Origin of the sequence: Pseudomonas sp. D4-21, assembly GCF_051132125.1 — a bacterium.
Taxonomy (GTDB): domain Bacteria; phylum Pseudomonadota; class Gammaproteobacteria; order Pseudomonadales; family Pseudomonadaceae; genus Aquipseudomonas.
Window position 1 is genome coordinate 113,663 of record NZ_CP071664.1, and the last position, 56,379, is coordinate 170,041.

The 56,379-nt window shown below is 56.6% G+C and carries 53 protein-coding genes and 3 pseudogenes (1 of these 56 running past the window's edge); 29 read left to right on the forward strand and 27 right to left on the reverse strand.

Annotation, left to right across the window (positions count from 1 at the left end; all coding sequences use genetic code 11):
• Together ctaD and coxB are read right to left on the reverse strand one after the other, a co-directional pair.
• On the reverse strand, positions 1-912 hold the 5' portion of the coding sequence (gene ctaD, locus J3Q04_RS00540; protein WP_420765980.1) for a cytochrome c oxidase subunit I. The gene continues 675 nt to the left of window position 1, outside the view; only the first 912 of its 1,587 coding nucleotides appear in the window; the start codon lies at positions 910-912; the stop codon falls past the left edge of the window.
• 82 nt (positions 913-994) lie between these two features.
• The gene (gene coxB / locus J3Q04_RS00545) at positions 995-2,122 is read right to left on the reverse strand and encodes a cytochrome c oxidase subunit II (protein ID WP_434608602.1); all 1,128 of its coding nucleotides are present in this window, start codon (positions 2,120-2,122) and stop codon (positions 995-997) included.
• Between the two features lie 374 nt (positions 2,123-2,496).
• Here coxB and J3Q04_RS00550 point away from each other — a divergent pair, with 374 nt between their 5' ends.
• On the forward strand, positions 2,497-3,147 hold the full coding sequence (locus J3Q04_RS00550; RefSeq protein WP_434608600.1) for a hypothetical protein: 651 nt from the start codon (positions 2,497-2,499) through the stop codon (positions 3,145-3,147).
• A 173-nt stretch (positions 3,148-3,320) separates the two neighbouring features.
• Here J3Q04_RS00550 and J3Q04_RS00555 read toward each other — a convergent pair whose 3' ends face one another.
• The 5 genes from J3Q04_RS00555 to J3Q04_RS00575 form a co-directional block, all read right to left on the reverse strand.
• The gene (locus J3Q04_RS00555; RefSeq protein ID WP_420765977.1) at positions 3,321-4,850 is read right to left on the reverse strand and encodes a SulP family inorganic anion transporter; all 1,530 of its coding nucleotides are present in this window, start codon (positions 4,848-4,850) and stop codon (positions 3,321-3,323) included.
• Between the two features lie 92 nt (positions 4,851-4,942).
• Positions 4,943-5,674, reverse strand: coding sequence for a carbonic anhydrase (locus J3Q04_RS00560; RefSeq protein WP_420765976.1), 732 nt, complete (start codon positions 5,672-5,674; stop codon positions 4,943-4,945).
• Positions 5,675-5,883: 209 nt separating this feature from the next.
• Entirely contained in the window at positions 5,884-6,942 is a 1,059-nt protein-coding gene (locus J3Q04_RS00565; RefSeq protein ID WP_434608597.1) for a PA0069 family radical SAM protein, read from the reverse strand.
• Positions 6,943-7,037: 95 nt separating this feature from the next.
• Entirely contained in the window at positions 7,038-7,928 is an 891-nt protein-coding gene (gene ubiA / locus J3Q04_RS00570; protein WP_434561390.1) for a 4-hydroxybenzoate octaprenyltransferase, read from the reverse strand.
• Positions 7,928-8,491, reverse strand: a complete 564-nt coding sequence (locus J3Q04_RS00575; protein WP_434608595.1) for a chorismate--pyruvate lyase family protein — start codon at positions 8,489-8,491, stop codon at positions 7,928-7,930. The genes ubiA and J3Q04_RS00575 overlap by 1 nt, the downstream gene beginning before the upstream one ends.
• Positions 8,492-8,666: 175 nt before the next feature.
• On the opposite strand from J3Q04_RS00575, the gene J3Q04_RS00580 reads away from it, so the two are divergent.
• From J3Q04_RS00580 to J3Q04_RS00590, 3 genes are all read left to right on the forward strand, one after another.
• Entirely contained in the window at positions 8,667-8,834 is a 168-nt protein-coding gene (locus tag J3Q04_RS00580; protein ID WP_420765972.1) for a rubredoxin, read from the forward strand.
• Positions 8,835-8,858: 24 nt separating this feature from the next.
• Entirely contained in the window at positions 8,859-10,007 is a 1,149-nt protein-coding gene (locus tag J3Q04_RS00585; RefSeq protein WP_434608592.1) for an NAD(P)/FAD-dependent oxidoreductase, read from the forward strand.
• Between the two features lie 191 nt (positions 10,008-10,198).
• The gene (locus J3Q04_RS00590) at positions 10,199-10,474 is read left to right on the forward strand and encodes an HU family DNA-binding protein (RefSeq protein ID WP_003213368.1); all 276 of its coding nucleotides are present in this window, start codon (positions 10,199-10,201) and stop codon (positions 10,472-10,474) included.
• A 104-nt stretch (positions 10,475-10,578) separates the two neighbouring features.
• On the opposite strand, the pseudogene J3Q04_RS00595 reads toward J3Q04_RS00590, so the two are convergent.
• Positions 10,579-10,943: pseudogene (locus J3Q04_RS00595) on the reverse strand (DUF6124 family protein).
• Positions 10,944-11,753: 810 nt separating this feature from the next.
• Here J3Q04_RS00595 and J3Q04_RS00600 point away from each other — a divergent pair.
• The 3 genes from J3Q04_RS00600 to J3Q04_RS00610 are packed head-to-tail and all read left to right on the forward strand — an operon-like array spanning position 11,754 to position 15,820.
• Positions 11,754-13,331 (forward strand): asparagine synthase-related protein, encoded by a 1,578-nt coding sequence (locus J3Q04_RS00600; RefSeq protein ID WP_434608590.1) that lies wholly within the window; start codon positions 11,754-11,756, stop codon positions 13,329-13,331.
• Positions 13,321-14,049, forward strand: a complete 729-nt coding sequence (locus J3Q04_RS00605; RefSeq protein WP_434608588.1) for a lasso peptide biosynthesis B2 protein — start codon at positions 13,321-13,323, stop codon at positions 14,047-14,049. The genes J3Q04_RS00600 and J3Q04_RS00605 overlap by 11 nt, the downstream gene beginning before the upstream one ends.
• Entirely contained in the window at positions 14,042-15,820 is a 1,779-nt protein-coding gene (locus J3Q04_RS00610) for an ABC transporter ATP-binding protein (protein WP_434608586.1), read from the forward strand. Before J3Q04_RS00605 ends, J3Q04_RS00610 begins: the two co-directional genes overlap by 8 nt.
• Here the strand turns inward: J3Q04_RS00610 and J3Q04_RS00615 are convergent.
• The 3 genes and pseudogenes from J3Q04_RS00615 to tnpB all read right to left on the reverse strand — a co-directional run bounded on the left by J3Q04_RS00615 (position 15,817) and on the right by tnpB (position 17,124).
• Positions 15,817-16,059 (reverse strand): DUF6124 family protein, encoded by a 243-nt coding sequence (locus tag J3Q04_RS00615; RefSeq protein WP_434608584.1) that lies wholly within the window; start codon positions 16,057-16,059, stop codon positions 15,817-15,819. The two genes, J3Q04_RS00610 and J3Q04_RS00615, sit on opposite strands and share 4 nt — an antisense overlap.
• A gap of 130 nt (positions 16,060-16,189) precedes the next feature.
• A pseudogene (gene tnpC / locus J3Q04_RS00620) lies at positions 16,190-16,847 on the reverse strand (IS66 family transposase); the annotation flags it as partial.
• Complete coding sequence (gene tnpB, locus J3Q04_RS00625) at positions 16,801-17,124, reverse strand: IS66 family insertion sequence element accessory protein TnpB (protein ID WP_434635663.1); 324 nt, start codon at positions 17,122-17,124, stop codon at positions 16,801-16,803. The pseudogene tnpC and the gene tnpB, both read right to left, overlap by 47 nt.
• Positions 17,125-18,003: 879 nt before the next feature.
• Between tnpB and tssA the strand changes: the two genes are divergently transcribed.
• The 16 genes and pseudogenes from tssA (at position 18,004) to J3Q04_RS00705 (ending at position 38,142) form a co-directional block, all read left to right on the forward strand.
• On the forward strand, positions 18,004-19,560 hold the full coding sequence (tssA, locus tag J3Q04_RS00630; RefSeq protein ID WP_434608580.1) for a type VI secretion system protein TssA: 1,557 nt from the start codon (positions 18,004-18,006) through the stop codon (positions 19,558-19,560).
• Between the two features lie 31 nt (positions 19,561-19,591).
• A complete protein-coding gene (tssB, locus tag J3Q04_RS00635; protein WP_420765964.1) occupies positions 19,592-20,095 on the forward strand; it encodes a type VI secretion system contractile sheath small subunit in 504 nt (167 codons plus the stop codon).
• Positions 20,096-20,119: 24 nt separating this feature from the next.
• Complete coding sequence (gene tssC / locus J3Q04_RS00640; protein ID WP_434608578.1) at positions 20,120-21,595, forward strand: type VI secretion system contractile sheath large subunit; 1,476 nt, start codon at positions 20,120-20,122, stop codon at positions 21,593-21,595.
• A gap of 14 nt (positions 21,596-21,609) precedes the next feature.
• Positions 21,610-22,023: a type VI secretion system baseplate subunit TssE gene (tssE, locus tag J3Q04_RS00645; protein ID WP_434608575.1), complete on the forward strand. Its 414-nt coding sequence runs from the start codon at positions 21,610-21,612 to the stop codon at positions 22,021-22,023.
• A gap of 5 nt (positions 22,024-22,028) precedes the next feature.
• Positions 22,029-23,816 carry a type VI secretion system baseplate subunit TssF gene (gene tssF, locus J3Q04_RS00650; protein ID WP_434608573.1) on the forward strand — a complete coding sequence of 596 codons (1,788 nt, stop codon included), beginning with the start codon at positions 22,029-22,031 and terminating at the stop codon, positions 23,814-23,816.
• A complete protein-coding gene (gene tssG, locus J3Q04_RS00655) occupies positions 23,780-24,799 on the forward strand; it encodes a type VI secretion system baseplate subunit TssG (RefSeq protein ID WP_434608570.1) in 1,020 nt (339 codons plus the stop codon). The genes tssF and tssG overlap by 37 nt, the downstream gene beginning before the upstream one ends.
• Positions 24,796-27,366, forward strand: a complete 2,571-nt coding sequence (gene tssH / locus J3Q04_RS00660) for a type VI secretion system ATPase TssH (RefSeq protein ID WP_434608567.1) — start codon at positions 24,796-24,798, stop codon at positions 27,364-27,366. The genes tssG and tssH overlap by 4 nt, the downstream gene beginning before the upstream one ends.
• Positions 27,366-28,892 (forward strand): sigma-54 interaction domain-containing protein, encoded by a 1,527-nt coding sequence (locus tag J3Q04_RS00665; protein WP_434608564.1) that lies wholly within the window; start codon positions 27,366-27,368, stop codon positions 28,890-28,892. The genes tssH and J3Q04_RS00665 overlap by 1 nt, the downstream gene beginning before the upstream one ends.
• A 55-nt stretch (positions 28,893-28,947) precedes the next feature.
• Positions 28,948-29,088, forward strand: coding sequence for a type VI secretion protein (locus J3Q04_RS00670; protein WP_434608561.1), 141 nt, complete (start codon positions 28,948-28,950; stop codon positions 29,086-29,088).
• A gap of 18 nt (positions 29,089-29,106) precedes the next feature.
• Positions 29,107-30,288, forward strand: coding sequence for a type VI secretion system-associated FHA domain protein TagH (gene tagH, locus J3Q04_RS00675; protein WP_434608559.1), 1,182 nt, complete (start codon positions 29,107-29,109; stop codon positions 30,286-30,288).
• Positions 30,289-30,293: 5 nt separating this feature from the next.
• Positions 30,294-30,794, forward strand: coding sequence for a type VI secretion system lipoprotein TssJ (tssJ, locus tag J3Q04_RS00680; RefSeq protein WP_434608556.1), 501 nt, complete (start codon positions 30,294-30,296; stop codon positions 30,792-30,794).
• A complete protein-coding gene (gene tssK / locus J3Q04_RS00685) occupies positions 30,791-32,122 on the forward strand; it encodes a type VI secretion system baseplate subunit TssK (protein ID WP_434608553.1) in 1,332 nt (443 codons plus the stop codon). Before tssJ ends, tssK begins: the two co-directional genes overlap by 4 nt.
• A gap of 4 nt (positions 32,123-32,126) precedes the next feature.
• Positions 32,127-32,987 (forward strand): annotated as a pseudogene (icmH, locus tag J3Q04_RS00690) (type IVB secretion system protein IcmH/DotU).
• A gap of 12 nt (positions 32,988-32,999) precedes the next feature.
• Positions 33,000-36,455: a type VI secretion system membrane subunit TssM gene (tssM, locus tag J3Q04_RS00695; protein WP_434608550.1), complete on the forward strand. Its 3,456-nt coding sequence runs from the start codon at positions 33,000-33,002 to the stop codon at positions 36,453-36,455.
• Positions 36,455-37,183 carry a PP2C family protein-serine/threonine phosphatase gene (locus J3Q04_RS00700; protein ID WP_434608548.1) on the forward strand — a complete coding sequence of 243 codons (729 nt, stop codon included), beginning with the start codon at positions 36,455-36,457 and terminating at the stop codon, positions 37,181-37,183. The genes tssM and J3Q04_RS00700 overlap by 1 nt, the downstream gene beginning before the upstream one ends.
• Entirely contained in the window at positions 37,180-38,142 is a 963-nt protein-coding gene (locus J3Q04_RS00705) for a serine/threonine-protein kinase (protein ID WP_434608546.1), read from the forward strand. The genes J3Q04_RS00700 and J3Q04_RS00705 overlap by 4 nt, the downstream gene beginning before the upstream one ends.
• 132 nt (positions 38,143-38,274) lie before the next feature.
• Here J3Q04_RS00705 and J3Q04_RS00710 read toward each other — a convergent pair whose 3' ends face one another.
• Positions 38,275-39,354 (reverse strand): aminopeptidase, encoded by a 1,080-nt coding sequence (locus J3Q04_RS00710; protein WP_434608544.1) that lies wholly within the window; start codon positions 39,352-39,354, stop codon positions 38,275-38,277.
• A 59-nt stretch (positions 39,355-39,413) separates the two neighbouring features.
• On the opposite strand from J3Q04_RS00710, the gene J3Q04_RS00715 reads away from it, so the two are divergent.
• Together J3Q04_RS00715 and J3Q04_RS00720 are read left to right on the forward strand one after the other, a co-directional pair.
• The gene (locus J3Q04_RS00715; protein WP_420765948.1) at positions 39,414-39,827 is read left to right on the forward strand and encodes a hypothetical protein; all 414 of its coding nucleotides are present in this window, start codon (positions 39,414-39,416) and stop codon (positions 39,825-39,827) included.
• Between the two features lie 38 nt (positions 39,828-39,865).
• A complete protein-coding gene (locus J3Q04_RS00720; protein ID WP_420765947.1) occupies positions 39,866-40,294 on the forward strand; it encodes a hypothetical protein in 429 nt (142 codons plus the stop codon).
• Positions 40,295-40,300: 6 nt separating this feature from the next.
• Here the strand turns inward: J3Q04_RS00720 and J3Q04_RS00725 are convergent, their stop codons facing one another.
• The gene (locus tag J3Q04_RS00725; protein ID WP_420765946.1) at positions 40,301-40,534 is read right to left on the reverse strand and encodes a DUF1161 domain-containing protein; all 234 of its coding nucleotides are present in this window, start codon (positions 40,532-40,534) and stop codon (positions 40,301-40,303) included.
• Positions 40,535-40,671: 137 nt separating this feature from the next.
• Positions 40,672-41,103 (reverse strand): OsmC family protein, encoded by a 432-nt coding sequence (locus tag J3Q04_RS00730; RefSeq protein ID WP_434561374.1) that lies wholly within the window; start codon positions 41,101-41,103, stop codon positions 40,672-40,674.
• A gap of 235 nt (positions 41,104-41,338) precedes the next feature.
• Here J3Q04_RS00730 and J3Q04_RS00735 point away from each other — a divergent pair, with 235 nt between their 5' ends.
• Positions 41,339-42,340: an LLM class flavin-dependent oxidoreductase gene (locus J3Q04_RS00735; protein ID WP_434608541.1), complete on the forward strand. Its 1,002-nt coding sequence runs from the start codon at positions 41,339-41,341 to the stop codon at positions 42,338-42,340.
• 54 nt (positions 42,341-42,394) lie between these two features.
• Here the strand turns inward: J3Q04_RS00735 and J3Q04_RS00740 are convergent, their stop codons facing one another.
• Together J3Q04_RS00740 and J3Q04_RS00745 are read right to left on the reverse strand one after the other, a co-directional pair.
• Positions 42,395-42,619: a DUF1161 domain-containing protein gene (locus J3Q04_RS00740; protein ID WP_434608539.1), complete on the reverse strand. Its 225-nt coding sequence runs from the start codon at positions 42,617-42,619 to the stop codon at positions 42,395-42,397.
• A 110-nt stretch (positions 42,620-42,729) separates the two neighbouring features.
• Positions 42,730-42,945 carry a dodecin gene (locus J3Q04_RS00745; protein WP_003177209.1) on the reverse strand — a complete coding sequence of 72 codons (216 nt, stop codon included), beginning with the start codon at positions 42,943-42,945 and terminating at the stop codon, positions 42,730-42,732.
• 156 nt (positions 42,946-43,101) lie between these two features.
• On the opposite strand from J3Q04_RS00745, the gene J3Q04_RS00750 reads away from it, so the two are divergent.
• Positions 43,102-43,428, forward strand: a complete 327-nt coding sequence (locus J3Q04_RS00750) for a DUF883 family protein (protein WP_420765942.1) — start codon at positions 43,102-43,104, stop codon at positions 43,426-43,428.
• Here the strand turns inward: J3Q04_RS00750 and J3Q04_RS00755 are convergent.
• On the reverse strand, positions 43,425-44,318 hold the full coding sequence (locus tag J3Q04_RS00755) for a LysR family transcriptional regulator (RefSeq protein ID WP_434608537.1): 894 nt from the start codon (positions 44,316-44,318) through the stop codon (positions 43,425-43,427). The two genes, J3Q04_RS00750 and J3Q04_RS00755, sit on opposite strands and share 4 nt — an antisense overlap.
• A gap of 111 nt (positions 44,319-44,429) precedes the next feature.
• On the opposite strand from J3Q04_RS00755, the gene trpB reads away from it, so the two are divergent.
• Positions 44,430-45,662 carry a tryptophan synthase subunit beta gene (gene trpB / locus J3Q04_RS00760; RefSeq protein ID WP_434561366.1) on the forward strand — a complete coding sequence of 411 codons (1,233 nt, stop codon included), beginning with the start codon at positions 44,430-44,432 and terminating at the stop codon, positions 45,660-45,662.
• Positions 45,662-46,474, forward strand: a complete 813-nt coding sequence (trpA, locus tag J3Q04_RS00765; protein WP_434561364.1) for a tryptophan synthase subunit alpha — start codon at positions 45,662-45,664, stop codon at positions 46,472-46,474. The genes trpB and trpA overlap by 1 nt, the downstream gene beginning before the upstream one ends.
• A gap of 77 nt (positions 46,475-46,551) precedes the next feature.
• On the opposite strand, the gene J3Q04_RS00770 is transcribed toward trpA, so the two are convergent.
• The 10 genes from J3Q04_RS00770 to J3Q04_RS00815 all read right to left on the reverse strand — a co-directional run bounded on the left by J3Q04_RS00770 (position 46,552) and on the right by J3Q04_RS00815 (position 56,377).
• The gene (locus tag J3Q04_RS00770) at positions 46,552-48,513 is read right to left on the reverse strand and encodes a DUF4105 domain-containing protein (RefSeq protein WP_420765938.1); all 1,962 of its coding nucleotides are present in this window, start codon (positions 48,511-48,513) and stop codon (positions 46,552-46,554) included.
• Positions 48,510-48,830, reverse strand: coding sequence for a DUF2388 domain-containing protein (locus tag J3Q04_RS00775; protein WP_420765937.1), 321 nt, complete (start codon positions 48,828-48,830; stop codon positions 48,510-48,512). Before J3Q04_RS00775 ends, J3Q04_RS00770 begins: the two co-directional genes overlap by 4 nt.
• A 27-nt stretch (positions 48,831-48,857) precedes the next feature.
• Positions 48,858-49,166 carry a DUF2388 domain-containing protein gene (locus J3Q04_RS00780; protein WP_434608533.1) on the reverse strand — a complete coding sequence of 103 codons (309 nt, stop codon included), beginning with the start codon at positions 49,164-49,166 and terminating at the stop codon, positions 48,858-48,860.
• Between the two features lie 106 nt (positions 49,167-49,272).
• A complete protein-coding gene (locus J3Q04_RS00785) occupies positions 49,273-49,590 on the reverse strand; it encodes a DUF2388 domain-containing protein (protein ID WP_420765935.1) in 318 nt (105 codons plus the stop codon).
• Positions 49,591-49,924: 334 nt separating this feature from the next.
• Positions 49,925-50,140: a DUF1127 domain-containing protein gene (locus J3Q04_RS00790; RefSeq protein WP_434608531.1), complete on the reverse strand. Its 216-nt coding sequence runs from the start codon at positions 50,138-50,140 to the stop codon at positions 49,925-49,927.
• Positions 50,141-50,458: 318 nt separating this feature from the next.
• A complete protein-coding gene (locus J3Q04_RS00795) occupies positions 50,459-51,952 on the reverse strand; it encodes an acetyl-CoA hydrolase/transferase family protein (RefSeq protein WP_434608528.1) in 1,494 nt (497 codons plus the stop codon).
• 196 nt (positions 51,953-52,148) lie between these two features.
• Positions 52,149-53,585: an NAD(P)(+) transhydrogenase (Re/Si-specific) subunit beta gene (locus tag J3Q04_RS00800; RefSeq protein ID WP_434561362.1), complete on the reverse strand. Its 1,437-nt coding sequence runs from the start codon at positions 53,583-53,585 to the stop codon at positions 52,149-52,151.
• Positions 53,585-53,908 (reverse strand): NAD(P) transhydrogenase subunit alpha, encoded by a 324-nt coding sequence (locus J3Q04_RS00805; protein ID WP_003187010.1) that lies wholly within the window; start codon positions 53,906-53,908, stop codon positions 53,585-53,587. Before J3Q04_RS00805 ends, J3Q04_RS00800 begins: the two co-directional genes overlap by 1 nt.
• 15 nt (positions 53,909-53,923) lie before the next feature.
• Entirely contained in the window at positions 53,924-55,045 is a 1,122-nt protein-coding gene (locus tag J3Q04_RS00810; RefSeq protein ID WP_434561360.1) for a Re/Si-specific NAD(P)(+) transhydrogenase subunit alpha, read from the reverse strand.
• 435 nt (positions 55,046-55,480) lie between these two features.
• Positions 55,481-56,377, reverse strand: coding sequence for a LysR family transcriptional regulator (locus tag J3Q04_RS00815; RefSeq protein WP_420765931.1), 897 nt, complete (start codon positions 56,375-56,377; stop codon positions 55,481-55,483).
• Positions 56,378-56,379 lie beyond the last annotated feature (2 nt).

Genomic DNA, 56,379 nt, shown 5'->3' on the forward strand with positions numbered 1-56,379 from the left:
CGCCCAGACGATGAACGACAGGAACGCAATGGCGGCCGTGGCGTAGACCATCGAGGTGTAGCCGAACAGTGGCTTGCGCGAGAACGCCGGGATGATCGAGCTGACGGCACCGAAGGCCGGCAGGATCATGATGTACACTTCGGGGTGGCCGAAGAACCAGAACACATGCTGGAACAGCACCGGGTCACCGCCGCCGGCGGCACTGAAGAAGCTGGTGCCGAAGTGGATGTCCATCAGCATCATCGTCACGCAGCCGGCCAGCACCGGCATGACTGCGATCAGCAAAAACGCGGTGATCAGCCAGGTCCAGACGAACAGCGGCATTTTCATCAAGGTCATGCCGGGGGCGCGCAGGTTGAGGATGGTGGCGACCACATTGATCGCGCCCATGATCGAGCTGATGCCCATCAGGTGGATGGCGAAGATGAAAAACGTCACGCTTTCCGGCGCATAGGTGGTGGACAGCGGCGCATAGAATGTCCAGCCGAAATTCGGCCCACCCCCCGGTGTGAACAGCGTCGAGACCAGCATCAGGAACGCCGCGGGCAACAGCCAGAAACTGAAGTTGTTCATGCGTGGCAGGGCCATGTCCGGCGCGCCGATCATCAGCGGCACCATCCAGTTGGCAAGGCCGACGAAGGCCGGCATCACCGCGCCGAAGACCATCACCAGGCCATGCATGGTGGTCATCTGGTTGAAGAACTCCGGCTGTACGATCTGCAAACCGGGCTGGAACAGCTCGGCGCGGATCACCATGGCGAACGAGCCGCCCAGCAGGAACATGGAGAACGCGAACCACAGGTACAGCGTGCCGATGTCCTTGTGGTTGGTGGTCAGCACCCAGCGCATCAGGCCCTTGGCGGGGCCGTGGGCGTGGTCGGCATGACCGTGGTCATCGATCACAGCACTCATGTCCTTTCTCCTTCGAACCAATGGGCTGGACGGCGCGGGGCAACGCGCCCCGACCGGTTGCGGGAACAGACGTCAGGCCGGCTCATTGGCTTTCTGCCTGTTTGAGTTCCAGCACTTCTTTAGGCGTGACCATGTCGCCCTTGTTGTTGCCCCAGGCGTTGCGTTCATAGGTCACGACCGCCGCGATATCGACTTCCGACAACTGTTTGCCGAACGCCGCCATGGAGGTGCCGGGCTTGCCATGGAAGACGATGTTCAAGTGATCCTTGATTGGCCCGGTGGCGATTTTCGAGCCCTTGAGCGCCGGGAACATCGGCGGCAAGCCCTGGCCTTCGGCCTGGTGACATGCCACGCATGTGGTGTGGTAGACCTTGTCGCCACGCTCGACGAGTTCTTCGCGCGTCCACTCCTTGCTGGTCAACTCTTTAAGCTGCGCGGCTTCGGCCTTGCGTTCGCCCAGCCATTTCTCGTAGTCGGGTTTGCTCTTGACCTCTACCACGATCGGCATGAAGCCATGGTCCTTGCCACACAACTCGGCGCATTGGCCGCGATAGATGCCGGGCTTGTCGACGCGGGTCCAGGCTTCGTTGACGAACCCTGGAATAGCGTCGCGCTTGACCGCGAAGGCCGGCACCCACCAGGAGTGGATCACGTCGGCGGAGGTCACCAGAAAGCGCACCTTGGCATCGACCGGCAGCACCAGCGGCTTGTCGACTTCCAGCAGGTAGTGCTCGCCCTTGGTGCTCTGGTTGTTGATCTGTTCGGCGGGGGTCGCCAGGTTGCTGAAGAACTCGACGTCCTGGCCCAGGTATTTGTAGTGCCACTTCCATTGATAGCCGGTGACCTGGATGTCGATCTCCGACTCGCTGGAGTCGTACATCTTGATCAGCGTGGCTGTGGCAGGGATCGCCATCAGCACCAGGATCAGGAAGGGCACGATGGTCCAGAGGATTTCGACGCGGGTGTTTTCGTGGAAGTGCGCGGCATTCTGGCCGGTTGAGCGGCGGTGCATCATCATCGACCAGAACATGGCGCCGAAGACGATGATGCCGATGACCACACAGATCCAGAAAATGGTCATGTGAAGGTCGAACACTGCATTGCTGATCTGTGTCGCTCCAGGCGCCATATTCACAGTCCAGGCCGCTTGCGCCTGACTGAAAATCGACCACAACAGGAGGCCCATCCATACGTGTGGATGTCGCGTCATTGCGGGTTCCCCTTATCGTTCTTGTTATCCCGTAGGCGTAACGCCTGCGGCAAGGGATCGGCTTTTCAGACTGCTTAATTGACTCGCCGCGCCTTGCTGCACATGCAATCGGGTGTCATCAGCTAACTCCATTCCAACCCGAGTATAGACAGCACCTGCAACCTCGCAACGCGACGGCGTAAATCGTTTGAAACAGCCGGGGCTTGCGCTAGAGCCCATGAATGGAGAAGGATGCGTACTGAGTGATGGCAAACCGATATAACGGCGACGTATCAGGGAAGGGGCGGTTATGAAAAATAGGTCTTAGGAGTCAATGCGCGCCAGCTAAGTTATGTCATTCCTATTTCATTGCCTGTTGTTTTCCTGGAGTTGTCATGAACACCGCCGCATTGCGCGAGCAGATCCAAAAAGCCCTGCAACATGAGGCCGAGACCGGCCTGTTGAGCCGTCAGTTGACGGCGCAGTTACCAACGCTGCACCCCGCCATTCAGTTGCCGGATGCGAACGCCAATGACGTCCTGGCGAGATTTGTCGCCGCCTACATCAACGAAGTGCCTGACCTGCTGGATGCAGCCAATGTCGTTGCCAGGGAGGCGGGTATCGAGTCGCAAATCAAACCCGTACTGAAAATTGCCGAGCAGTACTTTCTCCAGCCACCGACCATCACGGCCGGGCATGTCGGGCTCAACAGCCTGCTCGACGAAGCCTATCTGGCGCACCGGTTCGTCGAAGAGGTGAACGACCTCTACATCAAGCATTTCGGCCAGCCGCTGATTCCGTTGGACATGACGGTCGCCAACCTGATCGCCCACCAATTGATCGGTGAGGCGTTTGCCAACCAGCTCGATGAAGTGGTGCATCACACGTTCGATGAGTTGCTCAACGACGAGACGTTTGCGTTGGAGTCGGTGGAAGCCTATCGCGAGAAGCTCAGCAGCCCGGAGACCGGCGCGGCCTGGAAGCGCTGGCCGTGCATGTCCCGTCGCTTGGGCGTGGGCCTGGAGCTGGATCAGCCGGCGGCTTGATCTATCGGGGACGCATAACTCCCCTGTCGGAGCGAGCTTGCTCGCGATTGCATTGGGTCAGCCACAGTGTAGTGGACTGACACGCCGCCATCGCGAGCAAGCTCGCTCCCACATTGAGTTTGTGGTCTTCAAGAATTATCTGCCCTACACCCAGCTCCTTTGGGAGTGAGCTGTCAGGCAGAGGCTGCGCCAACCCCCACCGTCGTGCGCAACCGCCCTTCCAACCGGCGCTTGAGCCCGCGGGATTCAATCAGCAGCTTCGAACCCTTGCTGGCGTTCGCCCGGCCCCATTCTTCGAGCAACTCCAGGCACGAGTGATCGATGTAGCTCAGGTTATTGAGCGGCACATGCACCGTCGCGCCTTCGGGAATGGTACCCAGTACCTGGGTCAAGGCCGGAACCTTGAGGAAGGTTGCCGCACCCACCAATCGCAGTTCCATCTCGCCTTCCTGCGGCAGGTCGATCAGGCTGATTTTCAGGCGCGAAGCTTTCCAGGCCAGCTTCACCAGGGTCAGGCCGAAACCGACCAGTACACCGGTCAACAGGTCGGTGAAGATGATTGCCAGTGCCGTTGCGGCATAGGTGAACATGGGCATCCGCCCATAACGACCGAGGCTGCGGAACGCCTTGATGTCCACCAGCTTGAAACCGGTATAGACCAGCACACCCGCCAGGCTCGCCACCGGAATGCTTTGCAGCACGCTCGACAGCAACAGCACGAACAGCAGCAACCACAAGCCGTGGAAGATCGTCGACATCCGCGTGGTCGCGCCGGCCTGGACATTGGCCGAGCTGCGCACGATCACGCCGGTCATGGGCAAGGCGCCGAGCAGGCCGCAGAGCATGTTGCCGATACCTTGCGCCGACAATTCCCGGTCGAAATCCGCCCGTTCGCCGCTGTGCATGCGGTCCACGGCGGCCGCCGACAGCAGGGTTTCGGCGCTGGCGATGAAGGCGACCGCGAAGGCCGCGATCAGCAGCGTTGGATCGGCCAGGTTCAGCAGATCCGCCGGGCGCAGCCAGTCGATGGCTTCGGCCATGTTTTCCGGGACTTCCACGCGCTTGACCTGCAACGCCAGCAGCAGGCTCGCGACGGTTGCCAGGCCGACGCCCAGCAGCGCGCCAGGAATGAAGCGCAGGCTATGGGGCCGGAACTTTTCCCATAGCCACATCACCGCGATCGTCGAAAGGCCCAGCAAGCCGGCCTGCCAGCCGAACGACGGCAAGGCCTGGGCGACTGCCGCAGGGAATGCCGCCAGGTTGTCCAGGCCGGAAGGCTTGGGCGCTGCGTCGAGCATCACATGGACCTGGGACAACACGATCAGCACGCCGATACCGGCGAGCATGCCGTACACCACCGCAGGCGCGGTGACCCGGAACCAGCACCCGAGGCGAAAGCGTCCGGCCAACAGTTGCAGAAGGCCGGCCAACAACAGGATCGGCCCGAGCATGGCCACGCCGTGCTGGCGCACCAGTTCGAAAACCAACACCGCCAACCCGGCGGCCGGACCGCTGACTTGCAGCTTGGAGCCCGCCAGAAAACCCACCACCAAACCACCGATGATCCCGGTAATCAGGCCCTTGGCCGGTGGCAGGCCTGATGCGATGGCAATGCCCATGCACAATGGCAGCGCCACGAGGAATACAACCACCGAAGCCAACAGCTCCCGTGGCAGAACAGCTTTTAATTGAGCAGCACGCATGGCGACTCTCCAGAAGTTTCTTCAGGCATGGCGAGGCCCTACCGCCTCAATAGCGGTAAGGCTGAACCATACAAGGATGATTAGGAGTGGTTTTAGAAGCGCGCTTTGGGCGTCGCCACCGGTATCGGATGGCTGCCATCGAGCGGCAGGAAACAGCCCCGGTCCGCGTCAAAGGCTTTGATCTCGCTGGTCTCGATGTTGTACACCCAGCCATGGATGAACAACTGGCCGCTGGCCATGCGAGAAGCCACCGAGGGGTGCGTTCGCAAATGCTGCAACTGCGCGATCACGTTCTCTTCGGTGAGGACAGGCATGGTCTGCTTCTCGTCACCGCACGGGCAGTTGTCATGGACCATGGTCTTGGCGACTTCGGCGTGGCGCAGCCAGGCCTTGACCGTCGGCATTTTTTCCAGGGTATCGGGGTTGAGCACGGCACGCATGGCGCCGCAATCGGAGTGGCCGCAGACGATGATGTGCTGCACGCCGAGGGCGAGCACGGCGTATTCGATGGCGGTGGAAACACCGCCGTTCATCTGGCCGTAAGGCGGAACGACGTTGCCGACGTTACGGGTCACGAACAGGTCGCCAGGAGAGCTATGGGTGATCAACTCGGGCACGATGCGCGAATCGGCGCAGGTGATGAACATCGCCCGGGGCTTCTGGGCGGTGGCGAGTTTCTTGAAGAGCTCTTCCTGCTGGGGAAAGATCTCGTGATGGAAATGCAAAAAGCCGTCAACAATGTGCTGCAGCGCTGCATCGGCGGTTTCCGCCTGGGGTTGGGCTGAAGCCGACGCAGCCAACGGCTGTTTATCCTTGTCACTCATGATTCATCCTCTTTGAGACGCCAGTGGCTGGTTAAAAAACATCCAGGTCGAAAGGCTCGACCCGTCAGTCACTCGATGAACAAGGTAGCGGCCGAAACTTAACTCAAACTGAATGGAAGGCTCTAGAACGCATATTAGGAGGCGTAAACAAAGCGCCAGGGATGTTTGCGCCGCACCATCTCCAAAGATCAATTTAAAGCGAACTGTATTTAAATCAATGACATCTGTCGCCCCGGCGGACAGAAGGCATCGCAATCAAGATCGTAACCGTCGCGTCGATCCATTCCCAATCGCTTAATCGTTTTAGCGAAACGCTGCGCCAGCAGATCGGCAAACGGGCCTTCGCCGCGCATCCGTACGCCAAACCGGCTGTCGTACAGCTCACCGCCGCGACTCTGGCGCACCAGGCTCAACACATGGGCGGCGCGCTGCGGGTAGTGCGCCTGCAACCACTCCTCGAACAGCGGCGCCACCTCCAGTGGCAGGCGCAACATGACATAAGCGGCGGTCTGCGCGCCGGCGGCATGGGCTTCGGCCAGCAGGCTTTCGATCTCGCTGTCGTTGATCATCGGAATCATTGGCGCACACAGCACCCCCACCTTGATACCCGCCTCGCGCATGACCCTTATGGCCCGAAGCCGTGCGCTGGGCGCGGCCGCGCGGGGTTCGAGAATGCGCTTGAGCTCATCGTCCAGCGTGGTGAGGCTGATCATCACGTGTACGAGGCGTTGCCGGGCCAGTTCGGTCAACAGGTCCAGGTCCCGCAGGATCAACGAGCCTTTGGTGACGATGGTCACCGGGTGCCGATGACGCAGCAACACCTCGAGAATCCGCCGGGTAATGCGTTGCTCGCGTTCGATCGGCTGGTAGGGGTCGGTGTTGGAACCCAGGGCGATCGGCGCGCACTGGTAGCCGCGCCGGGCCAATTGTTGCTCCAGCACGTCGGCGGCGTTGGTCTTGGCGATCAGCTTCGTTTCGAAATCGAGCCCGGGCGACATGTCCCAGTAGGCATGGCTGGGCCTGGCATAACAATAGATGCAACCGTGTTCGCAGCCTCGGTAGGGGTTGATCGAGCGATCGAAAGGGATGTCGGTGGAAGTGTTGCGGGTGATGATGGTCTTGGCGGTTTCGATGCGTACTTCGGTGCCCTGGGTCGGCGGTACTTCCTGGTACCAGCCATCATCCTCGGCCACCGAACGGCTTGGGGCGAAACGGTTATGCGGATTGGTGGCGGTGCCGCGGCCACGGGGCGGAAGAGGGACGGACATGGGCAATACTCCGAAAGCTGTATGTGCATACAGTATTCGTTGATTGCCATTGCGGCCAGTGCCATTGGGCGGGTTCTATGGATAAGCGAGTCGCCTCAGCGCAACCCATAGTCCAGCACAATCCCCACGAAAATCGCCAACCCGGCCCAATGGTTGTGCAAGAACGCCTTAAAGCAGCGCATCCGATCCTTGCTGCGGGTGTACCAGAACTCCCAGGCGAAACACGCGGCAGCGGCCACCAATCCCAGGTGAAACCAGCCACCGAGCTTGAATGTCGACCCGGCCAGCAACAGGCAAGCCAGGGCCAGGCCTTGCAGCGTGAGGATGATCACCCGGTCGGCATCGCCGAACAGGATCGCCGTGGATTTCACGCCAATTTTCAAATCATCGTCCCGGTCGGTCATGGCGTAATAGGTGTCGTAGCCCACCGTCCACAGCAGGTTGGCGATGTACAGCAACCAGGCGGCCGCCGGCAGATGGCCGGTTTCGGCGGTGAAGGCCATCGGCATGCCCCACGAAAACGCCGCGCCCAGCACCACTTGGGGGTAATAGGTATAGCGCTTCATGAACGGGTAGCTGAAGGCCAAAGCCAACCCGCCCAAGGACAACAGAATCGTCGGCGCATTGGTGCACAGCACCAGCAGGAAGCTCACGCTCATCAACACCGCGAAGAACACCAGCGCTTCCCTGGAGCTGATCTTGCCGCTCACCAATGGACGCTGTTCGGTGCGCTTGACGTGGCCGTCCACCTTGCGGTCGGCCCAGTCGTTGATCACGCAGCCGCCGGCACGGGTCAGTACCACGCCGAGAATAAAAATCACGATGTTGGCCAGGGATGGCGAACCCTCACCGGCGATCCACAGCGCCCACAACGTCGGCCACAGCAGCAGATAAATACCGATGGGCTTGTCCATGCGCGTCAGTTGCACGAAGTCCCAGGCCCGCGGATTGAGGCGGTTCAAGGATTTGAGCAGTTGCACGTACATCAGCAATTCTCCGAATAGGCGCGGGCGACTGTCCACATGCTTGGCAGAAACACCTCCGCCACCAGTACGCTCAACGTGCCGCGATCAAAACGTGAACGACGGCCCCACAACGCGGTGGCGCGAACCTCTGCCGGCAACCATTCGCTCGGGTAGTGGCAGACCTCGATCGCCCGACGCTGGAACGCCTGGTCACAAAACAGCAGCTCGCCCAACGAGCGGCTGCCCAGTTCGTCCATCTGCAAGCCGTCGCCCTGCAACGCGCTGCGCGCCGCCACGCTGCGGGCAAACACCCAAGGCTGGCCGTGGCCGCGCAGGTACACCTCGCGCACCCAGCCCTCGCTGCCCTCGGCCAGGTCCAGCGCGGCACACTCATCGGCGCGCAACGGCTGCCAGCCTTCGAACAGCGGCGTCACGCTGAAGTGATCGTCCGACAGGCCGGTCAGGCGCCGGGTCAGGGAGCCTTCGTCAAACAGCCAGTCCATGACGCACGCATCCGGGCGGGGCGACAGCAGGTGTTGGGGCAGCCATTGGAGTGTAGGAAATATCGAATTTGTAGGCGGCACAGGGGTCTTGAATGGCAGCAAATGAGGCCGCGAGCTTACCATGCCGGTCGGCGATTTTGGCCGAGCCAACCCGCCGTCGCGCCGATGCCGCTTGCATCTGTCGCGACCGATCAGTACAAAACGGCCCTGAGCCGGAAAATACCGGCCAAGCCTGACATCTTGAGGAAGTATTGGAATGAAGAAGTGGCAATGTATTGTCTGTGGCCTGATCTACAACGAAGCTGACGGTTGGCCTGACGATGGCATCGCACCCGGCACTCGCTGGGAAGACGTACCGCAAGACTGGCTGTGCCCGGACTGCGGCGTCGGCAAAATGGATTTCGAAATGATCGAAATCAACTGATCGTTTCACCAAACGGAGAGCAACATGAGCGCACCTGTCGTTATCGTCGGCACTGGCCTGGCCGGTTACAACCTGGCCCGGGAATTTCGCAAGCTCGACAGCGAAACCCCGTTGCTGCTGATAACCGCGGACGACGGCCGCTCCTACTCCAAGCCGATGCTCTCCACGGGCTTCGGCAAGAACAAAGACGCCGATGGCCTGAGCATGGCCGAGCCAGGCGCGATGGCCGAGCAACTGAATGCCGAGGTACGCACCCACACGCGCATCAGCGGCATCGACCCGGGCCACAAGCGCCTGTGGATCGGCGAAGAAGCGGTGAGCTATCGCGACTTGGTGCTGGCCTGGGGCGCTGAAACCGTGCGCGTGCCGGTGCAAGGCGACGCGGCGGACCTGATTTTTCCCATCAACGACCTGGAAGACTACGCCCGCTTTCGCGCCGCCGCCGCTGGCAAGCGCCGGGTGCTGCTGCTAGGCGCCGGCCTGATCGGCTGCGAATTTGCCAACGACCTGATCCTGGGTGGCTATGAAGTAGAACTGGTCGCCCCATGCGAGCAAGTCATGCCGACGCTGCTGCACCCGGCGGCCGCCGCAGCGGTACAGGCCGGGTTGGAAAGCCTTGGCGCGCGGTTCCACCTCGGCCCGGTGCTCAATCGCCTGCAACGGGTGGCCGACGGTTTGGAAGCGCACCTATCGGACGGCCAAGTGATCGCCTGCGACCTGGTGATCTCGGCCATCGGTCTGCGCCCGCGCATCGACCTGGCGGCCGCCGCCGGCCTGGTGGTCAATCGCGGCGTCGTGGTGGATCGTCATCTGATGACTTCCCACGCCAATATCTACGCCTTGGGCGACTGCGCCGAAGTCGATGGCTTGAACCTGCTCTACGTGATGCCGCTGATGAGTTGCGCGCGCGCCCTGGCCCAAACCCTGGCCGGCAACCCCACCGCCGTAGGCTACGGCGCCATGCCGATCACGGTGAAAACCCCGGTGTGCCCATTGGTGGTTTCGCCGCCACCACGGGGTAGCGAAGGCGTGTGGAGCGTCGAAGGGCAAGGCGCCGACATCAAGGCCCTGTGCCGCGACGCCCAAGGCAATCTGCTGGGCTACGCCCTGACCGGCGCGGCGGTGATGGAAAAACTGGCGTTGAACAAGCAGCTTCCAGCCCTGCTGGCGTAAATACTGGCCGTTCTGTCATAAATAACCTGCTTTTGAGGGCACAAACCCCCGCCGGCCACTGGCGCCGGTTGCGGCCCCGTGCCATCCTCACTCCCGTCTGCCGCAGAGTAGAGCCTGCGGCGCCTTAGGGGGTGTTCCGAAGAGAACAGCCCGGACATAACAACAAAAAAACCGTCAAAGGGGCTTCATTCATGCGTAAACCAGAACTCGCTGCCGCCATCGCGGAAAAAGCAGACCTCACCAAAGAACAAGCCAACCGCGTCCTCAACGCCGTCCTCGAAGAAATCACCGGCGCCCTGCACCGCAAGGACAGCGTCACCCTGGTCGGCTTCGGCACCTTCCTGCAACGCCACCGCGGCGCCCGCACCGGCAAGAACCCACAAACCGGCGAGCCAGTGAAGATCAAGGCCAGCAACACCGTTGCGTTCAAGCCGGGCAAGTCCTTGAAGGACAGCGTTAACCCGTAATCGCGGCGAGTACCTCTGACGAGGGAAGGAAGCGGCAACAAAAAAGGCATACCGATGGTGATCGGTATGCCTTTTTTGTGCCTGAGTAAACCGTGGCGCAGCGGTTAGCGCGGATCGACGTTGTTCAACACTCGGTTCGCCAGTAACGAACTCAGCTCGATCAGTTGCTGAATGCCTAGGAGAAAAGTGGCGGTACGCGCCATCCAGGTCGACGGCCAGCGTGCTGACCATCGCGTCAGCGGAGGCCAGGGTTTCGCTGAGGTTGGCCAGCAGGCATTCGTTGCCCATGTCTTTTACGACGGTGAACAGCTGGCCAGGTTGAGGGGGGTTCTTCGGGCTTTCCCGGTTTGGGCGCCAGGTAATAATCCAGCGTGTGCTTGGCGGCTTCGTCGTGTTTCTTGGCGTTGGGGCCGTCGAGGTACGGAGAGTTGGGATCTGCTTCTGGAGGATTCGGAGTTATTTTGAACATCGTTACGCTACCTCTGATTTAGTAGGCCGCAACCGTCTCGCTACTAAACGAAAGGAGGCAGCTGTGCGCAAGTTAGTAGACCGGTAGAGGCAACGGAACCCGGCGCGCCCGAAGGCGCCATGCGCACAACCACCATCGAGTGCAGGCAATGCCTGACTGATGAGACTCATGCAGCCGGCTTCCGAAAACGTCCCTTGGCGGTGACCAGCAAAGTACTCAGCGCCGCCAGCCGAGCGCGCCAACCTATGACGGCGCTTGTGAGCAGCGTTTCCGCGAGCAGCAATGCGACTGCTCCACCTAAGCTTTGGCCGCAGATCAATAAAGTTCTAATTGCATGAAAACTGTCTGATCTCCTTTGAACGCATAGGCTTCATAAACTACGAACTCCCGCATTTTTGCAGTCTGAAGAGCCGGATATAGCTTGCTGATAAACTTCCACCGCCTCCCGCTAATTCTCTAGCGGCACCGCCCGAATCCAACAGTTGTTTGAACAAAAGACTACGGATCATTCTGATTTTTTCAAAAGACAATTTATTTGAGAAGCGTCCTACTTTTTTATTTTTTTAAATTTGGCAATCTCCATATCAGTCAGCTGTCGCTGGCGTTAACCGAACTAGCACAAGGAAAGCATGAAATGTTCAAAAACTTGATTAAACTACCTGCGTCGCCAAATATTCAAGGAGCACCAGGTTTCGCAGACTTGGAGATGCCGCACTGGTCGAGGTACGCAATAAATAGCTAATACACTATAGCAGCGTGGATGCAGTCGCTGGCGAAGGGCTGCTTCCTTTTCTCAAGGATTAGAGTGCTATGGATTTTATTTTACAAGCTTCAAATCAAGGCTCTCTTGAATTTGTATTCTCGCCCTCTGGAAATAATGGCGAATACCTATTAAGTAGCGATGATCAACATAGATCAAGCAGTACATTGGAATTTAAGGGTGTTGGCCTGCTAACTTTTTGTGCGAGCAAACTTTCAGTCAGTATATTTTCCGAGCATCAAGTGTTTGTTTATAAGGAAAAGTGCGGAAATTTACTGATCTCCTCCAGTTTGGAGCTGCTTCTTTCCTGTAAAAAAAGCAGAACAACCCCAAATATTAATTATTTCATTGAGTATATCGCGTGCGGTGCAACGCCAAGAGTGCACACTCCGTTCTTGGATGTTTTTTACTTGCCTCCAGGTAGCGTATTAAGCTCTTCAGATATGCATGTTGATTTGGGGGAGGAGCTTGACCCTAGAGAAATAGAAATTTTAGAGACTTTGGAGGATGGGTTAAGAAAGAGACTGGCTGGTGTTCGAACAGTTATGTTGGAATACTCTGGCGGACTCGAGTCTAGCATCCTGCTGCATTCTCTCTTAGAAGTAATGCCTGATGGCGATTTACAGCTGATTCACCTGACTGACTTTGCTAGCGGTCAGGTAGATGACTTGCAGCGCGTAAAGAGTCTAGCGGCTAAACATCGTTGCGATCTGACGATTCTAGACGTAGAAGATCTCAAACCCTTTCAGGTCACCACCTGTTCAAATATTAAGCCAAATTTCCCTCATCCGGGACTTGTGAATATCGGATACTTAGACTACTCGTCTCACCTGCTTTCGTCGCAGAGCACGGCCATATTTAACGGCGCAGGCGGAGATTCAATTTTTTGTGCCGCCCCTCAAAAAGGATTGCCAGTTGAGCTATTGAAGAAAGGAGACGTTATTGGAGCGTTTAAAAGTTCACTATGTATTTCTAATTATTTGCGTTCGCCTTTTATACACGCCATCAAAGAGAGCTTTGAGGGATATAGAGGTATGCAAATGAAATTAGACGATCCTGGACGTTTTTTTGCAAACAGTAACGGTATAAATAAAGTTGTCGCAAGTGGCCACTGTGCTCGTGAGTTTAAGGTTGATATTCCAGCCCATCCCCACTGTAGGGAAGTCAGTACGCTTGAGCGACACCTGAATTCAGCAGTAAATAGATATGAAATGCAATCGTCCCCGATGGCTGCTTTTGCAGGTCGCTATATTTGTCCGTTTTTGGCTCCAGACATTTTAAGTACAGGCCTAGCTACTCCTTCGGATCAACTTTTAAAATATGGGATAGACAGGTACAGCATCCGCAAGCGCGCCGCGGATAAGTATCAATCAGACGAATTTTGGTATAGGCGGAAGGGTGGCGTAGCAGGACTTACGCAGCGCTGTTTTTTGCATTACAAATCAGAGATTAAAAGTTTCATAACGGAAGGCTACTTGGTTCGAGCAGATATAGTGAACGTAGATGGTATGTGTCGGCTGATAGATGAGGTTGCGGCTGGAGTTGTAAAGTGTCCAGGGTCACTAATTAATTTATTCACTGCAAACATTTATATCAATCACTGGAAGGGTTATGTTGATGAATTTTGAACAGCAAAAGGAGGGATTTGTACAGTGGGGTAAGGGAGTAACGGCAGCCATCTATAACGGAAAAATCACAGCTCTTAACGAGGCGTCTAATGAGTTCATATTCTTTGATGACATACAAAGCAGCCTGCTGTTTTCGATCCTCGGTGCGCCCTCTTCGAAACTCTCAGAGGACGAGGTTGGCTCCCTTAATGACTTGGTTTCCCAAGGTTTGATTCGCTTAGGAGAAAAACTGCCAAAGCAATTTTTTCAAGATGAGAAAATTTCTAAGGGAGCTTTTGAATGCGACTGGGCGTTAGGTAAAAGCAGAGTCGATTTATCAAATTTCAGGCCGAAGTATTTCATAAGGGCCATGATATTTCTATCATCCGCAAAAAAGAACTCAGACAAAGGAAAGCTTCATATAATACTTCAGGACCTGCGGCGGTTTCCTCCCGATAGTATGGCGGCAGACGAAGCCGAATTGCATAAAATTGCGAGCAATGTAAACCTAGCCGTATTTTGCCTATGGCGTAAGGTCAAGTGCTTGGAGTTTGCTTACGCAGTTGCCCGTATCGCATTTAGCCATAATGTGAAATGTAAATTTATAGTCGGTGTTCAAACGCATCCTTTCATTTCTCATGCTTGGGTCGAAGGTGAAAGCGGCGTTGTCTATGATAGAAAGGAATTACCCATGGAGTTGGCTAAGATAGTGTCTATTGGTGGAAGCGGAAATGCTTGATAAGGATTTTTTAAGCGCCGTTAAAGCTTGCTGGAATATCTTAATTAACTCTAGTTTGAGCGTTAAGTTGTCATTTTTAGCGGCCTGCCTGTTGGATTTAATAACAGTATTCATGTCGGTGGCCGCGCCTGCTGTACTTAAGATATTAATTGATTCACTGAGCGCCAAGGAAGCCGTTGCGGAGGTCGCCTGGTTAGGCGCTGTTTATGGTGCCACATGGTTGGGCGCAGAACTACTACTTCGTCTGAGAGGAGTTCTTGCGGCCATCGTAGTGGAGAAAATTAAATTTGAAGCCACTAAACGATTCTGTGTTAACTCAATTTTTAAATTAGAGGTGGAACTAAAGGAGAGTCCAAGTGGAGTCTTTGCTACAAGGTTAAGTCAAACCAACAATGCGCTTCCCATGTTCATAGATGGTGTGGTTTGGCAGATCGTCCCGTTATTGGTAAGGCTTATCCTGTCGGTGTCAGTGCTTGTTCATTTTTCATCTTTAATTTACGCTTCGCTGTTAGCGGCTACAGTTTTGATCTTTGTTGTAATTTCTTTATTTAGCTACAAAGGTATTGGCGAAAGACAAAAGTTTTCGAATTTGTCAGCGCAGTCAACTTATTGGCGAATATTAGATGCCTTAAAAAACCGCACTATAATTATTGCCCACGCAGACGAGAGGGCGGAGTTCAAGCACATCGAGAAGGCTCTACTAGCATCTACAAAATCGGCGATCGGAGTCGTCAATTTTTCACAAGCCATAAGCTCCCTGCAAATTATGGTGTTAGGCGCTGGACTCACAGCAATTACAGTGTTTGCCGCGAGGGATCTAGCGGGGGGGGTTATTACGGCTGGAGATTTCGTGCAAATCAACGCATATGTGCTTCAGTTCGTGTTGCCGGTTAGCTATGTAGGCATGGTTTTGAGCGCCATCAAAAGGACTTCGGTCACCATAGCCGAAAATGCGGAACACCTGGTGCAGCCGTGCGTGTTGATCGACGACCCGAAAGAAGTTCAGCCACTGCCACCGCCAGTGATTACGTTGAATAAAGTTTGTATACATTCACTTGACGGGAAAATTCTCCTAAAAGACATAAGCGTCGTGATAGAAAGTGGGAGCAGTTTGGCGGTAGTGGGTAACTCAGGCGCTGGAAAGTCAACGTTGGCTAAAGCTTTGCTTGGTTTGGTTGAAGTGAGTGCTGGCGTGATTAAATATGATTCGCAGGAACTTTCGGGTGAGGCAATAAGGGCTTTGAGGAAACATGTAGGCTACGTGCCGCAAGACACATTTTTGTTTGATAGATCTGTCAAGGATAATGTGTTTGGGGATTTATTATTTGATCAGGCGGAGATTCCTCGCATATTGAGGGTAAGTGGAATTGATGATGATAAGGGGTTGCTCGAATGCAACGCTTGCCATGGCTTGTCCGGAGGTGAGAAGCAAAGAGTTTCATTCGCTCGCGCGATAGCTAGATACCCAAACGTCATAGTTTTAGATGAGCCTACTTCTTCACTTGACAAAGCAACTAAGAAAATTCTTTCCTCAGCTATCTATGCTGCTCTTAATGGTGTCACACGAATAATAATAACTCACGACTTAGTGGAGGCTAGCAAGGCGGATAAAATTATCGTTATGGATAACGGCACAATAGTTGAGCTTGGTACTCATCTCTCGCTATTAGATACCGGGGGGTGGTACGCAAAACACTACACATTATCCAAGGCGGTACAGACGCCACGTACAGAGCCGCCAACGGATACGATCGCTACAAACAACGTCTAGTTGAGCATAACACTGCGATTAGTGTCATCCGGATATTCGCCGCGTTGCGAGAGCTCGCCAAATAGAAAGCGGTGGGGCGAGCCTTCCGAATCGAAGGCCAGGTTACTCACCATCGCATGATCCGACGCGAGGGTTTCGTAGAAGTTGGCCAGCAGGCATCCGTTATCCATCTCTTTCACGATCGGGAGTAGCAGGCCGGGTTGATGGGGCGCTTCTGGATTGCTGGCTGCTTGCGGCATTAGCGGAAGCTCGACAAGGCGCGTTGAGTCCATAGCCGCCTGTTAAACCTAGTGCGGCATTCTTATTTCTCTGCGCACCTCTTCAGACAATAATCTTAAATTGTCATTGCTAGAAATTCTAGTGGAGTTTTAATTCGAAGAACTTGCGCCGTGCATGGGCCATGCAACCGATCTCGGTCACTCCGAGTTCGAAACTGGCCTTGTAGCCACCAAAATCATCACACACCAGCTTGCCCTTCCAGTCTTGCAAGAAGTTGCGAGCGTGCTCACCGGCGCGACTGGGGCTGAAGTCGTAAACCACCGCTGCCAAATTCGAGAACTGGCTGGTGGCGTAGGCCCAACATAAGAGCGGTGAGTTTTCTTTGAGCCCGGCACGAGCATCTGCACGGGTGTTTCATCGGCATGAATAACCTGCTGCCCAAACACTACGTCGCGCAGTGCATTGACAAGAGGTTGCAACTGCACCCCGGTCACACCAACCCATTGAGCCAAAGTTGAACGTGGAATCGCCAAACCGCACGGCCGAAGATCGATTCCTGACGGTAAAGCGGCAGATGGTCAGCAAACTTGGCGATCATGACGTGGGCAAGTAACCCGGCAGTCGGGAATCCCTTGTCGATGACCTGCGCCGGAACCGGCGCTTGGATCAGCGTTTCGCAGTCATCGCAGACCCACTTGCCACGGATATGGCGCTCAACGGTAAACACGCCGGGCGTGTAGTCCAGCTTTTCGCTGACGTCCTTACCGATACGCTTGAGTACGCAGCCACATGGGAGTTGTGCGATCTCGTGTGTGAGCTTCTCGATAACCGTTCGCCAAAGCGCGAAAATGTTCAGGGGTGTTCGGTATCCAACTCCATTTCAGAGTCTTGGTGAATGCCTGGCCAATTGAATTGCCTTGGTTCAAACGCCGAGCCGCCAGCCCGACCCCGAAGCCGTCATGCACCAGAACTTTCGTGCGCGTGGCGCGGCGGTTGGCAAATAGATACGCACAGTGCGGCTTCGCCGCACCGAACACCGCGATCACCCTGGCCAGCGCGGTGTTGGTGCCCGCTCGCATGTCCATCGGCTCGGTGGCGAGCCAGATGGTCAATGCGGATCACAGAGCAAGCCCTCGGACGAAGCGGGCGCATCCGTCAGGGTCTGAGATTGGCCACTTCACGGTGATCAATTGCTCGCCGAGTGGCAGCTCAATGATAATAGCGTCCGCTTAAGAATACGCGGACACAATCACCCTTGTTGGCGGAGCTTGGAAGGTGTGTTCACCGGCCCCTTACCTTCATCTTCATGAAAAAAATTCCTTGTCTCGGTAGCCGTATGGCCATCCGTTTGATGACCTTAATTCAGTATTTGGCTACCACACGAACAGGCCGTAGGCCACTCGTGCCAGAAGGCAATGCTGGCGCACCTCCAGGTCACACGGGAATCGGCTGGTCTGGATGATGAGATCGATCAGCGTGTCGCCATCAGGTTTGATGGCGACAACAGAAAAGCCCTCCCAAACGGAAGGAACGTATCGCGCATAAGAACGCCGCTTTGTTAGATGTGTTTGCTCGCACGAACATCATCTCGAATCGGCGTTTTTTGTTTTGAGCTCTCAAGCTTCCGTACGAACCTTTGTTAAGCCACTCGGAGGGAGAAACTATTTGAACTAAATTACTGCTCGGCATCTATAGGCAAAATTACTAAAAAATAGTAGCCATCTTCGGTCGAGCAAGAAAATGTGTTGGTATCATTTTTTTTCATTCTCGGTTCGCATTTAGCGAAACGTCCTACATTTTTTTCGTTTAGAACTTGGCATGCTTCACGCCGATCGGAAAGCCATGTCGGTGCAGCTTTCGCAGAGAATCATCATGGAGTTAAGTTTTCTATAGCTGCGCATCGAATTTACCCTTCGTTCCGGAACAATTAGATCTATACGACCAAAGCTTATCAAAGGCTACACATGTCTTATTCTGAAGAACTGTCCGAGTATTATTTAAAACTAGCCCAAACGCCTATTTCCAACGGGAATTTCGCGGGCGCGGATATGCGTTTTTCAGACGAATACGAAGTTTTGGAAGTGGAGCTTGGCAAAGCCCAGTCGGTGCATGAAAACGGTCGAGTCGACTGGTTGAATATATTGGAGCGAGGGGAAGCTTTGTTGCGCACCCAGTCGAAGGATCTACGAGTGGCGGCGTGGATGACTTGGGCGTTGTATCAGCGAGACTCGTTCCAAGGGCTGCTCGCCGGGGTGGGTCTCTTGCGATACCTCTGCAAGAATCATTGGGCTGAGCTGTACCCTTTGAAGGTTCGGACACGTGCGGCCAGTCTCAGTTGGCTCCTTCCGCGCCTGGAGGAGGCATTGGGTGATGATGTCGCGATTAAAACACAACTGACCTTATTCCAGATTCTGGCTGAACAACTCGAAGATCTTGACGTGGTGTTCACCGATCACTTGGGCGATGACGCACCTCTATTACTCCCGCTGTGTCGGCGCCTCAGGAGTCTGGTGCAGCGTTCCATCGATAATAAGCCGCCGCCGAGCGCCGTTGAAGCGATAGTAGCGCAGGTGAAGCAAACTGCTACTCAACTATTCACTGCCGATGTTTCAATCGAAAATGAAAAGGACGCCCATCGGGCTCTGCGCGCCCAGCAGGAAAGCGCTCGTTCGTTATGCACATGGTGGCTCAAGCAAAAGGCGACCGATGCTCGGGCTTTGCGGCTGAACCGTACCGTGCTCTGGCTGAGTATCGATGCCGTTCCAGAGCATGATGTAGAGCTAAAAACCCTTTTGCGTGGGCTTCCTGCGGATAAGCTCAGGGCGTACCGGGAAAGTTTCCAGCAAAGTAACTACGCAAATCTCCTGGTTGAAATAGAGGCCAGCTTGGCTAAGGCACCTTTCTGGTTTGATGGCCAGAGGCTCGCCTGGGAGTGTTTACAAGGGCTGGGTGCGGAGCCTGCCATGCGCGAGCAGGAAATCCATTTCGCATTGTTCCTGCAACGTTTGCCCGGAGTCATCGAGTTGCGTTGGCACGATGGCGAACCGTTCGCGGATCCGTCCACTCGAGCATGGATAGCCGCCCATGTCATGCCTCGTCTGGATCTTCCAGACGCTGGGCCCCGAACCGATGTGATCGACAACCAAATGCCTTGGGAACGAGCTTTGGAAGAAGCTCAGGTGATGCTACGCAACGAAAGTCTCAAGTCTGCGGTGCAGTTTCTCAGCCAGGCAATGCAAAACACATACGGCGGACGTACGCGCTTCCTTTGGCGGTTCGCGATGGCTCGTTTGTGCTTCTCGGCCAAGAAATACGAGCTCGCCAAAGCCCAGCTCGAGGTGCTCGATCAGACGTTGCTGGGCGCAGATTTGAACGAATGGGAGCCCGATCTCGCGTTGCAGGTGCTGCACCTGTTGTATCGCTGCTGCGAGCTATTGCCTCAGAACCATCTCGTGCGCGAATGCAGGGATGAAACTTACCGCCGCTTATGTCACCTCGACCTGGAACGGGTAATCGAATAGGCCTACGGGCCCCATAGTAAGGAAAGAAATCATGGCCAAAGAAGGCTCTGTCGCTCCCAAGGAGCGCATCAACGTCACGTTCAAGCCCGCAACCGGGGGCGCTCAGGAAGAAATTGAGTTGCCGCTAAAACTGCTCGCAGTTGGCGATTACACCCACCGTCAGGATGGGCGCAAGGTTGAGGATCGTAAACCGATCAGCATCGACAAGATGACCTTCGACGAAGTGCTGGCCAAGCAGGAGTTGAATCTGGTCCTGAGTGTACCGAATCGCCTCCAACCAGAAGGTGACATAGACGAGCTCGCGGTTCAATTGCGCTTGAACTCGATGAAGGATTTCAACCCCGCTAGCCTCGTCGAGCAGGTACCTGAGCTCAAGAAATTGATGGAACTGCGTGATGCGTTGGTAGCGCTCAAAGGTCCGTTGGGTAATGCCCCCGCCTTTCGCAAAGCTATCGAAGGCGTGCTTGCAGACGACAAATCACGCAGTCGCATATTGGACGAACTAGGCCTGCCGACTTCAGCGCAGGCTGTTTGATTCACTGAGCCAAGGAAGACACACATGCACACCTCAATAGCGCAGCAAGATGTCCGCGACGATAGCGAGTGCAGCATCCTCGAAAGCATCATCGCCGAAACCCGACTGACACCGCGGGACGATGCTTACGACATTGCCAGGCGGGGCCTGGCCGCATTTATCGCGGAGCTTCTCAAGCCTCAGCACAACCGCGAGCCGGTCAAGAAGGCGATGGTAGATCGCATGATCGCCGACATCGACGCGAAGCTCAGCCGGCAGGTTGACGAGATCCTCCATCATCCCGCCTTCCAGGCATTGGAGTCAGCATGGCGTGGTTTGCAACTGTTAGTGGATCGCACCGACTTTCGCGAGAACATTAAAGTTGAAATGCTCAACATATCCAAAAGCGATTTGCTGGATGATTTTGAGGACTCTCCGGAAGTCATGCAGTCGGGCCTGTACAAACATGTGTACACCGCCGAGTACGGTCAATTCGGTGGGCAGCCGGTTGGCGCGATTATCGCGAATTACTTCCTGTCTCCAAGCTCACCCGATGTAAAGCTGATGCGGCATATATCCTGCGTAGCAAGCATGGCGCATGCGCCTTTTATCGCTGCGGCCGGTCCGGAATTCTTTGGATTGGAGAGTTTTACTGGATTGCCTGATCTCAAAGACTTGAAGGATCATTTTGAAGGCCCGCAATTCACCAAATGGCAGAGCTTCCGTGAATCGGAAGATGCGCGCTACGTGGGGCTGACCGTACCGCGATTTCTCCTGCGTAGTCCCTACGATCCTCAGGAAAACCCGGTAAAGTCTTTCGTCTACAAGGAAGTCGTCGCCAACAGTCACGAGCATTATCTATGGGGGAATGCGGCGTACGCGTTTGGTACTCGTCTTAGCGAAAGCTTTGCCAAATTCCGCTGGTGTCCAAATATTGTCGGTCCCCAAAGCGGAGGGGCAGTGGAAGATCTTCCACTGCATCACTTTGAAAGCATGGGCGAAATCGAAACCAAGATTCCTACCGAAGTTCTTGTCTCGGATAGACGCGAATACGAGCTGGCCGAAGAAGGTTTTATCTCGCTGACGATGCGCAAAGGTAGCGATAACGCCGCATTTTTCTCTGCCAGTTCGGTACAGAAACCAAAGTTTTTCGGGATCAGTGCTGAAGGGAAGATGAATGAGCTGAACTACAAGTTAGGTACGCAGCTGCCATACATGATGATCGTCAACCGCCTGGCTCATTATTTGAAGGTTTTGCAGCGAGAGCAGCTCGGGTCATGGAAAGAACGTACTGATCTGGAACTGGAGCTGAACAAGTGGATCCGCCAGTACATTGCCGACCAAGAAAATCCGAGTGCTGAAGTCCGTGGTCGCCGGCCGTTGCGGGCTGCCCAGGTCATCGTCACCGATGTCGAAGGTGAGCCCGGCTGGTATCGCGTGAGCCTGCACGTACGCCCACATTTCAAGTACATGGGCGCCGACTTTACCCTGTCGTTGGTTGGCAAGCTGGACAAAGCGTGAGCGGAGCCTAGCTCATGACTGGATACGGCAGCTTTTTCGAGCGTCTGAACGGCGACGTCGAAACACGCGCATTCATGAGCCGCGATGACTGCATCGTGGCTTCAGTGGCTGCTCATCTGGCGAAGATGCTTGGCACTCGTGCCGGTAGCGTGCCGATAGCGCCTGACTACGGATTACCCGACCTCAACGACATGCGCCTTAGTTTGCACGATGTGCATAGTCAGGCCTGCCATGCGATTCAGGCATTCATCAGGACTTACGAGCCGCGCCTGAGCAATGTGTGTGTGACTGCCAGGTCTGGCGATGCCGAGCGACTCAGTCTGTTTTTCAGCATCGATGCCCTGTTGAACGTGGAAGGGTTGAGGCGGCAAGTGAGTTTTTCCGCCTGTTTGAGTGGCAGCGGACAAGTCAAGGTCAGTCAAGGATAGACAGCATGTCATTCAATCATTACTACCAGAGTGAACTCACTGCGCTTCGGCAGTTGGGCCGGCGTTTTGCCGAGCGAAATCCCGCTCTGGCACCGTTCCTGGGGCAGGCGGGACGTGATCCTGATGTCGAGCGGTTGCTCGAAGGGGTCGCTTTCCTTACCGGGCGCTTGCGCCAGAAGCTCGATGATGAGCTACCGGAGTTGAGCCATTCCCTGATGCAGTTGCTGTGGCCGAATTACATGCGGCCCCTACCAGCTTTCAGCATGTTGCAGTTCGATCCGCTGCAGCGAACAGGCCCCGCAGTACATGTGGAGCGTGATACTCCGGTCGAAAGCGTCCCTGTCCAGGAAGTGCGTTGTCGTTTCCGTACGTGTTACCCAACCGAGGTGCTCTCGCTAGACCTGACTGGGCTCAGCTACTCGATTAAAGGCGAGGGTTCATTGTTAAACCTGCGTCTGCAAATGCAATGCAACGGCCACTTGGGCGAATTGAAATTGAGTCATTTGCGTCTTCACCTGGCCGGCGAGCGTTATGTCAGCCAGATGCTCTATTTCAATCTGTTGCGCAATCTAAAAAGCATCGAGTTGGTTCCACTGGATGGGGAAGGGCATGTCGTAAACGACATGAACGGAGTCCCGCTGACATTCAGCATCTGCGCCGATAAAGTCCAGCCGGTGGGGTTTGCGGAAGAGCATGCGTTGGTACCCTATCCATTAAATACTTTTCGCGGCTACCGGTATCTGCAGGAATACTATGCCTTCCAGGACAAGTTTCTATTCGTCGATGTCAATGGTCTAGACGTACTCAACGCTTTGCCGCAGGACGCGCTGAAGCAGATGCGAGGATTGGACCTGCGTTTCGATATCGGTAGGAGTGGCGCCCAGCGGTTACGTCCGACTAAGGACAATGTGAAGCTCTACTGCACGCCTATCGTCAATCTTTTCAAACATGACGCTCAGCCGATTCGTCTGGATGGAAAACAGGACGAGTATCTCCTTTTGCCCGCTCAATACAACCCGGAACACTGCGGGGTATTTTCAGTCGAGAGCGTCGTTGGTTGGAGTCCCGGTGGCCTGGGTTACGACACTTATTTGCCGTTCGAGTCTTTCGAGCACGACTCAAATTCTGATGCTTCTGGCAAGCGCGCATATTACAGCGTCCGGCAGCGCCCGTCCGTTCTTCACGGTGGCCTGGACACTTGCCTGGGCTTTGGTGGCCGGCACAACCCAGCTGACGAAACCCTTTCCATAGAATTGATGTGTACCAACCGGAACCTGCCGTGCCAGCTGAAGCCGGGCGATATCAACCAGCCAGGTGAAAAAAGCCCGGAATCGCTAAGTTTCCGCAATATTGGCCCCGTTACGCCAAGCTTTGCGCCCCCCTTGGATAATGACTTCCTCTGGAAGCTCATCAGCAACATGTCGCTTAACTACCTATCGCTGGCCGACGTCAACGCGTTAAAGGTAATACTCGAAACTTATGATTTTCCGCGCTACTTCGACGAGCAAACACAGAAGGTCAGCAAACGTTTACTAGATAGCCTGAAGTCGATCAGGCATTGCCATACGGATCGACTCCATCATGGTTTACCGGTTCGTGGGTTATGTACAGAGCTGACAGTCGACCCGCAAGGATATATCGGTGAAGGCGACTTGTTTCTCTTTGCTTCGGTTCTCAATGAGTTTTTTGCGCTTTATGCGAGCCTAAATTCGTATCACGAGTTGCGGGTGAACAGCACACAGGGAGAGGTGTATCAATGGTTACCCCGCATGGGTCAGCAGCCGCTTCTATAAGCGCGCTGACGCGAGGAATACGCGAATATTCGTTATTTCAGGCGGTGCTGCTGATTATTGATCGGCTGCGCGAAAGCCATCCTTATCTGAACGACGAGGAACTGTACGATCAATTGGAATTCCAGGCCAACCCAAGCCTTGGGTTTCCAGCCAGCGATGTCGAGCGTGTGGTTTTTTTCGAAGAACACGGACAGGCACGGGCTCGTCTGAGCATCAATCTGATTAGCCTGGTGGGCTCCGGATCGCCTTTACCGGCCTTTTACAGCGAGCAGGCGTTAAGTGTCGAAGATATCAATCCGACGCGCCAGTTCCTCGATCTTTTCCACGATCGCCTGCAACGGTTGATGTTGCCGATCTGGCGCAAGTACCGCTATTGCGCAAGTTTTCAGAGCGGTGCTCGGGACGCGTTTTCCGAGCAGCTATTCGCACTGATTGGCTTGAGGGGCGAAAAAATTCGCAAAGCCACTCAATTGAACTGGAAGCGGCTGCTGCCGTACCTCGGTTTGTTGAGCCTGCGTGCTCACTCGGCGGCTTTGATCGAAGCTGTGCTGCGCTATTACTTCAAACACCCCGAGCTGAACCTTGAGCAGTGTGTGGAGCGTCGAGTAGACATTATTGCCGAGCAACGCAATCGGCTGGGAATGGCCAATAGTTTGTTAAGCGAAGAACTGGTGCTCGGCGCTCAAGTTCGGGATCGCAGCGGCAAGTTCAGGATTCACATCGCGGAGCTGGACTGGCAACGTTTTCATGAGTTTCTTCCGATTGGTATGGGTTACCAGCCTCTCTGCGCGCTGGTGCGATTTACCCTGCGCGACCCTCTTGAATATGACATCCGCCTGGTCTTGCAAAAGGACGAAATAAGGGCGCTCAGCATCGGAGAGCGGAACACCTGCCGCTTGGGATGGACCAGTTGGCTGGGACATGAGCGAGCCGATGGCGTGGTGATTCTTGGCAGCAACATTCATCAGGAGCGACTCACATGATCGACGTAAACCTCCAACAGCTCATCCAGGCGCTCGATGCTGATAGCCGACGCGAATTGGAGCGTTCTGCCGAGCGATGTGTTGAGCGTGGCGCGAGTAAAGTCCTGGTAGAGGATCTGTTGCTTAGCCTGCTAGAGCGAAGCCAAGGCCTACTCGGGCGAGCCTTACAAGACGCTGGGGTGAGCGCAGGCGAGCTGATCGCGATTTTGCAGCCACGAACAGAGGATGGCACGTCGCGTAATCCAGTATTTGCCCCCGAGTTGATCCAATGGCTACAGGATGCGTTGCTATTGGCGAATCTCGAGCTAGGTCAGAGCATCGTGAATGAGGCTGCTTTGATCCTGGCGTTAATACGGAATCCGGCTCGCCACGCAGGCACTCATTTCCAGCCACTACTAGCTCGATTGAACATCGAACGACTGAAAGAATTCGCCTTGTCAGGTCAAGCTCAAACGGGGACTGAACTATCCAAAGCTCCAGATGAGTCGCTCCTTGAGCGTTTCACTCACAACCTGACCCAACAGGCCCGTGACGGCAAGCTGGACCCGGTGCTTTGTCGAGACGGGGAAATTGGACAGCTGATCGATATCCTTTCTCGTCGCCGCAAAAACAATCCTATCGTGGTCGGTGAGGCAGGGGTGGGAAAGACTGCGGTTGTGGAAGGGTTAGCTCTGCGCATCGCAGCAGGTGAAGTGCCACCGGGGCTTGAGCGAGCAGAGATCCTGACGCTGGATATAGGCTTGCTGCAGGCTGGAGCGAGTATCAGGGGGGAGTTTGAACGTCGTCTCAAAGGTGTAATCGACATCGTCAAGGCTTCGCCTGATTCCGTCATTTTATTCATCGACGAAGCCCATACATTGATTGGCGCAGGCGCAAGCTCCGGAGGGACCGACGCGGCTAACCTGCTCAAACCGGCTTTGGCCCGGGGGGAGCTGCGCACGATCGCGGCTACTACATGGACTGAGTACAAAAAATACTTCGAGAAGGATCCGGCTCTTGCTCGTCGGTTCCAGCCTGTGCAGTTGCGCGAGCCGGCGATCGGCGATGCGGTGACCATCTTACGTGGTCTGGCGCGATTGTATGAGGCGACCCATGGGATTTATCTGCGCGATGATGCGGTGGTTGCCGCGGCCCATCTGTCGGCCCGCTACCTGGCGGGGCGCCAACTGCCGGACAAGGCTGTCGATGTGCTTGATACCGCTTGTGCTCGTGTACGCATCAGTCTGGCTGCCGCCCCGCAACGCCTTGAGCGCTTGCGCGGCGAATTGGCTGAGGAGGAGCGGCGATGCCAGGCGTTGCGGCGCGATGCTCAGGCCGGTTTGTCAGTTGATCTTCAAGCGTTGCAATCGCTGCAAACACGATTGGAAGCTCTCAAAGACGAATGCCAGGCATTGGAAGCGCAGTGGTCCGAACAGCGAACTCTGGCCGAACGCCTGTTATCGCTGCGTCGACAAATTTCCGAGGCCGGGGAACAACATACTAGCGAGGTCTTGGAAACCGCGTTACATGTTACTCACAGCGCTTTGTTGGTCGCACAGACGCAGGAACGCCTCGTCAGCTTTGAAGTATGTCCGCGACTGGTGGCTGAAGTAATCAGCGCATGGACTGGCGTACCGCTGACGCAGCTGGCATATGAGCACAATATAAAAATCGCCCGTTTCTCGGCTGACTTGCGAACCCGTATCCGGGGGCAGGAACCAGCCGTGCAAGCACTCGACCGAGCGATGCGTGCCGCCGCTGCTGGCTTGAACAAACCTGACGCGCCAGCAGGCGTGTTTTTGTTGGTCGGGCCTAGTGGTGTGGGCAAGACCGAAACGGCCTTGGCCCTGGCTGAACTCTTATATGGAGGTGATCGTTTTATAACGACCCTCAACATGGCCGAATTCCAGGAAAAACATACCGTATCGCGGTTGATTGGCGCGCCACCGGGCTATGTCGGGTTCGGCGAAGGGGGCATGCTTACCGAAGCAGTCAGACGAATGCCCTATTCAGTTGTATTGCTCGATGAGGTCGAGAAAGCCGATCCGGATGTACTTAATCTGTTCTATCAAATTTTCGACAAAGGCCTGGCCAATGATGGGGAAGGAAGGGAGATAAACTTTCGCAACACGCTCATTTTGATGACTTCGAATCTGGGCAGTGAGCGCATTCGCGATTTGTGTGCAAACGGCAGGCAGCCGAGTGCTGAATGCCTAGAAGAAGCCATTCGTCCATTGCTTAGCAGTCATTTCCAACCCGCTTTACTGGCCCGTATGTGCGTGGTGCCCTATTACCCGATAAGCAAAGAGGTAATGCGCGAGCTGGTGGAGCTGAAACTGATTCGTTTGGGCGAGCGATTGAAGCGTCGCCAGTTGAGCTTCAGTTTTTGCGCGCGACTTGTTGATTATCTGGTCGACCGTTGCGTTTGCAGCGAAAGCGGCGCCCGCTTCATTGACCAACTGCTTGACTTGCACTTGATGCCCAGGCTGGCCGACGGCCTGCTCGCAGCGATGGCGGACGGTGAAAAGCCGCAGAAGGTGCGAGCCATTCTTAATGGTCAGGCCACCATAGCTTGCGAGTTCACTTAATGGGCGCGTTTGTCACGCAGGAGTCCCAACCGCTGGCTTATGCCGAGGCCCTTTTGGCACTTTTTTACAGCCTTTCGCGATCAACGGACGAGGTGTCTCTGCTCGAGGCGTTCGTCAAGGGCGCGGCGCGGTTAAGTGGTTGTGAACTGGCTCAGTTGTATTTGCTCGATTCCAAACAATCCCGGTTGGAAATTCACAGCGAGTGCCTTGGCGAGCGATTGCAGTTTCGGGACCGGAGCGGCCTACCTTGCGATTACTACCACGAACAGTTGCTGCAATTCGCCCTGAGCCAAAATCGTGTGGTTTGCCTCGATGCACTGTCCGGCAGCTTGCACAGTACAAATTTTCTGCCGGTCCATGTCATGCCGTGGCAGTCGTTGTTATGCGTGCCACTTGTCACTACGCACAAAGCAGTCAATGGGTTGTTGCTATGCGCCAGCGCCAGACATATCGACTTGGCTGGATTCGCGGAATCTCTGGGGCACTTGGGAGCGTTCGCCCTTAGTCAGATTAGCTTATTGCGGCGCCAGCGCCTTCCTGTACCCGCCGACTTACCAGCTGTTACCAACGTATCGAACGCTGACCGCTTCGGCCTGATTGGCAGGAGTGCGGCAATGCGTCAGACCTGCTTGTTGATCGGCAAAGTCATAAATAGCCCTTATACCGTCTTGCTGTGTGGCGAGACTGGTACCGGCAAGGAGGTGGTAGCCCGCGCCATTCATGATCATGGGCCGCGCAGAGCCGAGGCGTTTATTGTCCAGAATTGCGCGGCGCTTCCGGAACATCTTTTGGAAAGCGAACTGTTCGGTTACCGAAAAGGCGCATTCACTGGCGCTGATCGTGACCGTACTGGCCTGTTCGATGCGGCTGACAAAGGGACATTGCTGCTCGACGAAATCGGTGACATGCCTTTATCCCTTCAGGCCAAGTTACTGCGAGTTTTGCAGGAAGGTGAAGTTCGTCCGCTGGGGTCAAACCACACCCACAAAATTGATGTGCGCATCGTCGCCGCCACCCATCGGGACCTTAAGGTTCTGATGAAGGAGGGCAAGTTCAGGGAAGACTTGTATTACCGAATCGCGCAATTCCCTATCCAATTGCCGGCGTTGCGCCATCGCGGCCCTGACATCATTGAATTGGCACGGCACTTTACCGAAAAGGCTTGCGCGCTCCTGAAGCGAGATAGCGTGTACTGGTCAGATGCCGCACTGGCTCATCTGGCTGCCTATGATTTTCCAGGAAACATCCGCGAACTCAAGGGCATCGTGGAAAGAGCAGTGCTGTTGTGCGAAGGCAGAGAGCTGCTGGTCGAGCATTTTGCGCTGCACATCAAAAATCCATCCGATCAAGGCCGCGTAAGTCTTCGCGAACGGCTGGAACAGATCGAGCGTAACTTGGTGATTGATTGCCTACGCAAGAATGCCGGCAACCAAACCATTGCTGCGCAAGAACTCGGTCTGCCGCGACGTACGCTCTTGTATCGAATGAGCCGCCTGAAAATACGCCGCAAGGATGCCGAAAATTAATCTTCGCGGCTTTCCATCCGTATCGATTCCATTCATTTATTTCGGAAAACTTCGAATGCTTGTCCGTGCTCGGCCGATCGTACTGCTGACTTTTATCGTGTTGCTTGGCCTCGGTGGTTGTAGTGGCAACTTCAAATTCACTGACCGCGATTATCGCCCCCTGGGTGATCCGCAAGCGGTCAATCGCGGCAAGTGACAGTAAGGAGCACCATTCATGGAAGTTGTTTTTGAAGTGCTGAGCGCCAACCAATTCATTGCCCCTGATCTTTGCCGAAAACGCTTTGGCGCGGATGGCGGCGTGATTGGTCGGGGAGAGGATTGTGACTGGATGATCCCCGACCGGGAGCGGCTCCTGTCCAAGCGTCATGCGGGGGTGAGTTTCGACAACGGAACGTTTTTCCTGACTGACAGCAGTGGCAACGGTGTACTCCATCGTAAAAGCGGCTCGCGGCTGCCCAAGGGCGAGCCGGTACGTATCACGGACGGCGACGTCTTCATCATGGGAGGGTATGTGGTTCAGGCCCGGGTCGTTGTAGAGAAGATGACCTGCGCTTTGGAAGCCAACCGGTCGGCACCGCTAGGTAACCTCATTCCGGATGATGCATTCCTCAACCTGGACCCGTTGAGGGCGTTGGACCTGGAGGAGCATGTTTTTTCTGAAATGGACGAACTGAACGACCGTTCCGAGACGACTTCGCACGCGTTGTTACGCTCGGATCATGCATGCGTTGACGTGGAAAATCTGGTGTTGCCGAAGCTGATCGAGGTCGAGCCGGAGCCACCCCTGCCTTACGACCCATCGGGGTCATCTAGTGAGGGGTTCTGGCAACGCTTCGGCTCCTCGCTGGGCATGGACCTGAATGATCTGGACCAAGAGGCGCGCGAAGCGTTGGCCATAAAGGTCGGATCGTTGCTCAAGCAAAGCGTTGAAGGCCTGCAGCAAGTCTTGCGCACCCGTTCGGAGTTAAAGGGCGAGCTTCGCCTGGCCCATACCCTCGCCCAAGGTGGCCAGCAGAACCCGTTGAAGCACTGCGATGACGCTTTGCACGCACTGTTGCAGCCAACTGCGCCTGGCCAGTTACCAGCCAGCAAGGCTATCGCTAATGCCTTTCGCAGCCTGCAGGCTCATCAAGTGGCTTTGTTCGTTGCCAGCCGCGCCACCCTGCGCTCAACCCTCGATTACTTTTCACCCCGGCAACTGGTTCTTCGCCTGAAGCGCGAGCAACCGTCGCTATTACATACATCGGGTCGCTACTGGCGAGCTTACGGCCGCCACCATCAGTCGCTATGTCAAGACGATGACTGGACTGAACGCTTGCTGGCCCGAGATTTCGCCAAAGCTTATGAGGAACAAGTCCGTCTGATTTCCACGCTGCAACACGACTGTCAGGGATGAAGTATATGCATTACAGAACTTTGCTTTTGTGCCGAACCCTAGCGCTTATCGCCACGACGCTGCTATCAGGATGCGCCACGCTGTCACCGTTCTCAACGATGACCAAGCTCAACGTGACGCTGGTTGCCAGCGACGAACTCAATCCGGATGTGAATGGACGGCCCTCGCCATTGGTAATGCGTTTTTTTGAACTCAAGCACCCGGTGGCTTTTGAAAACGCGGACTTTTTTAGCATCTATGATCGTGCCTGGGAGACCTTATCCCCCGATCTGCTCGCCAGCGAGGAATTGGAATTACGCCCTGGCGAAACCGTCACGCTCAGATTCGCCATGGCAGATAGCGGTCGTTACGTTGGCGTGTTGGCGGCGTATCGTGACCTCCCGCATACGCAATGGCGCTACACACTGCCGGTCGCTGTTGCGCGAGTGAATGAGGCGAATCTGGCTCTCAATGAAGGTGGTATCGCTAGTTTTACCAAAGGCCTTGCCAGGGCTGACGACAAATGAACCACGATAAGGTGATCTGGCAGGAAGGGATGTTGCTACGACCGCAACATTTGCAACACAACGATCGACATTTCGACCACCAGTTGAAAGCCCGTACTCGGCTGCTGGGCGGTTACGCCTGGGGTTTCCTTTCGTTGGAAATCGATTTGCAATTTCTCCATATGGGGCGGCTGGTGATCAGCAGTGCTTCGGGCGTCCTGCCAGATGGCAGTCTGTTCGAATTGAGCAGCAACACTGAGCCGTTGGTCCTGGAAGTACCACCCAACACCTGCAACAAACCGATCTATCTCGCTCTGCCTCTGATGGCTGGCAATCACATAGAGTCCCGCTGCCCAGCACAAACAGATGTGTTGGCGCGTTACATCACCTACGAGGTGCAAGTAGCGGACTCCAATGCGGCGGATACTTCCAGCAGCCGAATAAGCTGTGGTCGCTTGGACGTTCGCCTTCTACTGGGTGAACAACAAGGTGATCAGGCTTTTGTAAAACTCAAGCTCTGCGATGTTCTCGATACTACGCCGGATGGTTTGATCAGGCTCGATCCGGATTTTGTCCCGACGTTTATCCAGATCAAATCCTCTGCCTATCTTCTATCCTGCCTCAAGGAGGTCATCGGCATGCTTGGTCATCGGGGCGAGAGTCTTGCCGAGCGACTTCGCTCTAGCGGGAAAGCGGGCGGTGCTCAAGTTGGCGATTTCATGATGCTTCAAATGATCAACCGCACCGAATTGTTGCTGCGTCATTATCAGGAGCTGGAGCAGGTTCATCCCGAAACGCTATATCGGACGCTGTTGGCGCTGCTAGGCGATTTGGCAGTTTTTTCTACGGATAGCAAGCGCCCATCGTTCGACAACCGCTATCACCACAGCGACCAGGGAAGATGCTTTCGGGACCTCATGTGTTCGATGCGCCAAGTATTGTCGATGGTACTCGAACAGCACGCCATTGAGCTGCAATTGCAGGCTCGGCAGTACGGTATCAGCGTTTCGCCGGTGAATGATTTTTCTCTGCTGGACTCGGCTTCGTTCGTATTGGCAGCCAGCGCCGATTGTGATGCCGAGGAGCTGCGCCGTCGCTTACCCTCCCATTTGAAAATCGCTCCGGTGGAGCGTATCCGCCAGTTAGTCAATTTGCATTTGCCAGGTATCAGGATCAGGGCTCTTCCCGTAGCGCCGCGGCAGATCGCGTTTCATGCCAATAAAATTTATTTCATTCTCGAGCCCAGCGCCGAAGACCTTGTTCAAGTGAAGCGCTCCGCGGGGTTTGCGTTTCACATTTCGGGTGAGTTTGCCGAGCTTGAACTGAATTTTTGGGCCATTAGGAACTGATCAAATGGATAAGGAAAATCCTCAGGACGAAACAACTGTCCTGCTAGATCATCATGGAAAGCGCCCCATATCCGGGCCGCTGACCGACACCGCTGCGCTACGTATTGAACAGTTGGAGGAGCGAATGATCTACGCCGCCCGTCAACGGCGATCTCCGATATTCGCTCCCAGCCTCAATCCGTTGGTAGCGGCAGCGTCCGGGTTGTTGTCGCAGATCCTGCTACTCAGGCGAATCAATCAAAGACTCGATCCTAAAAAGCTCAAGCAAGAGCTGTCCTTGGAATTGAAGCAATTTGAAGCCTTGGCGAGAAGGGACAATGTTGAGGAAAGCCAGTTGGTCGCCGCCCGCTATGTGTTATGCACAGTGCTCGATGAGTCGGTCGTCGCCACGTCGTGGGGCAGTGAAAGTGGCTGGTCGCAGATAAGCCTGCTAAGCAGCTTTCACAACGAGACGTTCGGTGGCGAGAAGGTGTTCCAGTTACTTGATCGTTTATCGAAAGATCCAGCCAAACACTTGTATTTACTTGAATTGTTATACCTGTGCCTATCGTTGGGCTTTGAAGGTAAATATCGCGTTCAAGCCCGGGGAGAATTTGAGCTAGAAGGGATCCGTGACGCGCTGTACCGCGCGATCAGGTAGGTGCGTGGTGAAGGTCCCAGTCCCTTGTCAGCCCACCTTGAAAGCTCCAAAGCTGAGCCCATCAAACCATTGCCTATGGTGCCTTTCTGGGGGGTGACGGTTTTCACGCTGATTAGTTTAGGTGTGATCTATTCGGGTTTTGCCTGGGTGTTGAGTGAGCAGCGCGTAAACATATTGCAACCTTATCAATCGCCAGAGTCGTTAATTGCTCAGCCGCTGCTGTAACAGGGACGTGTCATGAAATTGCTTTTCAGGAAAATTGGTGCCTGGTTGTCCCAGGCTTGGGTCTGGACGCTGTCATGCGTATTGAGCGTGTGCTTGTTGGTGTGGCTTTTGGGGCCGCTTTTTGCGGTGAATGACTACAAGTTCTGGGCTAGCCCCACGGCACGTCTGCTTACGATCAGCGCCTTGTTCCTGGGTTGGGGGCTGGGAATGGTTTGGTTCGATCGGCGAGCCGGTACGACAAGGCGGGCCAGGCAGGCTGCCGTTTCCCCTCCTGGCGCGCTCGACCAAGCCAGGATTGACGACGACCGACGCGAACTGCGCACGCGCTTCAAGGAGGCTACGAGAGCGTTACGCGCCTCAACGTTCCATTCCGGCCTTGGCAGACGCGGACGCAGTGACCTGCCTTGGTACTTATTGGTGGGCCCCGTCGCTAGCGGAAAAACCAGTCTGCTCGGTTCCTCGGGTCTTGATCTGTCGCTCAGCCGGCATGAGCGAAGGCCAGCTGACATATCCGGCACGCACAGCTGTGACTGGTATTTCGCAGAGCAAGCGGTGTTGATCGATACTCCTGGGCGCTATTTGACCCAGTTGGAGATAGACGCCGACGCCAGTGCCTGGAGCGGTTTGCTCGAGCTGCTGCGCAAGCGTCGTCGTAACCGACCCCTGTGCGGCATTCTGGTAACAGTGCCTGTCGAAACCTTATTGATGGGAAGTGAAGAAGAGATCGCCACGCTGTCTTGGCAGATTCGGGGGCGTCTTCAGGAAGTTCGACGGCAGCTGCGCGCTGATGTGCCTATTTATCTGATCCTAAGCAAAGCTGACAGTTTGATTGGGTTCAAGGAGTTCTTTGATTCTTTGACGCGGGAAGAACGTGACCAAGTGTTGGGCGCCAGTTGTAGTCGAGACCAACACGACAGCAACGTGGAGGTGTTGCGAGCCGAGTTCGAGGCATTGCTGCGTCGGATCAACAGCCAGGTACTCATGCGTCTGCACGGGGAGCGCGACATTGTACGGCGTGGCTTGATCCTGGATTTCCCACAGCAGTTGGCACAGATCGGTCCGCAGATCAGCTCGGTAGTCGAACTGGTTTTTAGCGGGGACACCTGCCCACTGCGAGGCGTTTACTTGACCTCTGCCTCCGGCCCTGACCATGCGGGAGCTGGTATTTCAATGAGGGCTGCGCCCCGGAGGGACGATCGCAACGGCTATTTTATCCATCACTTGCTTACCAAGGTCATCTTCCCTGAAGCCGGCCTGACGTGTCTTGATCAGCGAGAACGCAGTCGTGTTTATTGGGGGCAGCGCGCGATGTACATCGGTGCGCTGATGACTTTGAGTTTATTTGGATTGTTATGGGCCAACGGTTTCACTGCCAATAATGAACGCTTGGAAAATTTGCGTGAGTTGACTCAACGTTGGGAGCAGCACTCATCGCAAGTCACCGACGATGATTTGATCGTAACCTTGGAATCGCTTGATCTCCGTCTCGAGGCGGCACGAGTTTTTCCTCCCGAAACAGGCGTGTCGTTATACGAGCGTGGCGGGCTTTATCAAGGTGCTGCAGTTGGCCCCACAGTGCTCAGGGCTTATGAGCATGAACTGATGTCGCAACTGTTACCTCGGGTTGCGCAGATGTTGGAAGAGCAAATCCGCAGCAACCTAAATGAGCGCGACCGGGTATTAAACAGCCTGCGCGCATATTTGATGCTGGCCCTGCCGGAACGTCGCGATGCCGCCTGGCTCAGGGCTTGGGTCGCCCAGGCTTGGTCGCTGCGTTACCCCGGTGATGCGTCCATACAAGATGGGTTGAATGGCCATTTCGGACGCCTATTGGAGCAACCTTTCGTTCATGGCCTCGACGAATCACTGGTGAACTTGGCTAGGAAGACACTGCGGAGTGAATCCCTGGCGGCTGTTGTTTACCGCATGCTGCGTGATCAGGCCAACCATCTGCCTCATTACAGACTTAGCCAGCATTTGGGACCGCAGGGGTCGTTGCTGGTAGGGACTGATCACATCATTCCGGGCTTTTATACCCGTCAGGGTTACGAGCAGTACTTCTCGATTCAGGGCGTGGCGCTGATTACTGGACTGCTACGTGACGATTGGGTCCTTGGGGAGGGGGCAAGTCTTACAAGCTTGGACTTGCGCCGTATGCGGATAGAGCTCGAACAGTTGTATTTCCGCGACTATGCAAATCTGTGGAGCGAGGCGGTCGGTCAGGTCGCGCTGCAGCCGATTCACGGCGCAGGCGAAGTCGCCGACCAATTGGCGGGCCTGACTTCAGCCCATTCACCTGTATTGCACTTGCTGATACAGGTGCGTGAGAACACCAGGATAGGGGGGATCGTCGAGCGTATGGACGACGCTTCGCAGGCGGCAGTGAACACTGGCCAGATTGCCTCCGTCGCAAGCAAAGTCTCCGATTCGGTGAGGCGGGATCTGCCGGACACGGGACAGAAATCCTTGCAACGGCGTTTCGAACCATTGCACCGTTTGCTGGATACCGACAACGGCCCGGACGCGGACCTGACCTTGGCACTTCGGGCCCTCGACGACACCCAAACCCAATTTGCGAACCTAGTTCGTGCAAGTGCGCCGGAGCAAGCCGCCTACGAACTGGCGAGACATCGGATGGCTGGCCAGAGCGATGCACTGAGTGAAATGCGTAGGGCGTCTACACGCTTGCCACACCCAGTCAATCAATGGTTCAGCGGGCTGGCCGAGGATAGTTGGCGCTTGGTACTAAAGGATTCATACCGCTACCTGAACGAGCGCTATCAAAGCGAGCTCTATGGTTTTTATCGGAGGTCAATCAACAAGCGGTATCCGTTCAATGCCCACGGCACCAGCGATGTCGCTATCAATGATTTTCAGGAGTTCTTCAAAGGCCAAGGCGTTGCTGACCGATTTTTTGAAAGCTATATGCGTCCATTCGTCGACGGTCAACCAGGGCATTATCGAGTGCGCACTATTGACGGCCAGAGCTTGCCTATAACCAAAACCTTTCTTGAGCAGATGGCGAGCATACATACCATCCGCCAGAGCTTTTTCATGGAAAGCCGTGCCGAGCCACAAGTGCATTTCAAGCTCGAGCCATACACACTCGACCCGTCAGTAAGTCGAGCTGAGTTCCGCTTCGGTGATAAAACGCTGGAGTACCGTCACGGCCCCATACAGTCAGTAGCCTTTACCTGGCCAAGTGAGGAGCAGGGCGGCAGGACATCTCTTGTGCTGGATAAAATGGCCGGAGGGCGAGGGATCGGCGTTGAGAAGAATACCGGGCCATGGTCATTGTTTCGTTTGCTCGATTTGATGCAGACGGAATACCTGACGGGCCGTGACGTACGCGTGCTCAAGGCTGATGTCGGCGGCATGCGCGCCAATTATTTGTTGATAAGCCAGCGCACGCCGAACCCTTTCGACATGGCCGTGCTACGTACTTTCAGAATGCCGGTACAGCTCTGATGCATTACGCAGGCCACTGGCGTAGCGCCGCTCGCACCGATCCCGGCAAGGTCCGCCGGCGAAACGAGGACGCTTTCCTGGACAGCCCACGGCTGGGGTTATGGGCCGTCGCCGACGGGATGGGCGGTCATTCGAATGGCGATATCGCCAGCCAGTTGGTCGTTTCCAACCTGGCTGAGTTGCCCCTGTATAGAGATATCGATCAGCGTTCGAGAGCCGTGCGCCAGCGCCTGCACTGGACCAATCGACGTCTGAGCCAGGAGTTGACCGTCACCGCTGAAAATTCACTCGGCATCATGGGTAGCACGGTGGTTGTGCTGCTGCTGGAAGGTAATCGTGCTGTTTGTATCTGGGCAGGCGACAGTCGTTGTTATCTATGGCGTGACCGACGGCTCTATCAATTATCCAAGGATCATTCATTGCGCCAGCAATTGGTGGATCAGCGGCTAATTGGCCTTGACGAGGCAAATGCCCATCCTGCGGGCAACGCATTGACTCGTGCGGTAGGAGCCTCGCAGGAGTTGAGGCTTGAAATACTCGAATTCGATGTTCGTTGTGGCGATGCTTTTTTGCTGTGCAGCGACGGTTTGTATCAGGAATTGAGCAGCCAGAAGCTGGGCGAGGCAATGAGCCTGATGTCACCCAACAAGGTAATGGCGCAGCTTTTCGAGGGCGTCTTGAGCGGATCGGCGCGGGATAACCTGACGGCCGTAATGATTGGCGAATGAAAAGTCCTGAGGCAGCCCCCGAATTCCGGGACAGCGACGAGAGTCATTTCAGCGCTTCTCTTTTTGCCGAAACATCGAGTGTCGCGGTACCGAGCCCGCGCACTACTGGCGAAACGCCAGAGATATTTGCAGGACGTTACTGTCTCGAGCGTTTGCTCGGTGCTGGCGGTATGGGGGTTGTGTATCGGGCCCGGGACTTGCTGCATGAACAGTTTGGCGATCCGGATCCGTACATTGCGCTGAAGATACTCAGCGAGGAGTTCGACTCGTCCCCTGACGCCAGCGCGCTACTTTTTAGCGAATTTGCCCTGACGCGGTGTTTATTTCACCCTAACGTGCTGCGCCCATACACCTTCGCAGTGGATGCGGTTCATCGTAAGGCTTTTTTCACGATGGAGCTGATGCGCGGGCTGACCTTGGACAAATTGCTCTGCGAATGTCCGCTCGGTTTGCCATGGTCAGAGCTGAGGGCAATTGCATTGCCTCTGCTAGACGCCTTGGCATATACCCACAGTCGAGGTGTACTGCACGGCGATATCAAGCCAAGCAACATCATGTTGAGCGAAACGGGAGTGAGGCTGTTCGATTTTGGGCTGGGCACTGCGCAAGAAGGGCCGTTGAAGAACCTGCCTTCCTTGAACCGCCAGCGTCTCAAGGCCTGGACCCCGGGGTATGCCTCCCCCGAAGTACTTGAAGGCGCACCGCTCTCGGCTCATGCCGATCTGTACAGCCTGGCTTGCGTGCTCTACGAACTGGCGAGTGGCAAGCATCCATACCGGCGTTTGGCTTCATCTGAGGCCCGCGATACAGGGCTGGAACGCCAACTCAAGGTCCCGCGCAACATGCCCAGGCGTTGCTGGTCGGCATTACGCACAACGCTGGCCTTTGATCCAGCGCGGCGAAACCTCAGCGCCGCGCAGTTGCGTGAGGTTTGGGCCGGTGGTTCGTTTTGGTGGTAGAGGGGCTGGTTGGTATTCCCGGAATATGTACTGGCTGTTGGGCCGCGATCGCGAGCAGGCTCGCTCCCACCGGGGGGCTTGGCTGGGTTGAGGTTTTGGGCGTGCTTGCGATCAGGGCTTGTTCGTTTGCCGTCAATTGGTTGAGGCCAGCGCCTTCAGCGCTGCCTTGCGCTCTACGGTTGGCAAGCGGCCGAGTTTTTCCACCGCGCTGTAAAACGCCAGCCAATCCTCGCCCTCACGCTTGAATAACGCCCCGAACGCCGGCACCCATTGGTCGTACAGGCCGAACGGCAATATTCGGGCGTTGTTCAGGGGCGCGTAGATCCAGGCGTCGTAGCGTTTGTCGCCGGCCCATTGGCTGTCGCGTAGGTGCGCGTAGTCGGCGCGCAGGCGTTCGAATTCCTCGGCTTTGCGTTGGCGCATCTGCTCGGTCGGTAGGGGTTGGGCGTAGAGGGTTTCCAGCCGTTGGCGGGTGTCGAGGATCAACTGGATGAACTGGTCGCGCTGGCGCAATCGGTTGCCGTTGTCCGGCGCCAGGCCGCGATGGGCGCGCCATTGGCGGGTGCCTTCCTGCTCGACGAAGGTGGCGAATGATTCGTTGAACTCCGTGTCGTCCTTCATGTAGACGCGTTGGTGCGCCAGTTCATGAAAGATCAGCGTCGCCAGGCGTTCGTCGCCCCAATGCAGCATCGAACTGAGGATCGGATCGTCAAACCAGCCCAGCGTCGAGTAGGCCTCTATGCCGGCAATCGACACATCCATGCCTCGCAAACGCTGCAAAGCGGCCTCGCCCCGGGCGGCGCCCTGGCTGTAATAGCCCCGATACGCCACGCAACCGGCGATGGGAAAACAGTGGGTTAGCGGGGCCAGGGAAAACTCCGGGGTGGCGAAGACGTTCCAGACGACGAAGGGGCGGCCGATGTCCGCGTACAGGCGATAGCTCTGGTTGTCGGGCAGGTGCAGGTGTTTGCTGGCGAACGCGCGGGCCTCACGGGCCTGAGCCAGATGGGTGCGCAATCCGGAATCACGGGTGGGGTCGGCAATGACCCGGTCGATGGGCTCGCGTGCTTGCAGCAGTCGCCATTGTCCGCTGGCGAGCTGGCCGTAATAACCGACGCTTGTACAACCGTTGAGTAACAAAAGCAGGAAGGCCGGAAACAAAATCCTGAAAACACGGTCGAGTAACCGATGGCGTGAGCGCTGCCTGATCAATTTTGGAATCACCCTGGGAAGTCTGCCTCAAGACTATCTCGCCTGCCCGGAGCTTCGCTATGCGCGTGTTGATGCTGACAAGTGGCCTGTTGCTGCTGACCGGCTGTGCCGGTTTGCCCGATCCAGATCCCTCCCAGGCGTGGATTGACCTAGGTAACCATCGGGACACGGCGTTGCAAGCGTTGGAAGTCGATGACAAGGCATCCATCGACCGGCGTTATTTCGAGGTTCAACCGGGTAGCCATGAGCTGACGGTGCGTTATCAATTTGCCGTGGAGCCGGGCAACATCGGGCCAGATGCCGAGCCGCTGTGGCGCGATTGCCGGTTGAACGTAAAATTCAAGGATTTCAACGCGGGCCAGCGCTATCAGTTGCAAGCCGGCAGTATCGGGTTCCGGCCGTGGGCCAAGCTTTACGACCAACAGCGCAACGTGGTGGGCCAAGGCACGCCGGCAGGCTGCCAGCAAAGCTGATTGGCGCTATGCTCGGGGCCTGACTTCAGGAAATCATCATGCGCCTACCCACGTTGTTTTTGGCTCTTGCGACATTGAGCGGATGCGCGACGAGCCCATTGCCCGAAATGGACCCGAACATGGCCTGGGTCGACTTCGCCACCCCTATGCCGGGCGGCAAGCTGCTGATGGCTGAAAGCCTGGACGGCCAGCGGCTGCGGGACGGACGCTTTTTTCAGGTTTCACCCGGTAGCCACGAACTCAAGGTGCGCTTCGACTTCGAGGTGTTCGGCGCGGGCGGTGGGCTGGGCATGATGAACGACCCGAAGGAACGGCTGTGCTATCTGATCGTGCGCTACGACCATTTCGAGGCCGGCCAGCGTTATCGCCTGGAGGCTCGTAATCTGGCGTACTCCCCCAGTGCCCGGCTCTATAACGCCAAGCGTGAAATCGTTGCCGAGGATCGACAGGCCAATTGTTTGATGTAGCGCTGCCTAGCGGTCGTTCTTCTGGTAGATGATTTTCTTGGTGCCGTTATCGCAACTGCCCACCACCATGTTCTGGTCGTGGACTTCGTCGTTGGTGACGATTTCCAAGGTGTATGAGGACACGTTTGCGGCCTGGATCTTGGCTTCGATCTCTGCTTTCAATTCTTCGCAGGGCTTGGGTGCCGCGAGGGCCGATGTGGTCAGTGCGCAACCGATGACTGCCAAGGCCAAACGTTTCATGCTCGAACTCCTCAATACAGCGCGCACGCCTGTGCGCTGAAACTGCAGACCTGCATTCGACCACAGTTGCCTTCGGGTAAATAGCGGGTAAACCATAGAAGACCGCGGCCTCGGGAGACCGCGACCTTCTCGGTTCGTCAATTCACCAGGGTCGCGTCCAGGGTGATGTCGGCGTTGAGCACCTTGGAAACCGGGCAACCTTCCTTGGCCTTGTTGCTCAGCTCTTCAAATTGCTGTTGGCTGGCGCCGGGAATCTTGGCTTTGAGAATCAGCTTGATCGCGGTGATCGCAAAGCCGCCGTCGACCTGGTCCAGGGTCACTTCGGCGTTGGTGTCGATGCTGTCGGCCTTGAGCCCAGCGTCGCCAAGGATCATCGAAAACGCCATGGAGAAGCAGCCCGCGTGGGCCGCGCCGATCAGTTCTTCAGGGTTGGTGCCCTTGCCGCCTTCAAAACGTGCCTTGAAACCATAGGGCGCTTCGCGCAACACGCCGGTTTCCGTGGAGATGGAGCCTATGCCGGTCTTCAGGTCACCTTCCCAGTGAGCCGATGCTTTCTTGACGATAGCCATGTGTGCCTCCTCATGATCTGGCGCGAGGGTTCGCGCCTGGGTATTTTTCAGTGCCAGGATTGTGAGGATAGACCGGCCGATAAAGTTCACCCGGTCGATTAGTCGACTAATTTACTAGGAAAATTCTTCGCTACTATTGAAACTCGGGTATATGCCCACATTCATAGGACACACCTAGAGAAACGGCAGGCTTTCGCCTACAGAAAAGCTCGTACGCCGTTGGAGATGCCGGCCCATGAAACAGCTGTCCGAAGTTAAATTTTCAACCCTCGACCTTGTGCCCGTCCGCGCTGACGGCAATGCAGCCCAGTCCCTGCGCAATTCCCTGGATTTGGCGCAGCACGTGGAAAAGTTTGGCTACACCCGTTTCTGGGTGGCGGAACACCACAATATGGACGGCATCGCCAGCTCCGCGACGGCGGTGCTGCTGGGCTACCTGGCGGGGGGGACGTCGACCATCCGCGTCGGCTCGGGCGGGGTGATGCTGCCCAACCACGCACCGTTGGTGATCGCCGAACAGTTCGGCACCTTGGAAAGTCTGTTTCCGGGCCGGATCGACCTTGGGTTGGGACGCGCCCCCGGTTCCGACCAGATGACCGCGCGTGCACTACGCCGCGAACGCTCCGGCAGTGCTGATGATTTCCCTGATGACGTGGCCGAACTGATGCGCTATCTCGGCCCGCGTACCCCTGACCAACGCATCATCGCCATGCCCGGCACGGGAACGAATGTACCGGTGTGGCTGTTGGGTTCTAGCCTGTTCAGTGCGCAGTTGGCCGGGGAGCGCGGTTTGCCCTACGCGTTCGCCTCCCATTTCGCACCGCGGTTCATGCACGAGGCGATTCGTGTTTATCGCAATCACTTCCAACCGTCGGCCGTACTCGACAAGCCGTACGTGATGCTCGGGGTGCCTTTGGTGGCGGCTGACACGGACGAGCAGGCCGATTACCTGGCGACGTCGGTGTACCAGCGGATCCTGGCATTGATGCGCGGCCAGAGCCTGGTGCAGCGCCCGCCGGTGGAAACCATGAATGGTCTATGGCTGCCCCATGAGAAGGAAGCGGTGGGGGATTTCCTTGGCCTGGCCATGATTGGCGGTCCTCAGAAGATCCGCGCCAGGTTGGAGGTGTTGATCGAACAGACTCAGGCCGATGAGCTGATCTTCACCAGCGACCTCTATGAGCACGCCGACCGCCTGCACTCGTATGAACTGCTGGCACAGGTCATGAAAGGCTGAGTCGCGGCCAATAAAAAGCCGACGCGATGCGTCGGCTTTGATCTGAGCGCGTTATCAGCCGCGTATGTAGACGATTTCTTTCGAACCGCCCTCACAGGTGCCGACGACTTTTCCGTCACCCGCTGCACCTTTATCGACGATCTCCAGCGAATAACCCGACACGCCTTTGGTATCGAGCTTCGCTGCGATTTCGCTTTTCAACTCCTCGCATGGCTTGCCGGCCGCAAACGCAGTACCCGCAAGGCTCAGCAAACCCAGGGCCACCATCAACTTCTTCATCGCTCGCACTCCTCGGTCGGATCAGATAGGGAGGTTTCGTAAGACGTGATGCGCCCAATAGCGCATCGCCATTCCCTATGGCACTCCGCCAGCGTGCAAGTTCAAAGAACTCAGCTGTTGGCGATCCGGAACCCAACCTTGATGGTCACCTGGAAGTGCGCGGCCCGGCCATTTTCGATGTGGCCCCGGGTTTCCGTGACTTCGAACCATTCCAAGTGCTTGAGGCTCTTGCTGGCCTCGGCCAGGGCATTGTTGATGGCGTCTTCAATGCTGGTGGGAGACGAACCGACCAGCTCGACTTTTTTGTACGTGTGGTGATCACTCATAACGTTCTCCTTGGTTGTCTTAAACAGCCTAGCAGCGATTTTTCGCCTTACATGTGGCGCCGTTTACGCTTGGAAAGTTCAGATTTAGTGCACTTTCCCAAACGGTCGCAGTCCCAATCCACACACGCTACTCAACCACTGCAGGAGAGAGCCACCATGGCCAGCACTTCGTTACGCAAAGCCTCGTTGCAAAGCATGGAAGCGGAGATCGAGAGTCTGCTCAAGTCGTTGGAAAGCCTGAAGGACGACGCGTCGGACGAGTCGCGTAGGACGCTCAAGTCGCTTAAGGCAAATGCCGAAAGCGCACTGAAACATTCTCGGCATCTGCTCAGCGATGCGTATGAAGAGGTGAAGGTGAAAACCCGCGAAACCGGGATCGCCACGCGCGACTACGCTCAGGAACATCCATGGACCACCGCTGGCGTTGCCGTTGGCGCACTGGGTCTGTTGGCCGCTTACTTGTTGTGCAAGCGCGGTAACTAGTTCGATGGGTTCAGCTCATGCCTGAGCCACTGCGCCAATTGCCGGGCGCGCCCGTCTGCGGCGCGCTTGGGCAACCATAGCGCCAGTCGTGCGGGAGTTTCACCGAACCCCCATGGCGCGACCAGGCGACCAGCCCGCAGGTCCTCGGTCACCAGGGGCTCGGGGGCGATCGCCACGCCAAGCCCGGCCACGGCCGCCTCCAGCAAATAATACAAATGTTCGAAACCTTGCCCTAACTTCAATGCCTGGGGTTCCAGGGCATTTTGCCGTGCCCAAGTGGGCCAGGCCTGGGGGCGTGAGGTGGTGTGCAACAGCGGTTCGCTCAGCAGCGCAGTGGCGGATGCATTGCGCAAGCGGGCAAAGCCCGCGTAATGCGGGCTCATCACCGGCCCGATCCGCTCGCTGGCCAGTTCATACACCTGCATGTCTGCCGGCCAGGGTGGTTCGGCGAATACCAGTAGGGCGTCCAGCCCTGGGCGCCTCGGGTCGAGGTCGCCCTCACCTGCGGACAGGTGCAGGCGCAAATCAGGCAGATCGGCATTGAGCCTGCCCAGGCGGGGGATGAACCAACGCGCCAACAAGCTTCCCGAGCAGCCCAACACGAACGGGGCGTCCGCTGTGCTTTGGGTCAGCTCGGCGCAAACGGTGCGCAGGCGCTCGAACGCATCGGCGCTGGCGTCACGCAGGCGCAGTCCCGCATCTGTGAGTTTCAAGCCTCGCCCATCCTTGACGAACAGGCTGATCCCCAAGTGCTCTTCCAGCACTTTGAGTTGTCGACTAACCGCGCCGTGGGTGACGTGCAGCTGTTCCGCCGCCTGGCTTACGCTGTTCAGGCGGGCAGTGGCCTCGAAGGCACGCAGGGCGTTGAGCGGTGGCAGATCATGGCTCATGGTATTTGTGAGTTTTTCTGACAGGTTGTGGCGATCTTATCGGTTTTCAGAGCGATATGTCAGGGGTAGAGTGGGCTCATTGTTTTTCTACGCATTCGCCTGGAGCGCCCGATGACCCAGCCTACGACCCCTTTCAACCTGCGCAGCGGTCCCGATGCCAACGGCCTGTTTGGCGCGTTCGGCGGCCGTTATGTCGCGGAAACGCTGATGCCGCTGATCCTTGATCTGGCCCGTGAATACGAAACGGCAAAGGAAGATCCTGCGTTCATCGAGGAATTGGCCTACTTCCAACGGGACTATGTGGGTCGTCCAAGCCCGCTGTATTTCGCCGAGCGCCTGACGGAGTTCTGCGGCGGCGCGAAGATCTACCTCAAGCGTGAAGAACTGAATCACACGGGCGCGCACAAGATCAACAACTGCATCGGCCAGATCCTGCTGGCGCGGCGCATGGGCAAGAAACGCATTATCGCCGAGACCGGCGCCGGCATGCATGGGGTGGCCACTGCCACCGTGGCCGCTCGTTTTGGCCTGGACTGCGTAATCTATATGGGCACCACCGACATCGAGCGCCAGCAGGCTAACGTGTTTCGGATGAAGCTGCTTGGCGCCGAAGTCATCCCCGTGATCGCCGGTACCGGCACACTCAAGGATGCGATGAACGAGGCGCTGCGTGACTGGGTGACCAACGTCGACAGCACGTTTTACTTGATCGGCACTGTAGCCGGCCCGCACCCCTATCCAGAGATGGTCCGCGACTTCCAAGCCGTGATCGGCAAGGAAACCCGTGACCAGCTGCAAGCCCAGGAGGGTCGTCTGCCGGACAGCCTGGTGGCGTGCATCGGCGGTGGCTCCAATGCCATGGGCCTGTTCCACCCATTCCTCGATGACAAGAGCGTTGAAATCATTGGAGTCGAAGCGGCGGGCTACGGCATCGAGACCGGCAAGCATGCGGCGAGCCTGAACGGTGGGGTTCCAGGCGTGCTGCACGGTAATCGTACCTTCCTGTTGCAGGATGAGGACGGCCAGATCATCGACGCGCATTCGATCTCTGCTGGCCTCGACTACCCCGGCATTGGCCCTGAACACGCCTGGTTGCATGACATTGGCCGCGTCCAATACACCTCCGTCACCGATGCCGAAGCTTTGGAAGCGTTCCATAAATGCTGCCGCCTGGAAGGGATTATTCCTGCCTTGGAGAGTGCCCATGCCTTGGCTGAAGTGTTCAAGCGCGCGCCAAACCTGCCCAAGGATCACCTGATGGTGGTCAACCTGTCCGGCCGTGGCGATAAAGACATGCAAACCGTGATGCACCACATGGAACAGTCCCAGCAGGAGAAACACTGATGAGCCGCCTGCAAACCCGTTTTGCCGAACTCAAACAACAGAACCGTGCCGCCCTGGTGACGTTTGTCACGGCTGGCGATCCGGGCTACGACACGTCGCTGGCGATCCTCAAGGGCCTGCCTGCCGCCGGCGCCGATGTTATTGAGTTGGGCATGCCGTTCACCGATCCGATGGCCGACGGCCCGGCAATCCAATTGGCGAACATTCGTGCCTTGGGCGCCCAGCAGAACCTGGCGAAAACCCTGCAGATGGTTCGGGAGTTCCGCAAGGACAATACCGAGACGCCGCTGGTGCTGATGGGGTACTTCAACCCCATCCATCGTTATGGCGTGCAGCGTTTCATCGGCGAAGCGCTGGATAGCGGTGTCGATGGCCTGATCGTCGTGGACATGCCACCCGAGCACAACAGCGAACTGTGCGAGCCGGCCCAGGCTGCCGGCCTGGATTTCATCCGTCTGACGACGCCAACCACCGATGATGTGCGTTTGCCGACCGTGCTCAACGGCAGCTCGGGGTTCGTTTATTACGTGTCGGTCGCGGGTGTGACCGGTGCCGGTGCCGCGACGCTGGAGCATGTAGAAGAAGCGGTGGCGCGTCTGCGTCGGCATACCGATCTGCCGATCAGCATTGGCTTCGGTATTCGCACCCCGGAACAGGCGGCAGCCATCGCCCGGTTGGCCGACGGCGTAGTGGTCGGCTCCGCGCTGATCGACCATATCGCCAGCGCCGATACGTCGGAACAGGCGATTGATGGTGTGTTGAGCTTGTGCGCGGCCTTGGCTGATGGTGTACGTAAGGCGCGTCTTGGCTGATTTGGCTCGCGCCAATGAAAAAGGGGTTCGGAACTGGGTTCCGAACCCCTTTTTGTTATCGCTTCAAGGCTTGGCAGTCACGGCAACTCCAACCCACCTGCGGCTTTGTGCAGCTTGCGCAGATGTTCGCCGATCTCCTTCACATTGGCCTCGCTCGCGGCGATTTCAGCAGCGCGGCTCGGTTCAAGCAATGCCCTGACTTCCTTATCCAGGTCGCCGGTCAGCGTTTGAAGCTGTTTCTGGCGCAGGCTGCTTTCCGATTCCAATCGCTGCCATTCGCTGGGTTGTGGCAATCCGTAGCCGCTGCTGCCCAGCAGTTCGGCCGGACGGCTCAGGAAGCCGCTATTGGCGAGAATCTGTTGCAACGTCGCGTTGGCTCTCTCCATGCCACCGTTTTGAAGCTCACGCGCGCCAAGGTAGCGCTGTTTGACTTCATCCTGGGCGAGCAGCAATTGCCGACGGAAACTGGCCTGTTCCAGCAATAGCAATGCCGCGCTGGTGCGCAGGTCGGCCTGTTCAAACCAAACGCGGCGTTCTGCAGCGTCCAGCGCGAGCCAGTCTTCGACGGTTTGTTGCCGTATCGGCAGGCGTTTTTTCAGAACGTCGAACATGGCTTGGTAGCGTTCGCGGAATGAGTCGAAGCGGTAACCCAGGCGCAAGGCTTCCTTGGGATCATCCAGCACACTGGTGTCGGCCAAGCCACGGCCCTTGAGCACTTCCAGCAGACCGTTGGGCATGATGCTGTCCAGGCCTTTGAGCTGTTCGTTATTACTGCCGCTGCGCAGCAGCTTCAAGCTTTCTACCGCGCAATTATTGGAGAGGAAGTAATAGTTGCCGTCATAGCTCCAATGCATTTCGGCGGCGTGTTCGACCGTTTCTTCGATTTCGGTGCGCGACAGCTTGAGGGGCACCGACGCCAGGCTGCGCAGTTCGGTCTTGGTGTACTCGTCGATGACCTGGGCCAACGGCAGTACGAACAGACGCGACGGGTATTTGCCTACCAGGCCGTCCCAACTCGACAGCTGAACGTCGCCTACGAAGGCGCGGTACGAAAGCACCAGGTGTTGGTCCAGATCCAATCGGCAATCTGGCCCACGTGGACGGCCCGGTGCGCATATCACCAGGCGGAGCATGCTATGGCCCCAACGGCTGACCCAGTTCTGGTTGGCTTCAGCCAACAGGTAGTCGATGGCATAGACGCGTTCCGGATCGACCTTGCCCAGTGGTGTCTTGGCAAAATCATTGCCGGCATTGAGAAAGGCGAACGACGTGGAGCAGGTGTCCTTGGCGGCGGGCGCCCAGCCAAAGTGCTCACGGTAATAGCGATACAGCGCGGGACGTCGGCAGGCGTAGCTTGGATCGAGGAGGAAATACTCCATATTGACCGCGACGAACTCCTTGGGACTGCTCGTCTCATAGAGGTCCGGGCTGCGGGCAACCTGACGGTTGTGCTGCTCGCGTTCGCCGCGACGGCCCACATACTGCGGCCAGCCGGCGAGATCCAGCAGGCGAGGATCATCGCTGAGCGTGAAGCGCCGGTCGTTCTGGCCTCTGCACTCATCCGTCATGCCGATCAGCCCGGCGCTGCTGTTACGCCGAGTACAGCGTTGGATCAGCACACGTTCGGCATTTGGCCAAAGGCGCGAGCGGTCATAGATATGAGTCAGTTCGTGCAGCACGGTAGCGAGCATTTCGCGCCGCACGGTGCCGTGGGGGCGCAAGGTCTTTTGCTTGGCGGCGCTGCCATCGGTGAGGCTGTCCAGCAGGTTCCGGTTCAAGTCCAACTGCGACACCAATGAAGCCTGGCCGTAGGCGTTTGCGGGCATCCGATCGGTCCAGCCGACATCGATGCGCCGGTCCAGTCGCTCGATGAAGCGTGGCGGCAATGCCTGCATGGCTTCATCGAGCAGTGCCTGGCTGGCCTGTTGTTGTGCCGGGCTCAAGCCATCGCTATTGAGATGTAACTGGAGACCGGCCTGGGCTGTGCCGCTCAGAAGCAGCACAACCCCGGCAGTCAGCCAGGCGGCCAGCCGCCTCACAATGCGAGGATAGCTTCGGCGAGAACCTGGTCGCTGGCGTCGCGGGCTTCCGGTACGCGGGTACGCAATGTCTGGAAAGCCGCTTCGAGATGAGCGCCACGAATCTCGCCGTTGCTGGCGACGAAGCTGGCAGCGTCATCGTGAGCTTCGCGGACAATCTTTGAGTCACGAATGGATGTGGTGGTGTCAGAGGTGAAATCAATCGAACGCTGGGAGGCGCGAACGATGATGTTACTGGTGGCTACCAGGGTATGTGCCTGGGCCACATCGGCCAACACCAGCAGGCCAAGGGCGGCAGCAATCAGCGGGCTACGCATGGAACGACTCCGGAGAATTAAAGATAGTTATTGGACGAGAATTGCCTGTGCCAGTTCAAGGTCGCTGGCGTGAAGTTTCGGCTGGTTCCGGCGCAGGTAGTCCAGGGCCGACTCCAATTGCGGACCTCGGAATTGTCCTTCGCTGGCAATGAACGCGGCGGCGTCATCACGAGCGGCGACGACTCGTTTATTGTCGAAGGGTGCGGAGGTCACCAGGCTCGTGGCGTAGCCACTGGCGACCACTTGTTGAGTGGACACATCGAAGGCATGGGCCGGGACAGACCAGCAAAAAACTGTGAATAAACAGGCGCTGTAAAGTTTTGAGTAAAAACGCATGGGACTCGACGGTTGTTGGCGAGCTTGAAGGCTAGCGCAAACCTGCGGGCCAGGGCCAGCGCGGAAACATCGGAGCACCCTTGGGTGCCCAATGTTTCATGTTGCATCAGATTACCAGGATGGCCTGTGCAAGCTGCGCATCGGTGGCGTTGAGCTGCGGTGCCTGCTGGCGGATGTAATCCAATGCACTCTCCAGTTTCACACCGCGGATAGCGCCTTCGCTGGCCACGAAGCTGGCGGCGTCGTCACGTGCGGCTTGAACGATTTTATTGTCACGCAGTGATGAGGTTGCATCGGAGGTTACGTCGGACGTGGCCTTGAGGGCGCCGACAATGGAGTCGGTGGTGACGATGAAGCTGCTGGCGTTGGACTGGGCAGCTACGGCCAACAGCGCTACTGCGCTGAGCAGGCGAAGACGGGACATGATGGAGCTCCTTGTATATGAGGTGATACCGGTGCCTGTAGCTGGAAGGGGAGACACATGCTCGACTCGCTTCGCCACGGTTGCATCAATATTAGGACAGATCGCGTTTGCTTACAGCTTTGCAATGGTCCTTGGCTCGACCCAAGGCAAGATAATCGCCATCCAACCAACTGTACTGGTGCATGAATAGCTTTGGTATAACTGTTCTGTTTCCCGATCTCAGACCGGTTCAGGCTCGAAAACGAAAGACCCGTCGCGGTTTCCCACGACGGGTCTTGTTTATTCAATTCGGTGCTGGCGATGGACCCGATGGGTCAGGGCCAGCGACGCTGAATTAGCGCCAGAACGGCTTGCTCAGCTCTTCGTAGCGCTGTGCTTCGCTGATACCGGCATCTGCCAGCAGGCGCGAATCCAGACGGGCCAATTGATGGCGGCTGGCAATGCGGCGCTGCCACAGCATCAGGTTAGCGATAACGCGAAGAGGCATGGAAGCCTGGTTTTGTTCAGCTTTGTCTTCGAAAAACAGCTCGGAACTGAGTGTACGTTCCATGGTTGACATCCTTCCGCTTGTGGCGGGATTAGGTAGTGGTTTAACTGGTGCCCATGATCCTCCCGTTTGGCCAGTCCCTGTAGATACAGTTCATCTGTATTGTAAGAGACCAGTTAACTGTTAAAGCGCGGTGTACTGGTCAATCTTGAGGCAACTGTATCTATCGGCACTAAATTGGTGCGTTATTCAGTGTCTGGCTGTGTTTTGTGGGATATGACTGTAAGAAATCACCGGTACAGAAGTACAGTTTCTGCAAAGAACCTGCCGAGCCCTTTGGATTTATAAAACTGTTTTAGCCCTAACGGTGATCCAGCTGTATCAAACCGGAAGCATGCGTCCGGTTGCTTCCAGGTTCATGTGCCAGCTGAGTGCGTCCCGCAAAATATGCGGCGTATGTCCGCCCAAAGCGCTTGCCGCCTGGAAGTACTCGTTCAATGCCTGGCGATAGGATGGATGCACGCAGTTTTCGATGATCGCCCGCGCCCGTTCGCGTGGCGCCAAGCCCCGCAAGTCAGCCAGTCCAATCTCGGTCACCAGGATGTCGACATCATGCTCGGTATGGTCCACATGGCTGACCATCGGAACGACGCTGGAAATGGCGCCGCCCTTGGCAATGGATTTGGTCACGAAAATAGCCAAGTGTGCGTTCCTGGCAAAATCCCCCGAACCCCCAATGCCATTCATCATTCGCGTGCCGCATACGTGAGTCGAGTTGACGTTGCCATACAGGTCGAATTCCAGCGCCGTGTTGATGCCGATGATGCCCAGGCGTCGCACTACCTCCGGATGGTTGGAGATCTCCTGCGGGCGCAGCACCAGTTTGTCCTTGTATTTCGCCAGATTCCCAAAGACATCCGTGTTGCGCCGAGCGGACAACGTAATGGAGCTGCCAGAGGCGAAACTCAGCTTGCCGGCGTCGATGAGGTCGAATGTGGAGTCCTGCAATACCTCGGAATACATGGTCAGTTCTTCAAACGGAGAGTCGATCAATCCGCACATCACTGCGTTGGCAATGCTGCCGATGCCGGCCTGCAGAGGGCCAAGCTTGTTGGTCATGCGCCCGGCCGCGACTTCTTGCTTGAAAAAGCTGATCAGATGGTCGGCGATAGCCTGGGTGTCGTCGTCCGGCGGCAAGACCGTCGAAGGGGAATCTGATTGTTGGGAGATGACAATGGCGGCGATTTTGTCCGGTGGGATCGGGATGGCGGTGCTGCCGATACGGTCGTCAACCTTCACCAGGGGGATCGGCAGGCGAGTTGGACGATAGCTGGGGATGTAAATGTCGTGCAGGCCTTCCAAATCTGGATTATGGGCCAGGTTGATCTCGACGATCACTTGCTTGGCGAAGATCGCAAAGCTGGCGGAGTTACCTACCGACGTGGTCGGCACGATATGACCTTGCTCGGTGATCGCCACCGCTTCGATCACGGCAATATCTGGCAACGTGAGCTGGGCGTTACGCATCTGTTCGACGGTTTCCGAAAGATGCTGGTCGATGAACATCACCTCGCCTGCGTTGATGGCCTTGCGTAGGGTGCTGTCCACCTGGAAGGGCATGCGTCGTGCCAGTACGCCAGCTTCGGTGAGCTGCTTATCCAGATCGTTGCCCAGGCTTGCTCCGGTCATCAGGCTGATTTTCAACGGCGTGACCTTGGCGCGTTCGGCCAGTGCGTGCGGCACGGCCTTCGCTTCTCCGGCGCGGGTAAAGCCGCTCATGCCGACGGTCATTCCGTCTTCAACGAGCAAGGCTGCCTCGGCAGCGCTCATCACTTTATTCAACAACGAAGGCAGGCGGATGCGATCACGGTACATGAATGGTTTCTCGGGCTGGAAGCTGGATGCGCAGTCTAGAGAATTCGCGCCGAGCCCGACCCGCTACAAAAGTCGCATTTGAGGCCTCTATTACGGGCGTTTCAGGCAAAACATCATTACCGGATCGGTAACGCTTTGCCTTGATACAAATCAAAACGCCCCGACAAGTCGGGGCGTTTTGATAAACAGCTGACGCTTATTCCACTGCTTTGACCATGTCTTCGATGACCTTCTTGGCGTCGCCGAACACCATCATGGTCTTGTCGAGATAGAACAGCTCGTTGTCCAGGCCGGCATAACCGCTGGCCATCGAGCGCTTGTTGACGATGATGGTCTTGGCCTTGAACGCCTCAAGAATCGGCATGCCGGCAATCGGCGACTTCGGATCGTTCTTCGCCGCCGGGTTGACCACGTCGTTGGCGCCCAGCACCAACACCACGTCGGCCTGGCCGAACTCGGAGTTGATGTCTTCCATCTCGAATACCTGGTCGTAAGGCACTTCGGCCTCGGCCAGCAGGACGTTCATGTGGCCGGGCATACGACCGGCAACCGGGTGGATTGCGTATTTCACCGTCACGCCGTGGTGGGTCAGCTTCTCGGTCAGTTCTTTCAACGCGTGCTGCGCCCGGGCGACCGCCAAGCCGTAGCCTGGAACGATGATCACCGTATCGGCGTTGGTCAGCAGGAAAGTCGCGTCGTCAGCCGAGCCGGATTTCACTGGGCGGGCTTCTTTGGAGCCTGCCGGGCCAGCAGCATCTGCGGCGTTGCCGAAACCGCCGAGCAGTACGTTGAAGAACGAGCGGTTCATCGCCTTGCACATGATGTACGAGAGGATCGCGCCGCTCGAACCCACCAACGAGCCTGCAATAATCAGCATCGAGTTGTTCAGCGAGAAGCCGATGCCTGCTGCGGCCCAACCGGAATAGCTGTTGAGCATCGAGACCACCACCGGCATGTCCGCACCGCCGATCGGGATGATGATCAGCACGCCCAGGACAAACGCCAGGGCCAGCATCAAGGCGAATGCGCCGAGGTTGCCGGTGAACATGAAAGCCAGGCCCAGGCCCAGTGTGGCGAGGCCCAGGATCAGGTTGAGCTTGTGCTGACCGCCAAACTGCACCGGAGCGCCTTGGAACAGGCGGAACTTGTACTTGCCCGACAGCTTGCCGAAGGCGATCACCGAACCGGAGAACGTGATTGCGCCGATTGCCGCGCCAAGGAACAGCTCCAGACGGTTACCCGCCGGAATCGAATCCCCCAATTGCTTGACGATGCCCAGCGATTGCGGCTCGACGACAGCGGCGATGGCAATGAACACCGCCGCTAGGCCGATCATGCTGTGCATGAACGCCACCAGCTCCGGCATCTTGGTCATCTCGACACGCTTGGCCATGATCGAACCGGCGGTGCCGCCGATCAACAAGCCAACGATGACATAACCAATGCCGGCGGTCGCCAGCTCGGCTCCCAGTTTGTAGATAAGTCCGACGGTAGTAAGCACCGCCAATGCCATGCCGAGCATGCCGAACAGGTTGCCGCGACGGGAGGTGGTAGGGTGCGACAGGCCTTTGAGGGCTTGGATGAAGCAGATGGACGCAATCAGGTAGAGCGTCGTTACCAGGTTCATGCTCATTACTTGGGCGCCTCTTCTTTTACGGCTTTCGGGGCTTTTTTCTTGAACATCTCGAGCATGCGGCGCGTCACCAGGAAGCCACCGAACACGTTCACCGCAGCCAGGGCCACGGCGAGAGTACCCATGGTCTTGCCCAGAGGCGTTACGGTCAGGGCGGCGGCGAGCATCGCGCCGACGATCACGATGGCCGAAATGGCGTTGGTCACCGCCATCAGCGGCGTATGCAGCGCAGGCGTTACGTTCCAGACCACGTGGTAACCGACATAAATGGCCAGCACAAAGATGATCAGGTTGTAGATACCGGGGGAGATAAGCTCTTCCATTGTCTGAATCCCTGCTTAGGCGTTTTTGCGGATGACTTGGCCGTCGCGGCACATCAGGCACGCTGCGACGATGTCGTCTTCCAGGTTCACGTCGAACTGGCCTTCCTTGGTGAAGACCAGCTTCAGGAAGTCCAGCAGGTTACGGGCGTACAGCGCCGAGGCATCGGCCGCGACTTCGCCAGCCAGGTTGGTCGGGCCGACGATGGTGACGCCGTTCTCGACAACCACCTGGTCGGCCACGGTCAGCGGGCAATTGCCGCCCTGGGCTGCCGCGAGGTCGATGACCACCGAGCCGGGTTTCATTTGCGCGACGGTTTCGGCGCTTAGCAGCGTCGGTGCCTTGCGGCCCGGAATCAGTGCCGTGGTAATGACAATGTCAGCTTGTTTGGCGCGCTCGTGCACAGCCTGGGCCTGACGCTGCATCCAGCTGGCAGGCATGGGCCGGGCGTAACCTCCAACGCCGACGGCGCATTCACGCTCTTCGTCGGTTTCGTAAGGCACGTCGACGAACTTGGCGCCGAGGGATTCGATTTGTTCCTTTACCGCGGGCCGCACATCCGAAGCCTCGATCACAGCACCCAGGCGCTTGGCCGTGGCAATTGCCTGTAGCCCCGCCACACCGGCGCCAAGGATCAATACTCGCGCCGCTTTCACGGTGCCCGCCGCTGTCATCAGCATCGGCATGAAGCGTGGATAATGATGGGCGGCCAGCAGCACGGCCTTATACCCGGCAATGTTCGCTTGAGACGACAACACATCCAGGCTTTGGGCCCGGGACGTGCGTGGGGCGGCCTCAAGGGCGAATGCGGTAATGCCGCGCTCGGCCAGCTTGGTAATGGTCTCGTTATTGAACGGATTGAGCATGCCCACCAGAACGCTGCCGCTCTTGATCAGCCCCAGTTCGCTATCGCTGGGGGCGACCACCTTGAGGATCAGTTCGGCCCCGAACGCATCGCTGGCGCTGCCAATAGTTGCGCCCGCCGCTTCGTAAGCACTGTCGACCACGCTGGCCTTGATACCGGCGCCGCTTTGAACAGTAACCTTATGGCCTTGGCCGATGAGCTTCTTGATGGTTTCCGGGGTAGCAGCAACCCGTGTTTCACCCGTTTGGGTTTCGAGGGGAACACCAATGTGCACGTCAAATCTCCTGCGTGATCTTATTGAGTAAACCCAGGCACTTCGGATGGTGCGGCTGGGGCGGCCGATCAGCACGACCTCGCCTCTTCAGGCGGGGCGCGGCATTTTGCAGGCGAAAATTCTGCCCTTCAAGGGATTATGACGTGTGACGAAAAATTAACTACAAGTCACCCTGTGACCAAGTGTCGCAACCATCAGGTTCAATTGCCCGTGAAGCCTTGTTCTTAAAGGGATAGCCGGAGAATCGTCTTACTTTTTACATTGCCAAGGTGAATACGTAGGCATGCGTTGGAAATGTGGCTCAAAGCCACGTATTTAGCCGGTTGTGGAACGATTGTACTTCGTCCATAACAGTTTGGTTTTATGCGACATAAACTTATATCTGTAGCGATCCTAATAAACTGACTACGTAGTCAAGATCGCAATTTTGCATTGCTATTCAAGGAGATAGCCCTTGGCTTGGTTTACCAGCCAGTCGCGAAACGCCTGAAGCGAAGCAGATTTCACCTTTCGTTCGGGAATCATCAGGTAATACGCCTTGATGCTCGACAATGCATTGCGATTGGCGATTACCAAACGACCCTCCGCCAGTTCGCGCTGGATCAGAAAAGGCGGGATCAACGCGATTCCCATGTCATGCATGGCTGCTTGGGCCAACATCGAGAATAGTTCATAACGCGGGCCTGTCAGGTCCCGTGCAATGTTCAGCTCCTGCGAGCTGAACCATTGGCGCCATGCATAGGGGCGGGTGGTCTGCTGAAGCAGTGGCAATTGAGCAATAGCCTCCGGTGTCAGCGCCTTTCGGTTTCCCAGTAATGCCGGGCTGCATACCGGCATCGGGTTTTCGCCCATCAACTTGTGGGATTCGGTACCGGACCAATCGGCATCGCCGAAATAGATGGCGGCATCAAAATCGGTGTCGGCAAAGAGGAAAGGGCGTGTTCGGTTGGTCAGGTTGACCGTAACTTCGGGGTGCTGTTTTTGAAAATCCTTCAGCCGTGGCAACAACCATTGCGTACCGAATGTTGGCACTACCGCCAGCTCGATGACGTTCGCGCCGGTATGGCCCATGACTGACAGAGTGTCACGCTCGACCGCGTCCAGCTGCATGGCAATCCGACGACTGTAGGAAAGCCCTGCTTCGGTCAACTTTACGCCGCGCCTTGAACGTCGAAAGAGTTCCACGCTCAGAAACTCTTCCAGGCTGGCAACCTGTCGGCATATCGCGCCCTGTGTGAGCGAAAGCTCTTGCGCGGCCTTGGTAAAGCTTTCATGGCGGGCCGCGGCCTCGAAGCTGACCAGGGCGGCGGTGCTGGGAATCTTGCGGCGCATGT

What these genes read in the sequence shown, in the direction of transcription:
- coxB (WP_434608602.1), bottom strand. Translation starts at nt 2,122, where the DNA reads ATGACGCGACATCCACACGTATGGATGGGCCTCCTGTTGTGGTCGATT.
- J3Q04_RS00550 (WP_434608600.1), top strand. Translation starts at nt 2,497, where the DNA reads ATGAACACCGCCGCATTGCGCGAGCAGATCCAAAAAGCCCTGCAACAT.
- J3Q04_RS00555 (WP_420765977.1), bottom strand. Translation starts at nt 4,850, where the DNA reads ATGCGTGCTGCTCAATTAAAAGCTGTTCTGCCACGGGAGCTGTTGGCT.
- J3Q04_RS00560 (WP_420765976.1), bottom strand. Translation starts at nt 5,674, where the DNA reads ATGAGTGACAAGGATAAACAGCCGTTGGCTGCGTCGGCTTCAGCCCAA.
- J3Q04_RS00565 (WP_434608597.1), bottom strand. Translation starts at nt 6,942, where the DNA reads ATGTCCGTCCCTCTTCCGCCCCGTGGCCGCGGCACCGCCACCAATCCG.
- ubiA (WP_434561390.1), bottom strand. Translation starts at nt 7,928, where the DNA reads ATGTACGTGCAACTGCTCAAATCCTTGAACCGCCTCAATCCGCGGGCC.
- J3Q04_RS00580 (WP_420765972.1), top strand. Translation starts at nt 8,667, where the DNA reads ATGAAGAAGTGGCAATGTATTGTCTGTGGCCTGATCTACAACGAAGCT.
- J3Q04_RS00585 (WP_434608592.1), top strand. Translation starts at nt 8,859, where the DNA reads ATGAGCGCACCTGTCGTTATCGTCGGCACTGGCCTGGCCGGTTACAAC.
- J3Q04_RS00590 (WP_003213368.1), top strand. Translation starts at nt 10,199, where the DNA reads ATGCGTAAACCAGAACTCGCTGCCGCCATCGCGGAAAAAGCAGACCTC.
- J3Q04_RS00600 (WP_434608590.1), top strand. Translation starts at nt 11,754, where the DNA reads ATGGATTTTATTTTACAAGCTTCAAATCAAGGCTCTCTTGAATTTGTA.
- J3Q04_RS00605 (WP_434608588.1), top strand. Translation starts at nt 13,321, where the DNA reads ATGAATTTTGAACAGCAAAAGGAGGGATTTGTACAGTGGGGTAAGGGA.
- J3Q04_RS00610 (WP_434608586.1), top strand. Translation starts at nt 14,042, where the DNA reads ATGCTTGATAAGGATTTTTTAAGCGCCGTTAAAGCTTGCTGGAATATC.
- J3Q04_RS00615 (WP_434608584.1), bottom strand. Translation starts at nt 16,059, where the DNA reads ATGCCGCAAGCAGCCAGCAATCCAGAAGCGCCCCATCAACCCGGCCTG.
- tnpB (WP_434635663.1), bottom strand. Translation starts at nt 17,124, where the DNA reads ATGGACATGCGAGCGGGCACCAACACCGCGCTGGCCAGGGTGATCGCG.
- tssA (WP_434608580.1), top strand. Translation starts at nt 18,004, where the DNA reads ATGTCTTATTCTGAAGAACTGTCCGAGTATTATTTAAAACTAGCCCAA.
- tssB (WP_420765964.1), top strand. Translation starts at nt 19,592, where the DNA reads ATGGCCAAAGAAGGCTCTGTCGCTCCCAAGGAGCGCATCAACGTCACG.
- tssC (WP_434608578.1), top strand. Translation starts at nt 20,120, where the DNA reads ATGCACACCTCAATAGCGCAGCAAGATGTCCGCGACGATAGCGAGTGC.
- tssE (WP_434608575.1), top strand. Translation starts at nt 21,610, where the DNA reads ATGACTGGATACGGCAGCTTTTTCGAGCGTCTGAACGGCGACGTCGAA.
- tssF (WP_434608573.1), top strand. Translation starts at nt 22,029, where the DNA reads ATGTCATTCAATCATTACTACCAGAGTGAACTCACTGCGCTTCGGCAG.
- tssG (WP_434608570.1), top strand. Translation starts at nt 23,780, where the DNA reads ATGGTTACCCCGCATGGGTCAGCAGCCGCTTCTATAAGCGCGCTGACG.
- tssH (WP_434608567.1), top strand. Translation starts at nt 24,796, where the DNA reads ATGATCGACGTAAACCTCCAACAGCTCATCCAGGCGCTCGATGCTGAT.
- J3Q04_RS00665 (WP_434608564.1), top strand. Translation starts at nt 27,366, where the DNA reads ATGGGCGCGTTTGTCACGCAGGAGTCCCAACCGCTGGCTTATGCCGAG.
- J3Q04_RS00670 (WP_434608561.1), top strand. Translation starts at nt 28,948, where the DNA reads ATGCTTGTCCGTGCTCGGCCGATCGTACTGCTGACTTTTATCGTGTTG.
- tagH (WP_434608559.1), top strand. Translation starts at nt 29,107, where the DNA reads ATGGAAGTTGTTTTTGAAGTGCTGAGCGCCAACCAATTCATTGCCCCT.
- tssJ (WP_434608556.1), top strand. Translation starts at nt 30,294, where the DNA reads ATGCATTACAGAACTTTGCTTTTGTGCCGAACCCTAGCGCTTATCGCC.
- tssK (WP_434608553.1), top strand. Translation starts at nt 30,791, where the DNA reads ATGAACCACGATAAGGTGATCTGGCAGGAAGGGATGTTGCTACGACCG.
- tssM (WP_434608550.1), top strand. Translation starts at nt 33,000, where the DNA reads ATGAAATTGCTTTTCAGGAAAATTGGTGCCTGGTTGTCCCAGGCTTGG.
- J3Q04_RS00700 (WP_434608548.1), top strand. Translation starts at nt 36,455, where the DNA reads ATGCATTACGCAGGCCACTGGCGTAGCGCCGCTCGCACCGATCCCGGC.
- J3Q04_RS00705 (WP_434608546.1), top strand. Translation starts at nt 37,180, where the DNA reads ATGAAAAGTCCTGAGGCAGCCCCCGAATTCCGGGACAGCGACGAGAGT.
- J3Q04_RS00715 (WP_420765948.1), top strand. Translation starts at nt 39,414, where the DNA reads ATGCGCGTGTTGATGCTGACAAGTGGCCTGTTGCTGCTGACCGGCTGT.
- J3Q04_RS00720 (WP_420765947.1), top strand. Translation starts at nt 39,866, where the DNA reads ATGCGCCTACCCACGTTGTTTTTGGCTCTTGCGACATTGAGCGGATGC.
- J3Q04_RS00725 (WP_420765946.1), bottom strand. Translation starts at nt 40,534, where the DNA reads ATGAAACGTTTGGCCTTGGCAGTCATCGGTTGCGCACTGACCACATCG.
- J3Q04_RS00730 (WP_434561374.1), bottom strand. Translation starts at nt 41,103, where the DNA reads ATGGCTATCGTCAAGAAAGCATCGGCTCACTGGGAAGGTGACCTGAAG.
- J3Q04_RS00735 (WP_434608541.1), top strand. Translation starts at nt 41,339, where the DNA reads ATGAAACAGCTGTCCGAAGTTAAATTTTCAACCCTCGACCTTGTGCCC.
- J3Q04_RS00740 (WP_434608539.1), bottom strand. Translation starts at nt 42,619, where the DNA reads ATGAAGAAGTTGATGGTGGCCCTGGGTTTGCTGAGCCTTGCGGGTACT.
- J3Q04_RS00745 (WP_003177209.1), bottom strand. Translation starts at nt 42,945, where the DNA reads ATGAGTGATCACCACACGTACAAAAAAGTCGAGCTGGTCGGTTCGTCT.
- J3Q04_RS00750 (WP_420765942.1), top strand. Translation starts at nt 43,102, where the DNA reads ATGGCCAGCACTTCGTTACGCAAAGCCTCGTTGCAAAGCATGGAAGCG.
- J3Q04_RS00755 (WP_434608537.1), bottom strand. Translation starts at nt 44,318, where the DNA reads ATGAGCCATGATCTGCCACCGCTCAACGCCCTGCGTGCCTTCGAGGCC.
- trpB (WP_434561366.1), top strand. Translation starts at nt 44,430, where the DNA reads ATGACCCAGCCTACGACCCCTTTCAACCTGCGCAGCGGTCCCGATGCC.
- trpA (WP_434561364.1), top strand. Translation starts at nt 45,662, where the DNA reads ATGAGCCGCCTGCAAACCCGTTTTGCCGAACTCAAACAACAGAACCGT.
- J3Q04_RS00775 (WP_420765937.1), bottom strand. Translation starts at nt 48,830, where the DNA reads ATGCGTAGCCCGCTGATTGCTGCCGCCCTTGGCCTGCTGGTGTTGGCC.
- J3Q04_RS00780 (WP_434608533.1), bottom strand. Translation starts at nt 49,166, where the DNA reads ATGCGTTTTTACTCAAAACTTTACAGCGCCTGTTTATTCACAGTTTTT.
- J3Q04_RS00785 (WP_420765935.1), bottom strand. Translation starts at nt 49,590, where the DNA reads ATGTCCCGTCTTCGCCTGCTCAGCGCAGTAGCGCTGTTGGCCGTAGCT.
- J3Q04_RS00790 (WP_434608531.1), bottom strand. Translation starts at nt 50,140, where the DNA reads ATGGAACGTACACTCAGTTCCGAGCTGTTTTTCGAAGACAAAGCTGAA.
- J3Q04_RS00795 (WP_434608528.1), bottom strand. Translation starts at nt 51,952, where the DNA reads ATGTACCGTGATCGCATCCGCCTGCCTTCGTTGTTGAATAAAGTGATG.
- J3Q04_RS00800 (WP_434561362.1), bottom strand. Translation starts at nt 53,585, where the DNA reads ATGAGCATGAACCTGGTAACGACGCTCTACCTGATTGCGTCCATCTGC.
- J3Q04_RS00805 (WP_003187010.1), bottom strand. Translation starts at nt 53,908, where the DNA reads ATGGAAGAGCTTATCTCCCCCGGTATCTACAACCTGATCATCTTTGTG.
- J3Q04_RS00815 (WP_420765931.1), bottom strand. Translation starts at nt 56,377, where the DNA reads ATGCGCCGCAAGATTCCCAGCACCGCCGCCCTGGTCAGCTTCGAGGCC.